At 41.5% G+C, this 57025-nt stretch carries 60 protein-coding genes and 1 riboswitch (2 of these 61 only partly in view); of the genes, 30 read left to right on the top strand and 30 right to left on the bottom strand.

Annotation, left to right across the window (positions count from 1 at the left end):
- The 4 genes from QMG11_RS02455 to QMG11_RS02440 form a co-directional block, all read left to right on the top strand.
- Positions 1-215 carry the final stretch of a two-partner secretion domain-containing protein gene (locus tag QMG11_RS02455; RefSeq protein ID WP_281833204.1) on the top strand. Its footprint begins 21733 nt before the window's first position, so 215 of the gene's 21948 nt are visible here — the last part of the coding sequence; its start codon lies beyond the left edge, outside the window; the stop codon is at positions 213-215.
- Between the two features lie 53 nt (positions 216-268).
- Positions 269-1138: a hypothetical protein gene (locus tag QMG11_RS02450; RefSeq protein ID WP_281833203.1), complete on the top strand. Its 870-nt coding sequence runs from the start codon at positions 269-271 to the stop codon at positions 1136-1138.
- Positions 1139-1214: 76 nt separating this feature from the next.
- On the top strand, positions 1215-1373 hold the full coding sequence (locus QMG11_RS02445; RefSeq protein WP_281833202.1) for a hypothetical protein: 159 nt from the start codon (positions 1215-1217) through the stop codon (positions 1371-1373).
- A gap of 33 nt (positions 1374-1406) precedes the next feature.
- Entirely contained in the window at positions 1407-1733 is a 327-nt protein-coding gene (locus QMG11_RS02440; RefSeq protein WP_281833200.1) for a MarR family transcriptional regulator, read from the top strand.
- 998 nt (positions 1734-2731) lie between these two features.
- On the opposite strand, the gene QMG11_RS02435 is transcribed toward QMG11_RS02440, so the two are convergent.
- Both QMG11_RS02435 and QMG11_RS02430 read right to left on the bottom strand, forming a co-directional pair.
- Positions 2732-5365 carry a glycoside hydrolase family 18 protein gene (locus QMG11_RS02435; protein WP_281833199.1) on the bottom strand — a complete coding sequence of 878 codons (2634 nt, stop codon included), beginning with the start codon at positions 5363-5365 and terminating at the stop codon, positions 2732-2734.
- A gap of 59 nt (positions 5366-5424) precedes the next feature.
- Positions 5425-5715, bottom strand: a complete 291-nt coding sequence (locus tag QMG11_RS02430; protein ID WP_281833197.1) for a hypothetical protein — start codon at positions 5713-5715, stop codon at positions 5425-5427.
- 325 nt (positions 5716-6040) lie between these two features.
- On the opposite strand from QMG11_RS02430, the gene QMG11_RS02425 reads away from it, so the two are divergent.
- The 3 genes from QMG11_RS02425 to QMG11_RS02415 all read left to right on the top strand — a co-directional run bounded on the left by QMG11_RS02425 (position 6041) and on the right by QMG11_RS02415 (position 10207).
- Entirely contained in the window at positions 6041-8587 is a 2547-nt protein-coding gene (locus QMG11_RS02425) for a glycosyl hydrolase family 18 protein (protein WP_281833196.1), read from the top strand.
- Between the two features lie 226 nt (positions 8588-8813).
- Positions 8814-9281, top strand: a complete 468-nt coding sequence (tnpA, locus tag QMG11_RS02420) for an IS200/IS605 family transposase (RefSeq protein WP_281833193.1) — start codon at positions 8814-8816, stop codon at positions 9279-9281.
- Between the two features lie 554 nt (positions 9282-9835).
- Positions 9836-10207: a winged helix DNA-binding protein gene (locus tag QMG11_RS02415; RefSeq protein WP_281833192.1), complete on the top strand. Its 372-nt coding sequence runs from the start codon at positions 9836-9838 to the stop codon at positions 10205-10207.
- 213 nt (positions 10208-10420) lie between these two features.
- On the opposite strand, the gene QMG11_RS02410 is transcribed toward QMG11_RS02415, so the two are convergent.
- The 3 genes from QMG11_RS02410 to QMG11_RS02400 all read right to left on the bottom strand — a co-directional run bounded on the left by QMG11_RS02410 (position 10421) and on the right by QMG11_RS02400 (position 15059).
- Entirely contained in the window at positions 10421-11323 is a 903-nt protein-coding gene (locus tag QMG11_RS02410) for an aldo/keto reductase (protein WP_281833191.1), read from the bottom strand.
- Between the two features lie 18 nt (positions 11324-11341).
- The gene (locus QMG11_RS02405; RefSeq protein ID WP_281833190.1) at positions 11342-13402 is read right to left on the bottom strand and encodes a DNA topoisomerase III; all 2061 of its coding nucleotides are present in this window, start codon (positions 13400-13402) and stop codon (positions 11342-11344) included.
- A gap of 220 nt (positions 13403-13622) precedes the next feature.
- Positions 13623-15059, bottom strand: a complete 1437-nt coding sequence (locus tag QMG11_RS02400) for an amino acid permease (RefSeq protein WP_281833189.1) — start codon at positions 15057-15059, stop codon at positions 13623-13625.
- Between the two features lie 72 nt (positions 15060-15131).
- Positions 15132-15300, bottom strand: a riboswitch (Lysine riboswitch).
- Positions 15301-15530: 230 nt separating this feature from the next.
- On the opposite strand from QMG11_RS02400, the gene QMG11_RS02395 reads away from it, so the two are divergent.
- From QMG11_RS02395 to zupT, 3 genes are all read left to right on the top strand, one after another.
- Entirely contained in the window at positions 15531-15929 is a 399-nt protein-coding gene (locus QMG11_RS02395; RefSeq protein ID WP_281833188.1) for a cupredoxin domain-containing protein, read from the top strand.
- A gap of 66 nt (positions 15930-15995) precedes the next feature.
- Positions 15996-17351 carry a phenylacetate--CoA ligase family protein gene (locus tag QMG11_RS02390; protein WP_281833187.1) on the top strand — a complete coding sequence of 452 codons (1356 nt, stop codon included), beginning with the start codon at positions 15996-15998 and terminating at the stop codon, positions 17349-17351.
- Positions 17352-17443: 92 nt separating this feature from the next.
- Positions 17444-18307 (top strand): zinc transporter ZupT, encoded by an 864-nt coding sequence (gene zupT / locus QMG11_RS02385; protein ID WP_281833186.1) that lies wholly within the window; start codon positions 17444-17446, stop codon positions 18305-18307.
- 458 nt (positions 18308-18765) lie between these two features.
- Here the strand turns inward: zupT and QMG11_RS02380 are convergent, their stop codons facing one another.
- Positions 18766-19941 (bottom strand): RtcB family protein, encoded by a 1176-nt coding sequence (locus QMG11_RS02380; protein WP_281833185.1) that lies wholly within the window; start codon positions 19939-19941, stop codon positions 18766-18768.
- Positions 19942-20095: 154 nt separating this feature from the next.
- On the opposite strand from QMG11_RS02380, the gene QMG11_RS02375 reads away from it, so the two are divergent.
- Positions 20096-20299: a hypothetical protein gene (locus QMG11_RS02375; RefSeq protein WP_281833184.1), complete on the top strand. Its 204-nt coding sequence runs from the start codon at positions 20096-20098 to the stop codon at positions 20297-20299.
- Positions 20300-20309: 10 nt separating this feature from the next.
- Entirely contained in the window at positions 20310-20675 is a 366-nt protein-coding gene (locus QMG11_RS02370; RefSeq protein WP_281833183.1) for a SpoIIAA family protein, read from the top strand.
- Between the two features lie 120 nt (positions 20676-20795).
- Here the strand turns inward: QMG11_RS02370 and QMG11_RS02365 are convergent, their stop codons facing one another.
- Entirely contained in the window at positions 20796-21176 is a 381-nt protein-coding gene (locus tag QMG11_RS02365; RefSeq protein WP_281833182.1) for a DUF1622 domain-containing protein, read from the bottom strand.
- Positions 21177-21301: 125 nt separating this feature from the next.
- Between QMG11_RS02365 and QMG11_RS02360 the strand changes: the two genes are divergently transcribed.
- Positions 21302-21790 (top strand): nucleotidyltransferase family protein, encoded by a 489-nt coding sequence (locus QMG11_RS02360; protein WP_281833181.1) that lies wholly within the window; start codon positions 21302-21304, stop codon positions 21788-21790.
- Between the two features lie 62 nt (positions 21791-21852).
- On the top strand, positions 21853-22155 hold the full coding sequence (locus tag QMG11_RS02355) for a DUF504 domain-containing protein (protein WP_281833180.1): 303 nt from the start codon (positions 21853-21855) through the stop codon (positions 22153-22155).
- Positions 22156-22247: 92 nt separating this feature from the next.
- On the opposite strand, the gene QMG11_RS02350 is transcribed toward QMG11_RS02355, so the two are convergent.
- Genes QMG11_RS02350 through QMG11_RS02335 form a run of 4 tightly spaced genes read right to left on the bottom strand, consistent with a single transcriptional unit; the run spans position 22248 to position 23764 of the window.
- The gene (locus tag QMG11_RS02350) at positions 22248-22778 is read right to left on the bottom strand and encodes a GNAT family N-acetyltransferase (protein ID WP_281833179.1); all 531 of its coding nucleotides are present in this window, start codon (positions 22776-22778) and stop codon (positions 22248-22250) included.
- A gap of 50 nt (positions 22779-22828) precedes the next feature.
- Positions 22829-23272, bottom strand: coding sequence for a GNAT family N-acetyltransferase (locus tag QMG11_RS02345; protein ID WP_281833178.1), 444 nt, complete (start codon positions 23270-23272; stop codon positions 22829-22831).
- Between the two features lie 25 nt (positions 23273-23297).
- Positions 23298-23489 carry a hypothetical protein gene (locus QMG11_RS02340; RefSeq protein ID WP_281833177.1) on the bottom strand — a complete coding sequence of 64 codons (192 nt, stop codon included), beginning with the start codon at positions 23487-23489 and terminating at the stop codon, positions 23298-23300.
- Between the two features lie 20 nt (positions 23490-23509).
- The gene (locus QMG11_RS02335; RefSeq protein WP_281833175.1) at positions 23510-23764 is read right to left on the bottom strand and encodes a hypothetical protein; all 255 of its coding nucleotides are present in this window, start codon (positions 23762-23764) and stop codon (positions 23510-23512) included.
- Between the two features lie 195 nt (positions 23765-23959).
- On the opposite strand from QMG11_RS02335, the gene QMG11_RS02330 reads away from it, so the two are divergent.
- Positions 23960-24994 (top strand): hypothetical protein, encoded by a 1035-nt coding sequence (locus QMG11_RS02330; protein ID WP_281833174.1) that lies wholly within the window; start codon positions 23960-23962, stop codon positions 24992-24994.
- A gap of 191 nt (positions 24995-25185) precedes the next feature.
- Here the strand turns inward: QMG11_RS02330 and QMG11_RS02325 are convergent, their stop codons facing one another.
- The 3 genes from QMG11_RS02325 to QMG11_RS02315 all read right to left on the bottom strand — a co-directional run bounded on the left by QMG11_RS02325 (position 25186) and on the right by QMG11_RS02315 (position 26741).
- Complete coding sequence (locus tag QMG11_RS02325; RefSeq protein ID WP_281833173.1) at positions 25186-25671, bottom strand: MarR family winged helix-turn-helix transcriptional regulator; 486 nt, start codon at positions 25669-25671, stop codon at positions 25186-25188.
- A gap of 97 nt (positions 25672-25768) precedes the next feature.
- Positions 25769-26443: a metallophosphoesterase family protein gene (locus tag QMG11_RS02320; RefSeq protein ID WP_281833172.1), complete on the bottom strand. Its 675-nt coding sequence runs from the start codon at positions 26441-26443 to the stop codon at positions 25769-25771.
- Between the two features lie 97 nt (positions 26444-26540).
- Positions 26541-26741, bottom strand: coding sequence for a cold-shock protein (locus QMG11_RS02315; RefSeq protein ID WP_281833170.1), 201 nt, complete (start codon positions 26739-26741; stop codon positions 26541-26543).
- 351 nt (positions 26742-27092) lie between these two features.
- Between QMG11_RS02315 and QMG11_RS02310 the strand changes: the two genes are divergently transcribed.
- The 3 genes from QMG11_RS02310 (at position 27093) to QMG11_RS02300 (ending at position 30107) form a co-directional block, all read left to right on the top strand.
- Positions 27093-28013, top strand: a complete 921-nt coding sequence (locus tag QMG11_RS02310) for a DMT family transporter (RefSeq protein WP_281833168.1) — start codon at positions 27093-27095, stop codon at positions 28011-28013.
- A gap of 268 nt (positions 28014-28281) precedes the next feature.
- Entirely contained in the window at positions 28282-29502 is a 1221-nt protein-coding gene (locus QMG11_RS02305; protein WP_281833161.1) for a DUF819 family protein, read from the top strand.
- Between the two features lie 212 nt (positions 29503-29714).
- Complete coding sequence (locus tag QMG11_RS02300; RefSeq protein WP_281833160.1) at positions 29715-30107, top strand: hypothetical protein; 393 nt, start codon at positions 29715-29717, stop codon at positions 30105-30107.
- A 129-nt stretch (positions 30108-30236) separates the two neighbouring features.
- Here QMG11_RS02300 and QMG11_RS02295 read toward each other — a convergent pair whose 3' ends face one another.
- On the bottom strand, positions 30237-31478 hold the full coding sequence (locus QMG11_RS02295) for a glutamate-5-semialdehyde dehydrogenase (protein WP_281833159.1): 1242 nt from the start codon (positions 31476-31478) through the stop codon (positions 30237-30239).
- A 10-nt stretch (positions 31479-31488) separates the two neighbouring features.
- Positions 31489-32610, bottom strand: a complete 1122-nt coding sequence (proB, locus tag QMG11_RS02290; protein WP_281833158.1) for a glutamate 5-kinase — start codon at positions 32608-32610, stop codon at positions 31489-31491.
- A 109-nt stretch (positions 32611-32719) separates the two neighbouring features.
- On the opposite strand from proB, the gene QMG11_RS02285 reads away from it, so the two are divergent.
- The 10 genes from QMG11_RS02285 (at position 32720) to pgl (ending at position 39702) form a co-directional block, all read left to right on the top strand.
- Entirely contained in the window at positions 32720-33976 is a 1257-nt protein-coding gene (locus QMG11_RS02285; protein WP_281833157.1) for a TraB/GumN family protein, read from the top strand.
- 136 nt (positions 33977-34112) lie between these two features.
- Positions 34113-34550 (top strand): MarR family winged helix-turn-helix transcriptional regulator, encoded by a 438-nt coding sequence (locus QMG11_RS02280; protein ID WP_281833156.1) that lies wholly within the window; start codon positions 34113-34115, stop codon positions 34548-34550.
- Between the two features lie 233 nt (positions 34551-34783).
- Entirely contained in the window at positions 34784-34975 is a 192-nt protein-coding gene (locus tag QMG11_RS02275; protein WP_281833155.1) for a hypothetical protein, read from the top strand.
- Positions 34976-35063: 88 nt separating this feature from the next.
- Positions 35064-35255: a hypothetical protein gene (locus QMG11_RS02270; RefSeq protein WP_281833154.1), complete on the top strand. Its 192-nt coding sequence runs from the start codon at positions 35064-35066 to the stop codon at positions 35253-35255.
- Positions 35256-35306: 51 nt separating this feature from the next.
- The gene (locus QMG11_RS02265; protein ID WP_281833153.1) at positions 35307-35525 is read left to right on the top strand and encodes a hypothetical protein; all 219 of its coding nucleotides are present in this window, start codon (positions 35307-35309) and stop codon (positions 35523-35525) included.
- A gap of 52 nt (positions 35526-35577) precedes the next feature.
- On the top strand, positions 35578-35817 hold the full coding sequence (locus QMG11_RS02260) for a hypothetical protein (protein WP_281833151.1): 240 nt from the start codon (positions 35578-35580) through the stop codon (positions 35815-35817).
- A 59-nt stretch (positions 35818-35876) separates the two neighbouring features.
- Positions 35877-36116 carry a hypothetical protein gene (locus QMG11_RS02255; RefSeq protein WP_281833150.1) on the top strand — a complete coding sequence of 80 codons (240 nt, stop codon included), beginning with the start codon at positions 35877-35879 and terminating at the stop codon, positions 36114-36116.
- A gap of 504 nt (positions 36117-36620) precedes the next feature.
- A complete protein-coding gene (gnd, locus tag QMG11_RS02250) occupies positions 36621-37529 on the top strand; it encodes a phosphogluconate dehydrogenase (NAD(+)-dependent, decarboxylating) (protein WP_281833148.1) in 909 nt (302 codons plus the stop codon).
- A 1-nt stretch (position 37530) separates the two neighbouring features.
- Positions 37531-39051: a glucose-6-phosphate dehydrogenase gene (zwf, locus tag QMG11_RS02245; RefSeq protein ID WP_281833146.1), complete on the top strand. Its 1521-nt coding sequence runs from the start codon at positions 37531-37533 to the stop codon at positions 39049-39051.
- Positions 39052-39702: a 6-phosphogluconolactonase gene (pgl, locus tag QMG11_RS02240; protein WP_281833144.1), complete on the top strand. Its 651-nt coding sequence runs from the start codon at positions 39052-39054 to the stop codon at positions 39700-39702. It abuts the gene before it with no gap.
- A 68-nt stretch (positions 39703-39770) separates the two neighbouring features.
- Here the strand turns inward: pgl and QMG11_RS02235 are convergent, their stop codons facing one another.
- The 7 genes from QMG11_RS02235 to QMG11_RS02205 all read right to left on the bottom strand — a co-directional run bounded on the left by QMG11_RS02235 (position 39771) and on the right by QMG11_RS02205 (position 45063).
- Positions 39771-40244 (bottom strand): hypothetical protein, encoded by a 474-nt coding sequence (locus tag QMG11_RS02235; RefSeq protein WP_281833140.1) that lies wholly within the window; start codon positions 40242-40244, stop codon positions 39771-39773.
- Positions 40245-40473: 229 nt separating this feature from the next.
- Positions 40474-40884: a hypothetical protein gene (locus QMG11_RS02230; RefSeq protein ID WP_281833138.1), complete on the bottom strand. Its 411-nt coding sequence runs from the start codon at positions 40882-40884 to the stop codon at positions 40474-40476.
- A 98-nt stretch (positions 40885-40982) separates the two neighbouring features.
- The gene (locus QMG11_RS02225; RefSeq protein ID WP_281833135.1) at positions 40983-41414 is read right to left on the bottom strand and encodes a MarR family winged helix-turn-helix transcriptional regulator; all 432 of its coding nucleotides are present in this window, start codon (positions 41412-41414) and stop codon (positions 40983-40985) included.
- A 27-nt stretch (positions 41415-41441) separates the two neighbouring features.
- Positions 41442-42434 carry a hypothetical protein gene (locus QMG11_RS02220; protein ID WP_281833133.1) on the bottom strand — a complete coding sequence of 331 codons (993 nt, stop codon included), beginning with the start codon at positions 42432-42434 and terminating at the stop codon, positions 41442-41444.
- A gap of 9 nt (positions 42435-42443) precedes the next feature.
- Complete coding sequence (locus QMG11_RS02215; RefSeq protein ID WP_281833130.1) at positions 42444-43514, bottom strand: HlyD family secretion protein; 1071 nt, start codon at positions 43512-43514, stop codon at positions 42444-42446.
- 462 nt (positions 43515-43976) lie between these two features.
- On the bottom strand, positions 43977-44555 hold the full coding sequence (locus tag QMG11_RS02210; RefSeq protein ID WP_281833127.1) for a class I SAM-dependent methyltransferase: 579 nt from the start codon (positions 44553-44555) through the stop codon (positions 43977-43979).
- A 226-nt stretch (positions 44556-44781) separates the two neighbouring features.
- Positions 44782-45063 carry a DUF1540 domain-containing protein gene (locus QMG11_RS02205; protein WP_281833120.1) on the bottom strand — a complete coding sequence of 94 codons (282 nt, stop codon included), beginning with the start codon at positions 45061-45063 and terminating at the stop codon, positions 44782-44784.
- A 286-nt stretch (positions 45064-45349) separates the two neighbouring features.
- Here QMG11_RS02205 and QMG11_RS02200 point away from each other — a divergent pair, with 286 nt between their 5' ends.
- Positions 45350-47500, top strand: a complete 2151-nt coding sequence (locus QMG11_RS02200) for a TIM-barrel domain-containing protein (protein WP_281833111.1) — start codon at positions 45350-45352, stop codon at positions 47498-47500.
- A 650-nt stretch (positions 47501-48150) separates the two neighbouring features.
- Positions 48151-48339, top strand: coding sequence for a hypothetical protein (locus tag QMG11_RS02195; RefSeq protein ID WP_281833109.1), 189 nt, complete (start codon positions 48151-48153; stop codon positions 48337-48339).
- 196 nt (positions 48340-48535) lie between these two features.
- Here QMG11_RS02195 and QMG11_RS02190 read toward each other — a convergent pair whose 3' ends face one another.
- The 7 genes from QMG11_RS02190 to QMG11_RS02160 form a co-directional block, all read right to left on the bottom strand.
- The gene (locus tag QMG11_RS02190) at positions 48536-49165 is read right to left on the bottom strand and encodes a hypothetical protein (protein WP_281833100.1); all 630 of its coding nucleotides are present in this window, start codon (positions 49163-49165) and stop codon (positions 48536-48538) included.
- Positions 49166-49182: 17 nt separating this feature from the next.
- Positions 49183-49692, bottom strand: coding sequence for an anaerobic ribonucleoside-triphosphate reductase activating protein (gene nrdG / locus QMG11_RS02185; protein WP_373877211.1), 510 nt, complete (start codon positions 49690-49692; stop codon positions 49183-49185).
- 33 nt (positions 49693-49725) lie between these two features.
- On the bottom strand, positions 49726-50655 hold the full coding sequence (locus QMG11_RS02180) for an AEC family transporter (RefSeq protein WP_281833094.1): 930 nt from the start codon (positions 50653-50655) through the stop codon (positions 49726-49728).
- Between the two features lie 211 nt (positions 50656-50866).
- Positions 50867-51595, bottom strand: a complete 729-nt coding sequence (locus tag QMG11_RS02175; protein WP_281833091.1) for a DUF1186 domain-containing protein — start codon at positions 51593-51595, stop codon at positions 50867-50869.
- Between the two features lie 421 nt (positions 51596-52016).
- A complete protein-coding gene (locus tag QMG11_RS02170) occupies positions 52017-52709 on the bottom strand; it encodes a hypothetical protein (RefSeq protein ID WP_281833088.1) in 693 nt (230 codons plus the stop codon).
- Positions 52710-53118: 409 nt separating this feature from the next.
- Positions 53119-55470: an anaerobic ribonucleoside triphosphate reductase gene (locus QMG11_RS02165; protein WP_281833084.1), complete on the bottom strand. Its 2352-nt coding sequence runs from the start codon at positions 55468-55470 to the stop codon at positions 53119-53121.
- Positions 55471-56525: 1055 nt separating this feature from the next.
- Positions 56526-57025, bottom strand: partial view of a toxin-antitoxin system YwqK family antitoxin gene (locus tag QMG11_RS02160; RefSeq protein ID WP_281833082.1) — the final stretch only. 778 nt of this gene lie beyond the right edge of the window; 500 of the gene's 1278 nt are visible here — the last part of the coding sequence; its start codon lies off the right edge, out of view — the gene reads right to left on this strand; it ends in the stop codon at positions 56526-56528.

The following is a 57025-nucleotide window of genomic DNA, read 5'->3' as shown; positions in this document are numbered from 1 at the left end:
CAGGCAGTGTAGCTCAGGGAGAAGCAATTTATGATGATCCAACTACTTATGAGATGATCGGAGATGAGGATCTAGACCTCCTGAAACCAAAGAAAACAGCTAAGGGAAAGAAGGGGAAGAGGGAGAAAGCAATGGTACTTTATTCCAAAGACTCTCCCTCTCAAAGTACAGAGAAAATTTCAAAGTTAGAAACAGGGAATAATGGAAGAGGCTAAAGAGTGCAGTGAATGTAAGGTATACTGAAAATTTATTAAAGGATAGGGGAGTTATGGCAACGTTAAGAAGTTACTATGATCCTAAAGAAAAGTCGGTAATGGAGAGCTTAAATGAAAGATTGGATGCTTATCAGCGAGCTGACCTCTTAGAAGCATTTGCTAAAAACAAGGAAAAAGCTAGCTCTAAAGCGAATAAGATTAAGTTTGAAGAAAGTATTTTGGATTTAAGGAGCTACGATCTTGGGGAGAGAACTAATGGTCAATTTTCATCAAAAGGAATTTTATGGCCAAGTATTATCAGGCTATCTTATAAGCTGGCAGATGAGAAGTTTAGCCGACAAGTTGCTGTTTTGGATCACGAGTTAACACACAAGGACCAGCATGACTTAACAGCAAATACTTCTGTTAAAAGAGCAAAGAAAGCGGGGTTAGACAAGACACGTTCAAACTTTAAATATGATTTGAAGCACTATGATGCGAGTAACAAAAGGTATTATAAAGCTAGTCTCTTAGAGAGGGATGCCAAAGAAAGTATAGATCGAACTAAAAATGCCCTTGAGACGATAGCTAGAAAAGCATTAAAGACAAATGCCGTTACTGAAGAAGGAGGATATATTGCGGTTAGTAAACCTAAGAACACCATTGTTAAAGGCTTAGAAAAAGTGGAGGTAGAAAGGGTAGATAACAACTTTAGGTTTTTAAGAGAGTCCAAGGAGACATTTACTAGCAAATTAAGCGAAAAGAATAAGAGGGAACTGGAAGAGTTACTCTTAGATTACCAAGAAATCGAGGATCTATATAAAGAAGGTAAGACAGTTAAATCAACCAGAGACCTTATGGTTTTAGAGCTGGACAGGAAAGTAGATGAATTCCAAAGGACAAATGACATTAGCTTTGACTTAGCTGAATCGGAGAGAATATAAAAAGTCAGATAAAGTAAAGAGAAATAGAGTGGTGAGAGGTTCTTAAAACCTCTTATCACCCTGGGAGGTGAAGGAAATGATAGTTGTAGCAATAAACAAATTAAGGTATGAGATAGGCCAGAGGCTAGAAAGACTGGAGGAAGAGGAAAAAAAGATAGCAATTGAAGTGTTTGAATCATTGAGTAGTTTGGAGAAGATCTTCAAAAAACGATTAGGCAGAGGCAAAGTATATTAAAAATTTATTTTATTGTAAGGTATGAGGTAAGTTATGAACCTATTAATTGAGTTAGAACGAGATATTTTTATTCCATTGAAAAGGGAAGCTAATCTTACGAAAACGGATATGTTAATTCTTTTTTTACTACTGGAGAGTAGCAATATCACGATGTATGACATAAGGAAAAGAGATATTATAGATCCGGGATTAATAAGCAGGCGCATAAAATTTCTGGAAGAAAATGGATTTATTAGAAGGTTTCAAAATGGCCGGGCAAAGGAGATAGCTTTAGAGGAGAGGGGGAAATTTTATATAGAAAAAGTTATTTCCTTTCAGAAGAAGTATGTGAAAAAATTTATGAATTGTATTTTAGATTGAAAGATTTGGATCACTCTATATTTATTTTAAACTATTGACGAGAAAGGAAGAGCTTTGTAGCTAAGAGCGAGGGTAAAGAGGATTTTGGGAATATCATTTGAGATGATATATTTTAATTGAGATAATATTCATGTCACATAAAGAGGGGTGTTTTTAACACTTGCTGTAGTTTGAATAAAATGATAGTTTATATTTAGGAAGGGGGACAATCACTCCCTACAGACAGATACGCTAAAAATACAAGAAATCCCCCCTTCCTAATAGATTCTTCTCAAAGGTAGCATTACTTATAAAAGCCAACTTTGGGAAGAAAAAAGTTAGATATTAAAAGAATAATCAATACCATAAATATTATTATTGTTCTTTAGAAGAAGTCGTATTTTTTAAACCGCCAATGTTAAAGAGGTCATGTTAAGAGGTTCTTATATGATTTTCAACCTTCGAGTGGATAATGTGAATAGTTTTGTGAATTTAGAGATCCTTCTCTTGATTACTAATTGATACTGTTGTATCAAGGTAATCGGGAGAGGGATTTTTTATATTGAGAATGCCAGAGGAATTGATCAGGGAAATGAGCTTTAACACCGGGAAAGGTGAAATTGAAGAAGAAGTTAAGTGTCTGATTTAAGAATTATTAAATAAATCGACTATTAACTTTAATCTTCTCATCTTTTTTGATGTTGTAGACTCCTCTATAAAAGAGGAAAAGCGTGCCGTTGGCTATAAGTGCTGCTTTAGAGTTGAAGAAAGAAGAGTTTAGGGAGATCCCATAGGTGAGAATAACCTTGGAATTCTAGCTGTCAGTAGCTATAGGTTTAAGAGTAGAGGGGCAAAAGATACCTAAACAGTACCTGAAGGATGCCGAAATAGTTTTGAAAGTGATACTTCATATAAAGAGCCTTCCTAATCAATAGGTTGGATCCAATGATTAGGAAGGTGGATATTAATTTTGAAACGTTTCGAGTTTCTAGACTTTATAATGCTTTCAATAAATAAAGTTATTTAACTTTAAAGTTTTCAAATATTACATTGGTAAGGAGGTGATCCTCAAGCTCTAGGGAATCATAGTGATAACTCTCTCCCTCTATTCCATGAGCGGTAGTTCCGTAGTCATCTAAAGAGATGTCCCAAGAGATCAATCCTGCAAGTCCCTGGTTTACAACAAACTTAGACTTGTAATCTAGAGATACTTCATCTTCATATGTATAGAAGATCCCATCCTTTTCACTAAATAGATAAGGTACTTGAGCCACACTGTCATAGTAGTACTTAAAGTTGCTTCCCTTTAGTCTTGTTCCATCAAATGGGTTTGCTGGACCATTTGGATCTAGAGTAGCTATCGATACTGTCTTTCCAGCTTTAAGAGCATTTAGGTGTCTTAGCCCCATTACTCCAGCACCTCTTCCTCCATCCATCACCCCAGGAGCTGCTCTGCCTTGAAGGTCATTTATATCAATATCGTACTTATTTACTTTTGCATATAAGCCTGGCAATGATGGGATTGGCCATTGGCCGTTTGGCTGGCTCTCTTTTCTTACACCAGACCACCCCCTGGAGTAAAATGGCGATCCTACAACTAGTTTGTATCTAGGAATACCGAAGTTTGTAGTCACATAGTGAATTACATCCTCTATAGAGGTAGCATTACTATTAGGGTTTGTTATGTTTTGGTCTTCTTGAAGGTTTTGATATGTGTATGATTGGTGGTTCGTATACGGGTCAAATGCACCATGAGTATCATATGTCATATAGCTTATGAAGTCACAATATTTATGCCAATTAACAGCCCCACTATTTGCCATGTGCACCTTTCCTGCACTTACAGCACAAGCTAGGTGGTAGTATTTTCCATCCTCTTCTCCAGCTTTGTCTAAAGCTGCTCTGAGGTCTTTCATAAGAAGGGTGAATAACCTACCTTCATCCTCTGAGGCTCTTGGAGTTCCCAGGTCATTTCTATTGTCTAACAGGTCTCCCTCTCTCTTATTTTGAGGGAATTCCCAGTCGATATCAATTCCTCTCATATTTAGAATTCTCATAAGCTCAATGCACTTAGATACAAAGAACTCCCTATTGGCATCTCTAGCGGCATCTCTAAAGTAGCCAGAACGAGACCAACCTCCAAGAGACATTAGAGGCATTACATATGGATACTTCCTGCTATATTTCAGAAACTCAGTGTGGAATGCACTTGTGCTTCCCCAGTCGGAGAAAGCTGCTCCTGGATCAAAGATATTAGGCTTTATTTTTGGGGTGCCAGCATAATTAGGACAGTCCCTTACTGAGTTAGCTAATATCTCATGAATAGCAGTATCCTTATCTAGGTCGAAGCTTCCAGTATAGTCAGGTCTTATATCAATGAATGAATATTGCATATGACTTACCTTATCCCAAGGACTTATTTTAGGAGTATACTTTCTTGCTCCCCACTTAGCCCACTCTGGCATATATGTAATATGCATCTTTTCCATAGGAGTATTCAGACTTTTGACCTCAGATGGATCCATCGGTGCAAGATGTGACACCGCCGGAGAAAATGACGGATGAAGATCAGGGCTAAAGATATCAGGGCATTTTGGATAGTCGTATCTTTTCCATCCATTCTCTCCCGCTCCAGGTACATCTCCCTCATTAATCCAATAGTCAGCCTTCCAATGACTATTATTATGCCATATAATAGGGAGGTTATCTGCGCTTCCTGTGAGACTGGCATCCCATTTGGTGTATTTACACATTTCTTCTCCACCGGGTTTAGATATTTCTCTAATGCCAGTGGTTGACTTGTAATATACCACAGCATCTTCTTTGTCTTCTCTCTTAAATGTCACTTTATATACCACTTTAATATCATCTGTAGGTTTAATTTTAAAGGAGGTTAGATGTACAGTGTTTTTGGCAGAGCCTTTGTTCAACGCTGTATAATTTACACTTTGGGTTTCCTTTAACTGTCCATTTACATATATCCCCAGTTTGTTGCCGATAGTTCCCCAGGTATTATTTAGAGTTACTTCAACAGCATCTCCATTTTGAGTAGCATATGCCCAAGTATTTGAGTATGGCAGATCCCTAGGGAAGTCCTCATCCTCTACTTCCTCATGAATAATCACCTGATTTGATAGTACCTTCTTGCTTTTTATTCCGGCACCATCCTTCAGATCATAGAAGTACTCTAACACGGAACTATATGTTCCAGGGGAGTTTGTTTCAAAGGCTACTAAATCAGGAGTTATAACTTCTTGAACCTCTCTTTCTATTCCCTCTGAATTGAGTATGTGTTTGTACTTGAAGATGGTATTGTCTGGATCTGAGACCTCCCTTGGAGTAGCCTGTAGGGCTTCCCCCTCTAAGGATAGGTCAAGTATTTTTATTACAGGTTCGTTAAGAGGCTTACCTCCTTCCTCTTCACCTTCTAAGAGCTTTTCTATCTCCTGGATCAAAAGTTTAAGTTCTAGGTGGTAGTCTAAGGTTGAAACTATTTCTAGTTCTGTAACCATTTCCTCTAATTTTCCAATTTTATCTGTGAGTTCGATACTGGGAGAAGTCAAGCTATCATATCTTCTTTTTATAGATTGAGTTCTTTTTTCAACTGTTGCTTTTATTGCTGAAAACTTATCATAATATTCTTTTGTACTCATTGATCCCTCTCTTTTTCAAGTTATTTTGTAGGTTTAGAAAGAGCCGAAGGATCGCCTTATTAAAGTTTATTTTTGATTATTTCCCTCTCCATTTTTTTTAAAGTATCAGAGATGTTTTTAGCTTTTTCCAACAGAAGGTCATTTTTCTCTAGAAGCATATCCAAAGAATCCTCTATTTTTTGTGAGTTTTTTTTTTCTAGTCTTCTTATATCTGATAAAAGTTCACTTCCCCTTATTTCCAATTTTTCAACTAGTAGTATGTTTTCTAGCCTTTTCACCGAATCAATTTTTCCCATCTCATTTCTTTTCTCTTTTTCTTTGAAATCAAACCATTTAGGGATAATTTTCATAAAATAATGTCCCCCCTTCTTTAAAAAATTATAATTTAAAATGAATTGTTGGTAGCTACAATTCATAAGATACTTTTAATCATTACTTTTTTCAATGGTGTTTTTTTTTTGAAATTCAGAAGTGTTTATAATCCTTTATAAAACAATGGTAAAAAAATAAAAAAATTCAACAAAAAAATACTAGTGTATTTTTTTGTTGACATCTGATAAAAAAAAAGATATATTGATTGGCAATTGTAGGTTTGGAAAGTTAATGCTAGAAGGTCTCTCCTTATAATTAAATGAAAATAAAATACTTATAAGTTTAAGGAGAATGATTAACATTATGAATAATTTTGATATTGATAAGTTAAAAATCAAGATAACAAATTTTATCCAAGACGTTAATAATATGCAAAAAGATGTAAATAATTTAATAGACACTATTTCTTCCACTCAGGAATCTCTAGTTGTAGAGGAAAAGATTAAGCTGTTAAAGGAGATGTCAGCAGCTCTGACAATGGATTCCACCATAGAAGAGCTTCTGAAAATCGATGGCTTACTGGAAGAGATCCATAAGATGGTGTTTGATCTTGACTATGTGATATCTGGTGATATTCCAGAGTATATAGCTCCAAGTGTTGACTCTATTTACGTTACAGTTGACGGCAAGAAAATTACTGCCTTAGCTAAAGGGGTAAAGGACCCTCAGCAAAGGTTAAAAGATGTAAAGTATAGACTTTGTGGTTCTACAAATATCCTTATTCAAGAGCAAGGAGGTCTTCAGCCCCTATATCCTTATTCATTTAAGGAAGATATTGAAAGTGGCAGCTACTATGTTCAAGGGATATTCAGTTACATAGGTAAGATGGGGGAGAGAACTCTGGAAGTTACCTCTCAAGATATAGTCATAAACGAGGAAGAAGTTATTATACCGATTATTGATAGTTTAGCTGTAGAGGTAGTTAACAATAAAAATGTAGCTGTAATGGCTAAAAATATAAATGACCCTCAAAAGAGGTTGTTAAAGGCAGACTATTTTTTATTTGACAACTCCGACTCCCTTGTGGAGGGCAAGGAGGAGCAGGATGTAGCCTCTAGGGTTCAGTTTAGGAGAGATTTGGAGCCGGGACAGTACATTGCTTTAGGTGAATTTACATATCAAGACAGGGATGGAACCGAGGTAATCTCTATAAACTCAGCTCCTATAACTGTAGAGGGTGAGGAGAGCTTTATTGCCAGCGTAAATCTTACAAGTATTAATCAATGGGAGAATGGCTTTAATGGGAACCTAGAAGTTAAATCCCATACTTCACAAGACTTTGGGGGAGAGTGGGAGCTCACATTTGAAACAGCTCTTGAGTCATTTTCACATTGGCAGATAGCTACCTCCCTTTCAGAAGGAATTATGAAGGTGAGTTCAGGGACAGCTTGGAATGGCAGCCCTCACTTTACTCTTCCTCCACAGGGTAGCTTAAAGGTAGAGGGAATATCAGCAAATGGAGCTCCATTCAATAGAGAGGTTATTAAAAATTGTAAATTAAATGGAAACAAGGTTAGGTTATACATAGATGGGGAAGCTGTAAATGAGGGAGCCATTGGAGAGTTTAGCTTTCCAGAAGATACCCCTATTTCTGGATCGATAAAGGTAAGCGGCCTAGCTGTATCAGATAATAATAAGTATCTAATGGGGACTATTACTATTCCTGAGCCAGAGATCTATGATAGATATGCTGTCTACCACAACAGCTCTAAGGTAAGAGAGGAAGATATAGTGTCTTTAAAGGGGGAAGAAACTAAAGTCAATATTCAAGTTCCTATGTCATCACTACCTATCAATTCAGGGGTAAACAAATTATCCGTAGCATTTAAAAATACCAAAGAAAAAATCTATGAGAGTAATGAAGTTAACTATGTGGTAGCAGCTCCAGACCGTCCTGAGAAGAAGCTTGTGGGATATTGGTCCTCATGGGGGGGGAATGGCCCTACATCTTATGTTGATCTAGAGGATGTTCCTGCTGAATATACTACTGTAGTGGTTTCATTTATAGAGCATGAAGGGGATAATATTACTCCAAAGTTTGATCCCACTGATTCTGGTCAGGTTACAGATCAAGAGTTTATGGAGAAGGTTAAGACTCTTCAAAATAGAGGGGTTAAGGTGGTAATCGCTATTGGAGGACAAAATGGTGTCTTTAAACTTAAAAGTGCTGCAGACAAAGAAAAATTTAAGTCTGGAGTGATTAGAATAATTGAAAAATATGGCTTTGATGGATATGATATAGACCTTGAAGGAGGCTCTATTGGAGGAAGCGCAGATTATTCACTGATGGTAGAGGCCACCAGAGAAATTGTAGAGTATTTTAGAGGTTCTAATCCTGAATTTATCTACTCTATGGCACCTGAGGTAGCATACCTAATTACATCAGGCTTTGGAAACTTCTACATCAGACTCATCAAAGAGCAAATGGATTTAATCTCATATATTCATCCTCAATACTATAATGCTCCGGGAACAGGGGTTTTTAAGATGGATGGAAGTGGAGTTATGGTGGAAACCTCTAATGACTCCATTATGCAACAAGAATTTATTACAGAATTTACTCATGCACTTACTTTAGGGCATGACGGAGCAGGTTGGGGACAAGATCCTGCTCAAAGTTTTCCAATTGGAAGGATTCCAGAGGAGAAGTTAATAATAGGGCTGCCTGCTGGTACTGGAGCTGCTGGTACTGGAGCGATAGATAATATGGAGAGTATAAAGACAGCTTGGAATAATATCGTAGCTAGAGGAATCCACAGTATCAAGGGGTTTATGACTTGGTCCATTGACTGGGATAAATATCATAAATGGCAATTTAAAAATATGGTTGACAATTTAGAGAATAGATAATAAGTGCTTATTTATCATTCTCTGACTATTTTAGATAATGGTTATAAAATTTGATTTACAATGAAGGGCGACCCACCAGGGGTCGCTTTTTTATTGTATAAAAAGAAAACCACCTGCTATGCGGGTGGACTCAAAAAGCCGGAAGGCTATGCGTATGATATGAAAAACCTCCCTTGATATAATCACTTTAGGTTTGCCGACCAGTGAATAATTAAGGGAGGTTCAAATGGATAGCAACAGTTTAGCACATACTCGATGGAATTGTAAATATCATATAGTTTTCGCGCCAAAGTATAGGCGACAGATAATATATGGGAAGATAAAACAAGATATAGGTCAAATACTTCGAAAGCTCTGTGAAAATAAAAAGGTAGAGATACATGAAGCAAGTGCTTGTAAAGACCACATACATATGCTAGTAAGTATTCCACCTAAGTTAAGCGTTTCAAGTTTCATGGGGTACCTGAAAGGTAAAAGTTCATTAATGATATTTGATAGACATGCAAATTTAAAATATAAATATGGAAATAGACATTTTTGGTGTCGAGGATATTATGTTGATACAGTAGGTAGGAATAGGAAAAGGATCGAGGAGTATATAAGAAATCAGCTGCAAGAAGATATAGCTGAGGAACAGTTAACTTTGAAAGAGTATATCGATCCTTTTACTGGAGATAAAGTAGGAAAGAACTAGAAACCAAGAGCTACTTGAGTAGCTGAATGAAATATTACGCGGTTGGCAAACCGTTCAGAAGGGCTTCAGCCCAATGCTGGGACATCGCCCTTCTAGGGCTTGAGCAAACTACCACTTGAAGTGGTAGTTTTGATTATGTTTCATGATAGGTGATAAGTAAAATTTATCGAGTGGAAGACTCTTTATTTGTAAAGGTATTGGCTTAACTTTTTTGAAAGTATCACTACATTAAGTAAGGCGGTCAAATGTTAAGGTGTAATTATTTAAAGAAAATAGTAGTAAAAGCTGTTTTCATGAAGCTTTTTAAGCCTTGTAAGTGTTTAAAACACTTATAAGGCTTAAAGTAAACGTGGTATTGTTTTACTTGTAGAAAAGCAGGGATTTCATCCCAAACGCTCCTATACGCCAATAAAATTAGAATTTTTGCTTTTCTATTAAAAGTTTTGTTCAAGGTAGAATTTCAGAAAAAATATCTACCTTGAATATTAAAGAATAAGCCAAGGGCTAAAAAAATCAACTAAAAAATATTGAAGAACAGGGTTTGGGAGGGAAGGATGGATCATTATCTACATTTTAATAAGATGTTGGAAGCTTTTAGAGTTTTATGTAATGCATGCAATTTAGGAGTAACATACGTGGAAGTTTTGATTCTTATAGCTATTAAGGGTAATAGCCTCAATAAAAAGGAGGTTGCTGAAATATTGTTAAAAGATAAATCTTATATGTCAAAAAAAATAGATAGCCTCTATAAACGTAAATACATAGTGAAAGATTACTCGACACTTTCCTATGACCTTTCTGAGAAGGGGAAAAAAGTACTTATAGAGATAGAAGAGGTAAAAAATGATATTATCAGAGAAAGGAGTGTTGACTCTATGTTTGAAAAAGAGGTAGTTGAGTTATTGACTCCTTTAGAAAAATTTTAATTAGCTATTGGTGAATAACTTTTAAATAAATGCTGTGGAAATTAAATAAAATTATCTCTGAGCTTATCCATTAGAGGGAATATGTAATTTAAAAAAATAAAATGATATAGGTAATAAAGAATACCACAGAAAGAGATAAAGCTAATCTGTATAGTAGTGAATCTCTAATAAAAAATAGCTGCCCATAGGCAGCTTTTTTTATTAGAAGTAAAATTAATCTACTTCCCTTCCCCTGCTGGCATCCAATATCTTGAACCACTGCCTTCTGTTGAGGTGATAATCCAGGGCTTTAACAGCTCCCTTCAACCTGGTAAAATTGCCGGTACCCACCACTGGAATGATGCCTGCAGGGTGGGTCAGAAGCCATGCATATATAGCCTGATCGATTCCCTCGGCACCGATCTCTACCCTTACCTCCTCCAGAGCTTCCCTCAGTCTGATGGCTTTAATGCTTTGAGATTTAAAGATCTCTCCTCCTCCAAGGGGAGACCATGCCATAGGTTTTATTCTGTTTTTTAGTGCAGAGTCTAAAGCTCCATTTTCAAAGTTCTCAACATTCCATGGGGAGAGCTCTACCTGGTTTGTAACAAGGTCTTCATCCACATAGGATTGAAGCATATCAAATTGATGGGGAAGAAAGTTGGATACACCAAAGTTCCTAACCTTTCCCTCCCTCTTCAGGTGGCTGAAGGCAGAGGCAACCTCCTCTGGATCCATTAAAAAATCGGGTCTGTGGATAAGGAGAAGGTCGATATAATCAGTTCCGAAGTTCTTTAGAGATCTCTCTGCAGAGCTTATGATATGCTCCCTGCTGGTGTTGTAGTAGTGACCATCATTTTCAGGCCTGTTTTCAGACTTAAATGTTATTCCGCACTTGGTTATTATCTGCATTTCATCCCTCAGAGAGGGGTCCAGTGCCAGAGCTCTTCCAAAGAGCTCCTCACAGGTGTAGTTTCCATAGATATCAGCATGGTCAAAGGTTGTCACCCCTATCTCCATAGACCTTTTAATGAGGTCCAGGCACTGGGAATCGGTTAACTTCCAGTCGTTGAGCCTCCAGTAACCGTGTACTACCTTTGATATCTCAAGATCTTCTCCAAGCTTTACTTTCTTCATCTTGTCCCCCTTAAAAGTTTATTTATTAAACTTAGCCAATAGGTCTCCCAGGTTTGTAACAGCATCTTCCTGGTCACTGTACTGATTGATAAGCCTTTTATTCATCCCTCTCTCTCTTTTGGAGACGGAGATACCACAATCGTTTTTCTTTTTCTTCTCATCCCTGTAACCACACTTTCTATCCTGGCATACAAGGATGGCTCTCCCCTTCTTGTCCTTGACGCTGAGCATAGGCTTGCCACACATAGGGCACTTTTCCTTGGTGACATTGTCGTGCTTAAAGTCCTTGGTATCAGCCTTAACAACTCCCACAAGCTCTATGGCGTTCTCTCTGATATCCTTCATAAAGGCAGACCTCTTCTCCTTCCCCTTGGAGATCTCCTCCAGTCTCTTTTCCCATTTAGCTGTTAGTTCAGGGGATCTGAGGGCTGCAGGAACCATCTCTATGAGCTGCTTTCCCTTGGATGTAGGTGTTAGAGTTTTTCCGTTTCTCTCTACATAGAATGAACCGATGAGTTTTTCTATTATCTCAGCCCTGGTTGCAGGAGTTCCCAGGCCTCCCTGGGAAAGTATAGCTTTAGCATCCCTGCCCTCCACATACTTTCCGGGATTTTCCATGGCAGAGAGAAGGGTTCCCTCTGTAAACCTCTTGGGAGGATTTGTTCTTCCTTTTTCTCTCTTTATTGCTTTAACCTCCAGGGTATCTCCTACCTTTGGTGAGATGAGGTTCTGCTCAGGAAGGGTCTCCTCCTCCTGGTCGTTTCTACCTTCCCCTCCAAGGACCTTCTTCCATCCCAGCTCCTCTATAGCTCTTCCTCTGGAAATAAATTCACTTCCCTCTATCTCAGTAATTATAGTGAGATCCTTGTATATTGCCGGGGGTAGGAGAACAGCCAGGAACCTCTTTACAACAAGGTCGTAGATTCTCTTCTCATCAAAGGTAAGCTTAGAGATAACAGGCTTCTCCTCTGTAGGTATGATAGCATGGTGATCTGAGACCTTTTTATTATCTACCACACTCTTCCCCAGTTTGATAGGTTTCTTAGCTATCTCTGAGGCCAGTTTCCCGTGGGAGGTTCCCTCAAGGGCTTTTAACCTATCCTTTATAGTCTCCACCATATCTGTTGTGATATATCTGGAATCTGTTCTGGGATATGTAAGGACCTTGTGCCTCTCATAGAGGTTCTGCATATACCCCAGAGTCTTCTTGGCTGAGTAACCAAATCTTCTGTTAGCCTCCCTCTGAAGCTCTGTAAGGTCGTAGAGCTTAGGGGCATACTCCTTTCTGCTCTTCTCCTCTACCTTCATCACACGAGCCTTCTTCCCTTCTAATTTCTCCATAATTTCTGAAGCTGTATTGTCGTTGAAGATTCTAGTGCTTTTGTTTTTTTTACCTCTCCAGTGACCGAAGAATCCTTCAAACTGGCACCTGATCTGGTAGTAGCTTTTGGGAACAAAATCTTTGATCTCTCTCTCCCTCTCCACTATCATAGCCAGGGTAGGGGTCTGAACCCTTCCTGCGCTCAGCTGGACATCATGCTTACATGTTAGAGCCCTGGTTACATTTAGTCCGATGAGCCAGTCGGCTTCCGCTCTGGAAACAGCAGCCTCATAGAGCTTTTGATACTCCCTTCCATCCTTGAGGGTTTTAAATCCCTCTGTTATGGCTTTATCTGTCTGGGAGGAGATCCACAGCCTCTTGATCTTCCCTCTGTAGCCTGCCAGAAGCATAGCCCATCTGGCAACCAGTTCTCCCTCTCTACCGGCATCTGTAGCTATGATGAACTCTTTGACATCCTTTCTTTTAGATAGAAATGTAAGGGTCTTCAGCTGGTGGGAGGTTTTCTTCAGCCTCTTGACCTTGAGTTTTTCCGGCAGCATAGGAAGGTCTGCCATATTCCAGTTCTTATATCTGACATCGTAGTCTCCGGGCTCCCAGAGGGTAGCAAGGTGACCCAGGGCCCAGGTGATGATATAGTCCTTCCCCTCAAAATATCCCTTATTAACTTTATTACACTTTAATACCCTGGCCATATCCTTGGCAACACTGGGTTTTTCAGCAAGTATCAATGACTTCATATGAATCTCCTCTCTATTATTGTGAGTTAACTGCATTCCTTTTGGTAATTGGAATACAGGTTTTAGGTATTGTTGCTATTAAAACTCCCCAGATTACATTAATCTGGAGGTCTTAATTATACCCTATCTTCCCTGGATTGTACATTTTATCCAGGGGATCTTTGAAGGTGTCGCGGCGCCACTAAGAAAAAAGCACCCTCTATGAGGGTGCTCTAAATAGCTATACATTTTTAACTTCTGTTTCTACTTTTTTATCGTCCTTGAAGTTTATCATCTTGATAGCCACTCCAATAGCCAGGAACATAGTCAGTCCCCCATAGTAGAGTTTGATGGTATCCATCTGTTCAGCAAGAGGAAGGTTTAAATTATATCCAGAGAATACAATGGCTACTATGTTTAGGATAGTTATCCCTGCTCCCACAGCATAGGCAACTCCATTGTTTTTACTTATCTGGAATGGAGAGATATGTCCCTTTCTTCTAAAGTTGATATAAGCTATCCCCAGGAAGAGGTAGGGAAGGATAAATGACATGGTAGACATATCATAGATCTTGTAGTAGAGATCCCCAGCAGATTTTCCTCCAAAGGTAGTTATAAGGATGAAGAGGAATGAGAGTATCGTCTGAAATATAAGAGCATTTCTAAGGATACCTCCCTCTGTTTTTTCCGTCATCCACGATGGGAATGTACCCTCGGGAGCCTCACTGAATACCGCCTTGGAAAGGGCCATAGACCAAAGTACCAGAGCTACTAGGGTAATAAGGGTGTAGGCAAAACCTATCATCTTTACAAACCAGATCCCCAGACCAAAGGAGTTACCCATGAAGGCATATCCGCTGATTACAGCATTAACCAGGGAGATGTGAGAGAAGTCCTCTGTAGTTCCATAGGCAGCAATGGAGATTATCCCCAGAACATAGAGAGCCCCGATAAGAAGGGCTGAAAGAAGCAGTCCCCTTGCAAAGTCCCTCTCTGGTTTCTCCACTCTGTCCACATAGGTACCAACCATCTCGGAACCTCCATAGGCAAAGATGATCCAAGCAAAGGTACTGAGAATATTTCCTATGCTCTCCTTAGTATTCATTGGGAGCATGAGGGAGTCCACAGTGAGCTCTGTAGCAGGATTACCGAAGAATCCCAGATACATCCCAATTCCTCCCACAAGAAAGATCCCCGCAACAAAGAGGGAGATATAACCTGTAATGGTGGAAACCTTATTAAAGCTCTTTTCATATTTAAGTCCTATAAGGAGAGCTCCCAACAGTGCCAGTGCCGAAAGAATAGCCATGGGGATATCTCCTATATTGGCATCTCCTGTAAAGGCAAAGGAGAGGTATGTAGGTACTCTAGATGCCAGGGTAGGGAGATAAAAGATATTTGCCACAAAGTAGGACCACAGGGCAAAGTAAGCTATGTTACTTCCCAGACCTATATCGATCCACGAGTAGATTCCCCCAGTACGGTCCTTGGCGTAGGATGCAAACTCCGACATAATAAGACACATAGGGAGAAAGTAGATAACAGCTCCCAGGATGAACATGGAAGTAGAACCAGTTCCCGTAGCCTTGAAGTTGTTGGCGATATTTCCAAAACCAAAAACACCAACAAATATTATCATTACCATGGCGGTAATGGATAGGTATTTCTTTTCCTTCATAAAAATCCTCCAGATCAAAAAAGACACCAGAAGCGGTGTCTTATAATTAATCGCAGAAACAATTAAGATATAATCACCGATAGCTCCCCATAAAATGAGAGTCATATGGATCTTCTCCACTATGACCAGAAGTTTTCCCTGTGGGGGAAGCCCTCTTCGGCAGCAAATCCTTTTATATATTATCTACGTTTCCACAAACTCCAATATATTACTGATATTTACCGCAGCCTCTATCCAGTTCTTTTCACAAAATTTTAATTTACGACGCATTATACCACCAATATAGTACTTTGTAAACTTTTTGTTTAGATTATAATATCGATATGGGGAATGAAAAGGATTGATATATGGAAAATGTCCAAGGGAGTGGGAGTTTCAGGAGAGGGAGGAGGGAAAGGTGAGGAAAATAAAAAGGAGCTTTTGGAGGGGAGAAGAATAGTTATATATAGACTTATTTATAGGGAGGAAATTATGAAGAGATATTTAGCTATTATTATGGCAGTTGTTTTTATGGCATGTACATCTACAACCGAGCAGGCAACTCAGAAGATAGAGGACTTTAACGCCTACGGAGTCTCAGGTGAGGTGGCAGACGGAATCAGGGAGATAGATGTAGAGGCTGTAAAATATAAGTTTAACCCTGCTATTATAGTTGTAAATTCAGGGGAGAGAGTAAAGATAAGATTAAATTCAGCAGATGCAGCTCATGGGTTTGCTGTAGATGAGATAGGCTTTGATCTCAAGGGAGAGAAGGGAATGGTTACAGAAAAGGAGTTCACAGCTCCTGAACCTGGTGTTTATGTAATCAAATGTTCTGTATACTGTGGATTGGGTCACAATAATATGATGGGAACTTTGGTTGTTAAATAGATAGAGGAGGAGACAGTTTTGCCAGACTGTCTCTTTTTTTGAATTATGAAAGGGGAGGTGAGAAGTATGGGAATATTGGGTGTTTTGAAGGAAGCATGGCAGATGAAGAGAAATATGAAACGTTCCCGGGAGGAGATCCTGAAGATACAGGAGGAGAAGCTCTACAAGCTTATCGAGCATGTATTGAAAAACTCCAAGTTTTATAGGGAGTACTATGAAAAACACGGGATAAGCCTTGAAAACTACAGGGAGATAGAGTACACCGACTATCCCACTATCGATAAAAGCATAATTAAAAATTACTTCGACGAACTAATCTGCACAGAGGATTTTAAGCTGAAGGACCTGGAGGAGTTTGTATCCCATAAGGAAAACTGGGGAAGAAAGTACAGAGATAGATACACGGTAATGACCTCCTCGGGATCTACGGGAAATCCAGTGATTTTTGTCTATGATGGATCAGCCTGGGATACAGTAAAAGCTTTTATTCCTGGAAGGGTAGATACCGCCCACAGAATGAAGCTATCTACAAGGGAACGGATAGCCTTTCTCATAGCTGCTGGTGGGGACTTTGCCAGCTATAACCTGGCCAAGGAGGCTGAAGGGATCAACTACTCTACACTGATTTTAAATGTAAATGAGAGTTTAGAAAAAATAATAGAAGCCGTAAGAGGCTTTAATCCTACTGTTTTATCGGGATACTCCTCCTCTATCTCTCGTCTTGCTGAGGAGAAGCTAGGGGGAAGACTGGACATATCTCCAGAGAAGATATTTTGTTCTGCAAATAAGCTGACCCCTGAGAGAAGAGAGCTTATCGAGAGAGCCTTTGGAGTGTCTCCACTGGATTTTTATGCAGCTTCGGAAGCTCTAGGGATGGCTTCAGAGATACCGCAAAAAAAGAAGTTATTTCTCTTTGAGGACTACTATAAATTTGAGATTGTAGATGAAAAGCTGGAGGAGGTTGCTCCTGGGGAGACTGGGGACCTCATAGTCACCAGTCTCTATAACTACACTATGCCTCTCTTGAGGTATAGGATGGAGGATCGATTGAAAAAATCCCAGGTTCAAGACTTTAACTTCACCCTGATAGATGAGGTTGTGGGGAGAACCCTGGATGACCTCACCTTTGAAAGAGAGGACGGGAGTAGAGACAACATAAGTGCACTCCAACTTGTAGGGATGTATTTTAGAGGAATAAAAAAAGTTCAATTTATCCAGGAAAGTAAGGATACTTTAAGAGTAAAGTATATTGCAGAGAAGAATATAGACGCTGAGGGAGAGATCTTCCCTAAGCTTGTAGAGGTATTGGCGGTTAGAGGTTTAGATAGTCATGTTAAAGTGAAATTTGAGAGGGTAGATGAGATAGAGATAGATCCCATAACCGGAAAGTACAGGCCGGTAATTCCTCTGAAGGAAGGATAAAATAATAATATTATTCTCCTCAAAAAAGGAAAGAAGAGTGATTTCCTGTATATCATTAAAATGAAAACTAGGTAATTAAGGGAGTGGGAATCATGTGGGATAGTACAGTATTATTTGCCTTTGGGCTCACATTGTTTGCAGGTCTTTCAACTGGTATAGGGAGTGCTCTGGCATTTTTCGCCAAGAAGACCAATACTAAATTTTTATCTATAGCCCTTGGTTTTTCTGGGGGAGTAATGCTCTATGTTTCCTTTGTGGAGATATTTATTAAGGCCAAGGATGCCCTTGTGGCTGAGCTGGGATACAGGGGTGGATACTGGGCAACAACGATAGCTTTTTTTGGAGGTATACTTCTCATAGCCATAATCGATAAAATGGTACCTACCTTTGAAAACCCCCATGAGATGGCGGGAATAGAGGATATGGTGGAGATAGATGAGATAGAGGAACACCTAAAGGAGATGGAGGAAAAGCAGGTTAGTGAACACGAGGGAAAGAGAAGCAGCTCCCTCTACAGGATGGGAATATTCTCAGCCCTTGCCATAGGTATCCATAACTTTCCAGAGGGACTGGCAACATTCACCTCAGCTCTAAAGGATCCGGCTCTGGGGATCTCCATAGCTGTTGCTATAGCCATCCACAATATCCCAGAGGGGATAGCTGTTTCCGTACCAATCTACTATGCTACGGGGGATAAGAAGAAAGCTTTCTATTACTCCTTCCTTTCTGGCTTATCGGAACCAGTGGGGGCTCTTGTGGGGTATGTGCTTCTATACAGGTACTTCAATGACCTTGTATTTGGTATCCTCTTTGCAGGGGTAGCGGGAATCATGGTATTTATATCCCTAGATGAGCTTCTTCCGGCAGCTCAGAGGTATGGAGAGCACCACCTCTCTATCTATGGCCTTGTTGCAGGGATGGTAGTGATGGCTGTGAGTCTTCTGCTCTTTGTGTAGCTATATTTAAAATGGAAAAAACTTTATATTTTAAAAAGAGGAATGTCCACAAGGAACGCTCCTCTTTTTTTGTTTCTTAAAGAAAGTATAGAGCTCTAAAGATATCCAGAAGTAAATATATGGCAACCCTCCCTTTAGTTTTTGAAATACATAGGAGATATCTTAGTGTTCATTTCTTTTGTCACCCAATACCCCAAGGGTACTTCCTCACTCTGTTCACAGCGAAGAAAACGAACCAAAGAAAATCTGCCCTTCTTTATTATTTCTCATAAGCAGGATTATTAACCTACGGTCTCTTTAAGCTACAGTCCTCCCTTTTGATGTAATAATTTATAGTATAGCGGTGCGGAACTTATTCTGTTGTACGGCCTAGCTTATTTTTAAGCATAAAGCTAGATCGATATAAAGAAGGGAAGAAGTCAATACTTTTAAAATGTAGTTGCTTTAGTTGTTTTTATTTATGCCTTGAAGTTGTAGAGGGGGGTGATCTCATGGATAACCTCTACACAGGGTTCCAGAAGGGTCATAATCTCCTTCTTGGGTTTGTATGCTTTTGGGGCCTCATCCAGGGTGCTCTGAGAAACTGAGGAGGTATAGATCTTCTTCATACTGTCTCTAAACTCCTCCATGCTGAGAAGGTCCCTGGCTTTTCTTCTGGAAAGTACCCTCCCTGCTCCGTGGGGAGCTGAGAAGTTCCAGTCGGGATTCCCCTTTCCTTTTGCAACTATGGAACCGTCCCTCATATTAAATGGGATGATGAGTTTTTCTCCCTTGTGGGCAGAAACAGCCCCCTTTCGAAGGATGCCGTCCTCAAAATTAAAGTAGTTGTGGACACTCTCCCACAGGGGTGAATCTTCCCCAAGATGGGTGAGAGGCTTCCCCTGGAGGGCAAGGGAGATTCCCCTTTCTATGTAGAAGGGATCCATATTGAGGTGGTGAACTATCCTCAGGATCATAAAAAGCCTGTTGAGGGTGGCAAAGGACTGGCAGGTTCTCATATCATCCAGATAGTGGAGAACCTCTCCTCTCTCGAGATACTTCAGGTCCCGGGGCACATCCTCCCTGCAGTGGGATTCTGCAATTTTTTGGTGGTACTGGGCCACCTGGTGTCCCAGGTGTCTGGAACCAGAGTGCACAACCAGGTACTTTCTGCCGGTAGTGTCTGCAGATACCTCTATAAAGTGGTTTCCAGATCCCAGGGAACCAATGGAAGCCATATGCCTGTCAAACTTTGTATTTGTTTTATCTGATAGGTGGAGGATCTTTTTTGTGAACTCCCGGGGGAAATCCTCCTCCTTCCAGCTCCTATTTACATCGTGGCCATGGGGAATCTGCCCCCTGATAAACTTATCAAGGTAGCGGAAGTTTATATCGACTTTTCCCAGCTCAAAAACCGTTACCCCACACCCTATATCTACCCCTATAATATTCGGAATCATAAATTCAGGGGAGTGGGAGCACTCCATGGTAAGGCCTATAACCGAACCCTTCCCAGAGTGAACGTCGGGCATAACCCTTATCTTATTTCCAGAAAAGATCCTCAGAGAGCAGATCTCCTGGATCTGTTTTATACAATTTTCCTCAAGGTTTTCGGTGAAAACCTTAGCAGTGTTAAACTGTCCCTTTATATTCATAGTCAACCTCCTGATCTTTAATTATAACCTATGAAATCTCTAAGTTGAATGAAAAAATATCTCAGAGGAAATCTTTTACAGGTCTTATGGATTTTCAGAGGAAGGAAAGGATGGAGAGACGGGGTAAAAATGGTTAAGGAAGGGAGGAAAAAGTATGAGGTTCATAGGAATTATAGTAGTGGTACTTTTTATATTTATTCTGATGAAGTTTTATATGGGCATGTCCTTAGACGGTAAAGATAATGAAGTAATAAAGCAGAGGGAGATCTACAGGGAATCTCAGGAGAAGTTAAAGAGGGCTACTAAAACCTTGGAGTTGGAGTATGGGAAGTATGAGGATATTGAGGGAAGAGAGTAAAGGAGGAAGTATGATCAGAGAACTGCCAGAGAGTCAGGGAGCTATCCTAGGTTTTGAAATTACAGGAAAGGTATCCCTAGAGGAGGAGAAGAAGTGGATAGAGAGGATAGAGGAAGCAGTAAGGGAGTACGAGAAGGTAAGTACCCTGGTAGTTTTGTCCGATGAAGCACATTGGGGTATAAAAGCAGGGATAGAGGACCTGAGGTGGCTTACCGCTCACATGAAGGAGCTGGATAAGATAGCCCTTGTTTCAGACAGGAAGATATGGAAGTGGCTGGTGGCCCTGGATGGACCATTTGCCAAGATAGCAGGGATCAATGAGAAGCACTTTCAGCCAGATAAGATAGAGGAGGCCTGGAAGTGGATCAGGGAGTAGGAAGAAGGTGCTGGCAAGGTTTAAGGGAGAGTTTGTGGCACTAAAAAAGTCATAGAGATTTAAAAAAGGGAGGGTTACCTCCCTTTTCTTTATAAGTTAAACTCCTTGAAATTTATATATCTAATGTTTTTTAGGTGAAGCGGATTTACAGGGAACCTCCTCTCCCTGCCAGGGCCAGCGCCCGTGGACCTCCAGGTGGATTGTAAATACCAGCATAGTCCAGATGACTACAAGTAAACCAAGGCTGGCTACCCCTGAAAGGGTGGGGTTTACGGTAACTGTACGGATAATATCCCCTGCAACGAGAAAATCCAGCCCCAGGACCATATTGCTTTTAATATTCTTTCGAAAGTCGGTGATGAGGGTATTCCTGTCCTTTCTCTTAAAACAATGGACAGCTGATATTCCAGCGTATATAAAGCCAATGGCTATAATGATTACACCTACCGCTTCTATGGTGTGGGCAATGGAACTCCCCACAGGGGAAAATTTATTTATCATATCCATCCTCCTTTTCAAAACCTCTATAGGTATTACGCCCCATTCCCTGCCTTCCCTTTAAAAAGTTTCTGAATGTATCCTTCATTTGCTATAATGATGGAATAGAGCTTTATTGGAGGTAGGAGATGGGTGACAGACTTAGAGATGTATTGAAGAGGGTAGCCAAACTTTTAAATAATGGGGGTATTACCTGGGCAGTGGGGGCCTCTGTAATGCTGAATCATTACGGGCTAGTAGAGGAGACTGGGGATATAGATATCATGGTTAGTATGGAGGATATCCAAAGGCTGGATTCAATACTCTCTAAATTGGGAGAGAGGGTAGTGGGGGTTCCAGATGAGACCTATAAAACCAAGTATTTCTATGAGTATATGATAGATGGGGTAGAGGTGGATGTTATGGCTGGCCTCTGTGTCCACAGAGAAGGCAGAGACCACTCCTTTCCCTTTAATAGGGATTCCATTGGGGAGTGGATGGAGGTGGATGGAGTAGAGGTACCCTTGGCTAAGCTGGAGGAGTGGTATGAGATCTATAAGGTGCTTCCTGGAAGGGAGAGGAAGGCGGAAGCCATAGGAAAGTATCTGGACTCTCACCATCCTAGAAGGAAAAGTTAAAGGTCATAAGAAGATTGAGGTAAGGAATTAGAGAATTTCATTGAAGGGATTGGAGGAAGCCTATGATACCTATTCAGGATCTTATAAACAGAATTAAGTGGGATGAGGAGTTTAAAAGGGGAGAGTTTAAGATTGGCTACTATGACAGGTTTAAGAAGGATATTATCTACGTGTCCTTCAGTGAGATAGACTTTGTTCCTGAAAATCACTTCCTTTTTGAGATGACCGATGCCCAGGGAGAGGTCCATACCATCCCACTTCACAGGGTTAGGAGGGTCTATAAGAATGAGAAACTCATATGGGAGAGAAGGGCCCAAGAGATCCTGGAGGAATGCGTTGTAGAGGATGAGGATGAGATTCTGTAATTTGTATTCTAAAATCCATTAAAAGATAAAAAGCAGGCGAGGATTACCTCTTCACCTGCTTTTTTATTTACTTTTTTATTTAAAGTGTGAACCTACTTATAAAATCCGTAGATAGCCAGATCCACTAACCTTCCGTGGAGGTTTTCGGAATTTTTAATTATTCCCTCCAGATTGAATCCAAGTCTCTCACAGACACTTCGGCTGGGCTGATTTTCAGATGCTGCTGCAATCTCTACCTTTTCCATTCCCATCTCATCAAGGGCATACCTTGTAAGGTAGTCCACAGACCTAGTAATAATACCCTTCCCCTGGTATTTAGAGGAGAGCCAGTATCCTATCTCCACCTTCTTGAGGGGTCTGAGGATCTTGTTGTAGCTTACTACCCCTACGATATCTCCTCTATACTCAATGGCACAGGTCATGGATCTCCCCTCTGCAAAGGCCACAATGGAGTTTTTGATAAAGAGTCTAGAGTCCTTTACACTTTTAGTGTAGGTAGGCCATGGAAGCCACTTATTCAGGTGTTCCCTATCGGAATCCACAAGTTGAAAGATGGTATCTGCCAGCTTTTCAGTTAAAAATACAAGGTTTATTTCTGAGTCTACTTTTAATTTAAATAACATAATCCTCCTCTAAAACTCTCGATATATTGATCTTATACTTCTTTATCTGTCTACTTAAGCTGAAGGCACAAGGTATTGGGGAAAAATCCCAGCTTCCTATAAAAGGAGATAGCATCATCATTTTCATAGGCTACCCTTACTCCTATGGAACTACATCCTCTGCCCTTCATCCATTCTAAATGTTTACTTGAAAGGGTTTTTCCTACTCCCAGCCCTCTGCTTTCTTCGGTTACGTGGAGGGATTCCAGCTCTCCCTTTCCACCTGTAATCTTGGAGATACAGTACCCAATATATCTTCCATCTCTCTGGGCAACTGTTACCTTAATCTCTTCCCTGCTTCTATTCCTTAAGTTTTGCATCCTCTCCTCAAAGGTAATGGAGGTATAGAGCTCCTTAAAGTGTCTGGATATCTTCTGATGGAAGATCCTATTACTCTCCCAGAGCTCCTCTATTACCCCTACCTCTTCAGGGTCGATATCAAAAATTTTATACATCCCTTCCCCTCCTTAGCTGTTGTATCTATCTTCTCAGGGTAGCTATGAGCCTCTTTGGTTCCCTGAAGTAGGTGAGAGCATCCAGGGGAGAGGTGCATACTATATCTGTTGACATAAGGGTCTGAGTACAGATCCCCTCCCGGTGAAGGATTCCTATTCCCAGGACAGATTCCCTTAGCATGAGGATATCATTTCTTCCATTTCCCAGGGCTGCCACCCTGTTTCTGCCAAGGCTTGCTACATACTCTGCCTTAGCCCTGTCCTGCTCCTCTGGGCCGATCTTGTGTATGATACCGGAACCCCCTGCAGCTCCCTTTCCACAGACCCAAAGGTATCTGCTGTAATAACGTGGATAGTGACCTCCTCAGCCAGCTTCCCCATGAGCTCAGCCACTCCCTCTATAAGTCTGCCATCTAAAGCTATGGTTCCATTGTAGTCTGAGACTATGTGGTCTATCTCCAGGGTTTCCCCTCCTGGAATAATAATTTTCATTGAGAACGCCTCCTTATTTTTGAAAGAGTATATTCCTCTGGGGGAGATTTGTCAATGCTTATGAGGGAAGGAGATAAGATTAAACCTTCCTTATAAATGGGCGTTTAAAAGTTTTTTAGAAAAAAACTATGCTATACTTACCTAAAAGAAGTTAAATAGGAGAATTAAAATAAAGTTTAAAGAGGTGGGGGAAGTATGAGGATTGCACTTGTAGGTTGTGGTGGAGTGGGAAGAGCCTTTCTGAAACTCATGGGAGAGAAGGGAGCAACATCTAGAGAGAAAGATTTAAATATACAGGTAAACTATATTATTGATGTGGATGGTGGTATCTATAGCCCAGAGGGAGTAGATTGCAGGAAGCTGCATGAATTTCTGGAGAGGGGCGGCAGGGTAGCTGATTATCCCGCAGGAGGAAGTTACGATATAAACCTTGAGAGGGGTCTTTCTCAGGGTGACATGGATGTGATGGTGGAGCTGACCCCTACCAACAAGGATACAGGGGAACCGGGACTTACCCATATAAGAAAAGCACTGGACAGGGGGACCCACGTGGTTACCGGAAACAAGGGGCCCATCCTTTTGGCCTACAGGGAGCTAAATGAGCTGGCAGCCAGGAGAGGGGTTCAGCTGGGGATAGGGTGCACCACTGGAGGAGCCCTTCCCTCTATAAATGCTGGACTTATAGATATGGCCGGAGCGGAGATAGAGTCCATAGAGGGGATCCTCAATGGGAGCACCAACTTTATCCTCAAGGAGATGGAGGAGAGGGGTGTGGAGTATGGAGAAGCCCTAAAGAGAGCCCAGGAGCTGGGAATAGCTGAGACGGATCCAAGGCTAGATGTAGAGGGATGGGACACGGCTTCAAAGCTTCTCATCCTAACAAATGTCCTTATGGCTGGGGATAAAACCCTTGAGGATATAGGTGTAGAGGGGATTACAGGACTTACCCCTGAAGATATTGCAGCAGCCAGGGAGGAGGGAAGCAGGTATAAGCTTATCGGTAGGTCTCAGGTCATAGAGGGAAAGGTCGTAATGAGTGTGGAGGCAGAGAAGGTAGGGGTAGAACATACCCTTTATGGAGTAGAGGGTAAAAATAAAGCGGTGAGGTATACCTCCTCCACCCTGGGAGACCTGACAGTTATAGGAGGGGCATCGGGAACTATCCCGGCAGCAGCTTCCATCTACAGGGATATTGTGAATATAGCAAGGGGCTATAGATTTTCTCAGTAGTATAAAAAAGAAGCTCTAGAGGAGCTTCTTTTTTTATTTAAAACTATGGGAAGTAGTTTTGCAGAAAGAGTTTCAATCAAGGGTATAGCTAACTCAAAAAAGCCCCTGTGAACCTGGGGCTCAATTAAATTATTTGAAGTGATGACTATGGGCAGCTGGGAAAGTGGCCATAGAAGTATTCAAGCTAATAGTCAGTCATTAAGTTTTCCCTGGAATATATCGTTCATCCTCTCCATGACACTATAAAAGGTCACCATATCCTTCCATGAAATTCCGTTGGCGTTGATCTTTTGAAAAAATTTGATCCTTTCCTTGTCCACTGCTTTAAACATCTCCATTCCTGGAGAAGTTATCCTTATTATTTTTTTATTTCCAGCTTTTTCTCTTTCAATTAAGTTATTTTTTTCTAAGTTTTTAATGATATTCAGGATATACTTAGAACTATAGGGAAGCTGCCTTGAAAGACTGTAGTAGGTAGTTTCTCCTAGTTTACTGAGACAGCTCAGAAGAAAGAACTCTGGAGTCGTGATATGAATCCCATTGAAGTTAAATTGCTCAAAGTATAGGGAAATATTCTTATAAAAAAGAACAGTCTCCCCAAATGTACACTTCCCTAATATAGTATCCCTCAATGGTTCTTCATCTTTAATTAATGCCCGAACTTCTTTTTCCTCCATGATTTAACCTTATATTTAATACCTTCTTATATTAAGTGTACCATATAAAATTAAAATGTTTTAATAATGAAGCAAAAAAGTAGAAGAAGTTAAGAGATTAACCTTTACCTCTTTGAATCTCCTCTATGAGTTCCTCTGGAAATCCCTCCTCCCTCAGGGAAGCGACAGTGGAGGCTACATCGTACTCTACCTCTACAATCTCCGCCACCACATGGTCCTCCTCTAAAGTAAGGAGGGCATAGCTGGCATAGGGGCTTCCAAACTTGGGTTTTCCCACACTTCCGCAGTTGACCATCATCTTATTGTTATAAAAGTCGATGTAGGGGATGTGGGTGTGGGCAGCTATAAGAATATCTTCCTCAAGAGATAGGAGGGCTTCCAGGGTGTTTTCCTCCCCCTCTCTCAGGTACTCCCTGCAGCTTTTAAGGCCTCCATGAACCAACTTTAACCTGTTTCCCTCTATGGTGAGGGAGATATCCCTTGGGAGGTTTCTTAAAAATCTTATATTTTCAGGGGTGAGGGTGTTGTAGGTCCACTCCTTGATCTCATCTCCCTTAAAATCTTCAAAGACGATGTCCCTATCGTTGTTACCTATAATGGCTTCAATACCCTCACCTCTTATGGTGTCCACAACCTCATTGGGCCTGTTGAGGTACCCCACAAGATCTCCCAGACAGTAGATCCTGTCCGTATTATTTTCACGGATACTCTTCAGAACAGCCTTCAGTGCCTCCAGGTTGGAGTGGATATCTGAAATAAATGCAACCTTCATCTTACTCTCCTTTACAAAATCTGTATAGCCTCCTTAGAGGCTGGATAAAAAGTGTAGAAAACAAAAAACCTGCCCTACAGGGCAGGTATTAGTATGACTATCTAGGAGTTACATTAGAAGCCTGAGGACCCTTAGCACCTTCAGTGATCTCGAAAGTTACTTCCTCACCCTCCTCTAAAGTTTTAAATCCAGGCTTGTTGATCTCTGAGAAGTGTACGAATACATCAGTTCCATCCTCAGCAGTGATAAATCCAAATCCTTTTTCTCCATTGAACCATTTAACTTTTCCATTTACCATTTCTTGACTCCCCCTATAAAATAATTACTTAAGCAAAAAATAAATTTCATAAACCCCAATAAAAGTTCTCTTCAATTCTTTTTACGCTTACATTAGATTCTACTTCTAAAAATACCCTACGTCAATAGCAGAAGGAGAATATTTGAGGAACTTAAGGTGGGAGGGAAGGTTTTACCTTCAACTATAGAGGGGGAGCACAGGATATATGGAGCTCCTGCCTTGATTTTCTTCAAAATACATCCTTTAAAAATTAACTTAATTTAAGATAGAGTTTCACAACCATCCTTTTTTCTTGATAAATAACCTCCTTGCTGTTAATATGTACATATATTGTATTGAAAGGAGAGAAAGGTGAATAAGAGTACTTTGACTTTGGAAAGCAGAGGTGTCATGGGGGTAGTAAATAAAAACCTTATGATAATAGCCACCCTCTTCTTTTCAGGAGCCTTTATAGCAGGAAAGTTTTCAGTGGCAGAGTTTCCAGTGTATTCTCTGACATTTTTTAGATTTTTAATAGCGGCAGTGGTATTGTTTTTTATACTTAGGATAAAAGGGGTGGATCTTAGCTTGGAGAAAAGGGATATCCCAAGGGTGGTTCTTCTGTCTCTTCTTGGGATGGTGGGATACCATGTGTTTTTCTTTACAGCCCTAAAGCATACCAGCAGTGTGAATACCTCCCTTATAGCTGCCATGAATCCCATTGTGACCACGATAATGGCCTCTATATTTTTAAAGGAGAAGTTTCCTAAGAAGGCCATCGGGGGAATCCTCATATCCTTCACAGGGGTGGCCCTCATCGTCACCAACGGTTCCCTGGAAGTGATAAAAAATATGAACTTCAATATTGGAGATATCTACATGCTTATGGCGATCCTCTCCTTCTCCATCTACTTTATAGTGCTTAAAGGGATAGTGGGAAGGATAGATCCTATGAAGCTTACCTTCTATGTATTTTTCTTCTGTGTAGTTATGCTGGTTCCCATGGTGATATATGAAAATCCTGTGGAGTACCTGCCAAGGACTACATCCAAGGGGTGGGGAAGCCTCATCTATATGTCTATCTTTGCTTCAGTGGTGGCTTATCTCATCCAGCAGATATCTGTAAAGAGGATTGGTCCAGCTAAGACCTCCCTCTATGTTAATCTGGTACCTTTGTTTTCCATGATAATGGCCTACTTTATCCTGGGAGAGGTGATTACCCTGCCAAAAATATTTGCAGGAGCCATGATAATATCAGGGGTATTGATCACCCTAAAGAGCAAGAGCAGCTAGACTGAAAGGTATAAAGACCTCTCATTTTCAGGGATTTTTCCCTGGGAATGGGAGGTTTTTTAATTTTTTTGGCAGAAAGATGGAAGTACAGAAAACGAGCAGGTAAAAGGCATTAGGAAGAAATATGAATTTTAAATTACAAATAGATTAATCTTTATAAATTAAAATTTAACGATATTTTCAGGCTTCTACTATACAATGATCGTACAAAAAACTTTGCGTACGGTTTTTGAATATTAATCAATAAAATTTGATACAGGGGGGATATATGATTACAAGTGTTTACAGTTTTTTCTCACTCTTGGTACTGTTTATAACAGGAGTACTCTACTGTGAAAAGAAGCTAAAGTTAAAAATTTTTAAGGTGATTCCAGGATTAACCTTCATCTACTTTGGGGGGATGATAGGTGCATCTATGCATGTGTGGGAGCTTACTCCACAGCTTTCTAGCTTTATAGGAAGTCTGAAGTACTACCTGCTGCCAATGATGCTATTCCTGCTACTCTTAAAAAATGACATCAGAGACGTATTTAAGCTTGGACCTAAATTAACTGGTTCCTTTCTTGCAGTAACATCGAGTATCTTAATTGGTTTTGTTATAGTGTTTATAGCTCTAAAATCTAGGTTTGAGCCTGAAGCATGGCAGAGTTTCTCGATCCTTTCATCATCTTGGGTAGGAGGATCTACTAACATGGCAGCTGCTCAGCAGGGACTTGGAGTTAAGGATGGTTCCCAGGCACTTACATATGCCTTCCTAATGGACAATATCTGTGCTTCCTTCTGGCTGGTACTTCTTATCAGTTTTGCCCCAATGAGAAAAAAGTTTAACAAGTTCTCTGGAGCAAACAGTGAGGAGGTGGACAGAATAATTTCTCATATCCATACAAATGCAGCAGCTAATGAGGATAAGAGAGACTATGAGTTTATGGACTTTATGCTAACTCTAGGTCTAGGTCTGGGAGTAGCTGGTATCGTTATGGTTCTTGGAAAACAGGTAGTTAACCCTGGAGGACTTGTAGAGGGAGATTTCCTCTATGGACTTAGAACATTCTTCAGCGGATCGGGATGGGTAGTTATTCTGGCAACTCTCTTTGGAATCCTAGGAAGTACAACTCCTCTAAAGAAGATAAAGGGACCAGACCACATGGGAAGCGTACTTCTCTATATAGTTGTAGGTCTGATTGCAACAGCTACAGACTTCTCCACTATAGATATGGGACAGGCAGCAATCTACATCATAGCTGGATTCCTGGTACTAGCTTTCCACCTGATAGTACTTCTGGCTCTTGCAAAGATATTCAAGCTGGATCTATATATCTGCGGAATAGCTTCCCAGGCAAATATCGGAGGATCGGTTTCAGCTCCAATCCTTGCGGGAACATATGATGAAGCTCTTATTCCTGCTGGACTTATGATGGGAATATTCGGGTCGGCCATAGGAACGGTTACAGCTCTAATGCTTGCCAAGGTATTAATGACCTTTGTTTAGAATTTAAAAATACTTTAGTCTATCTTTATTAATACAGATAGACTCTAGAGAAGTTAAGGCACCCCTCAGGGGTGCCTTTTTAATTTTCAAAGAATTAAAATCATCTTGCTGGTTATAAAAATTAATCGTTCATTAAATAAATTTTAATAAAGAAACTGTAACTTTATTTTGGTGTGCTTACGTATTTGACTATTTTATTGAGGAAGGCGGCTATGATTAAGAAAATTTGCTTATTGTGGATTTTCACAGCTACACTAGTGGCAGCAATGAATGGGCAGGCAGACTACTATGACTACACCTACACTCAAAAAGATTACAGTGAAACACTTCTTGAGAGGGAGGATGAGTTCATGGACAGGATGTCCAGAAGACTGGATATGTCCATAAGACCGGTGACCAACCAGGGGGGATACCATGAGTATTCATATACTCAGAAGGACTACAGTGATGTACTCCTTGGAGGGGAGGAGTATGACGGGATCAACAGGATGTCCAGGGGACAGACCCTTCAGGATGAGAAACAGGTAATAGATCAGGCAGGCTACTATGAGTACCTATATACCCAGAGGGACTACAGCCATGTACTTATAGAGGGAGAAAGATAGAAAGCCAGTGGAAGGGTGGTGAATATAGAGGCTCCTGCTGAACTCTCAGCAGGAAGGTAGGATTAAAGCAGGGAAACAGGGGCAAAAAGAAAGAGGGAATGCAGATATCTGCATTCCCTCTTTAAATTACTATCTTATCTGACCGCTTCCCCTGATAATATACTTACCAGTGGTGAGTTCCCTTACCCCCATGGGACCTCTGGCGTGAAGTTTTTGGGTGCTGATGCCTATCTCTCCCCCGAAGCCAAACTCCCCACCATCGGTAAACCTTGTGGATGCATTGACATATACGCAGGCAGCGTCCACCTCCCTCAAAAATCTTTCGGAGCTTACCACGGAGTTGGTGACGATGGCTTCGGAGTGCCCTGTACCATACTTATTGATATGGTCGATGGCCTCCTCTATCCCTTCCACCACCTTTATAGACAGGATGGGAGCCAGGTACTCTGTATCCCAGTCCTCCTCAGCAGCAGCTACGGCTCTTGTCATATAACCGATACCCCTCTCATCTACCCTCAGCTCCACTCCTCTGGTAGCAAGGGCGTCCTCCACCTTCCCCAGCATCTCCATTTTGTTCACATGGATCAGAAGGGTCTCAACAGCATTACACACTCCAGGTCTCTGAGTCTTGGCGTTTATAAGGATATTCAGAGCCATATCCTCATCTACTTCCCTGTCTATATAGAGGTGGCATATACCTGCCCCAGTTTCTATTATGGGTATCTTGGACAGCTCGGTGATAACCTTCTTGAGTCCCCGTCCTCCCCTTGGTACCACAGCATCTATGAGATGGTGGAGGGAGAGAAGCTCCCCTACCAGGGAACGGTCGGTTTTTTCCACCAGCTGAACAGCTCCCTCTGGCATTCCAGCCTCCCTTCCAGCTTCTGTGATAAGCTTGGCAAGAGCCTTGTTGGAGTTTATGGCATCGCTTCCTCCCCTGAGGATGATAGCATTCCCCGACTTAAGGCAGAGACCTGCTGCATCTACAGTTACATTGGGACGGGATTCAAAGATCATGGCGATGACCCCTATGGGAACCCTGACCTCCTCTATCTTGAGGCCGTTTTCCAGGGTCCATCCCCTTATGGATTCCCCCACTGGATCTGTAAACTCAGCCATCTTAATGAGCCCGGAAGCCATGGCATATATCCTCTCAGGGGTGAGGGTAAGCCTGTCTATAAAAGCCTCTGCAAGTCCCCTCTCCCTTCCTGCTGTAAGGTCCTTCATATTCTCCTCTATGATATACTCGTGGGATGCCCTTAATTTCTCCCCCATAGCTGTGAGTATCCTGTTCTTATCCCTTGCCTTCATCCTTCCCAGAGCTTTTGAGGCTCCCTTGGCTCTCTGAGCCATATTTAATATATAATCCATTCCTTCCTCCTTAATTTCTAAACATATTATTGCTGTGTACAACCTCCTTGTACTCCTGGTAGCCCAGGATCCCCTCTATCTCAGAGGTTTTGGCTCCCTTGATGAGTTCTACCTCCCTAGAGGAGTAGTTTACGATCCCAGCAGCTACCTCGCTTCCCTCTGATGTACAGAGGGAGACGATGTCCCCCTTGAGAAAATCTCCCTTCACCCCTGTGATCCCACCGGGAAGAAGACTCTTTCCCTGGCCTATGGCCCTGCAAGCTCCAGAGTCCAGTATGAGAGTTCCTGCTCTGTTGGATCCATACTTTATCCAGTGTTTCTTAGCACTTACAGGGTGAGACCCTGGAACAAACAGGGTTCCTGCCTGGTGCCCATCCATGATATCCACCAGGATGTGGGGATCCTCCCCATTTGCTATGAGCATCTTCACACCCTTGGAGGTGGCTATCTCAGCTGCACTTATCTTTGTGGCCATTCCCCCGGTTCCAAGCTTGCTTCCTGCCCCGGCAGCCATCTCCCTTATCTTGGTATCGATTTCTGTAACCAGGGGGATGAGGGTGGCTTTTGGATCTTTCCTGGGGTCTGCAGTATAGAGCCCCTCGATATCTGAAAGGATTATGAGGAGGTCTGCATCTATAAGGGTAGCCACAAGGGCTGAGAGGGTATCGTTATCCCCCACCTTGATCTCCTCGGTAGCCACTGCATCATTTTCATTTATAATGGGGATGACCCCCTTCCTTATGAGCTCGAAACAGGCATTTCTCCCATTTAAAAATCTCCTTCTGTCTGCAAAGTCTCCCCTGGTGAGAAGGAGCTGTCCTATGTTTTTACCGTATTCAAAAAACAACTTCTGGTAGAGGTGGATGAGGGCTACCTGTCCCACAGCAGCCACAGCCTGCTTCTCGGGAATAGTGGTAGGCCTTTCAGATAGCTTCAACCTTCCCAGGCCTGCTCCTATGGCTCCGGAACTCACCAGGACCACCTCATACCCAATATTCTGTACGTGGGCAACAGCCCTTACCAGCTTTTCTATCTTGTCGATATTTAGGAGACCGTTTTCATGGGTAAGGGAAGAGGTCCCCACCTTGATAACGACCCTTTTTACATCTTTTAAAAGTTCTTTTCTATTCATATTCAATCCTCCTATCAGATAATATTCTTTAATTAATGAAAAATCCTTTATAATTAGCCAGGTAGGAATGTTGCAGGGAGCCTTGTAAAAAACTACAGGAGGTGTTCCCATGAAGAGTGTTTTAATGCTGATATTTTTGAGTATAGGTATTGCTGTTTTCCCAAAGGTTTCAGAGGAGGAGTATCTGAAAAACAATGTCCATGTGATAAGCCTTGAAGAGTATAGTGGGGAAAACTTTAAATACCTGGACGATGAGAGGGAAGTGAGGGTGTTTTTTTCTGGGGAGACCCACGGATTTCAGGAAAACTATCAGCTGAGGATACAGCTCATAAGGTACTTCTATGAGGTGCACGGTATAAGAAGGTATCTGGGAGAGCTGGGGTACAGCTCGGGATACTTTTTAAACAAGTACCTGGAGACAGGTGAGGAAAAGTATCTGGAGCTTGTAAACTACTCCCTGGAGGGAAGCCACGACTTTTCCGTAGAGGACTATGAGTTCTGGAAGGAGCTCTACAACTACAACCGTACCCTGCCAGAGGGAGAAAAGATAAAGATATACGGACTGGATATGGAGCACCAGTACTGGATTCCCCTCCTGGCTGTACACGATATCCTTGAAAAGGTGGAGGTAGAGGAGCTGGCTCCAGAGGATAGGGAAGGCTTTAGAAAAGCCAAGGTTCTCTTTAAGGAGATACACGATATGATCCTCCCCCCTGGAGAGGACTACAAGAATATCTACAGAAATGTAGAGGAGATAATAAAGAAGAAGAAACTAAGGTATAGGAGAGATGATATCCTGGATGCCTTCAAAACCTCCAGGATGAACTTTATCCTGGGAAGAACAGCAGCTGAAAAATACTATACTGCCGAGGAGCTTGTAGATATAGAGGCCATAATCTTTAATGCCCTCAACACCATTGAGTTTTTAAATCTGAAGGCTAATGAGGAGATCTATTTCTATATGAGGGAGAAGTTTATCTTTGAGAACTTTATCAGGCTCTTCAAGGCCTTTCCCCACGATGAGTTCTATGGTCAATGGGGAAGGTTTCATATCTCCGGAAGGGAGGACAGCAATGAGATAAGGTTTGCCCAGCTGGTGGAGGACTTTGCTCCGGATTTCTACAGGAGCATAACGGCTATAGAGTTTCTCTACAACGACAAGAACCATCCCGATTACAGAAAGAAGGGGGTGAGGGAGAAGCTGAATATACTGAAGAAGTATATCCCAGAGGGAGCAGAGGCGGCTATCTTTAACCTCAAGGAACTCTCGGAGGATTCCAGACTTCTGGATAAGCGGGAGAGAAGGTATATTAAGTATATTGTAGTTATAAACTCCTCAAAGAAAGCTGAAAAACTCAAGGAGTAGAGGAGAGGCCGGGTGACCGGCCCTTTTTTGATATTAAGGAAGGTATAGAAATTATAAAAAAATTACCGAATCCTATTGACAAAACATTCGGAAACGGATATAATTTATACGAAATAGAATGAATGGTGGTGATAATATGATTCAGGCAAGTTGTGTAATTGGTATGATGTACCATATCAGTGACAAGTTTGATGAGTACCTAAAGAAAGAGATGAAGAAGAGAAAGATCCCTATTCAACCTAAGCACGCAGGATTGTTTATGATCCTTCTGGCTAACAACAACAAACTTGAGTTTAAGGAAGTAGCTCATATTTGGAGGAAGTCAAAATCCACTCTCTGCGACATTGTGAGCAGATATTCAGAGGAAGGTCTTATAGAGAGGGCTCAGTGCAGCCTAGACAAGAGGAATGTCTATGTGAAGCTGACCCCCCAGGGAGTAGCTTACGGTCGGGATTTCGACGAGATAGCCCATGAGTTTCTCTTTAAAACTACCAAGGGTCTTACCCAAGAGCAGGTGGAAGAGTTAAAAAACATCCTTATGGTGATGAAGGAAAACCTCTCCTATAAGGGATAGGTTAAGGATAGAGGCTATACACACTAAGGTCTGTATAGCCTGAAAATAAATTTAAAAAAATTGTTGACAAAACATTCGAATTCGAATAAAATTATATTGTTCGATAGGGAATGAATATAAAGATCGACTTGGCAGGGGAGAAGATCCCCATTTAATTTAACTATAACATCCGGAAACGGATATTTTTTTAAAAGATATTATTCGGAAATGAATAATTCTGAGGAGTGGGTTCTATGAAAAAGATAATGACAATTGCAGTATTAATGGCTATGACAGTTTTAGGAGGACAGAAGGTAATGGCTTCTGGAGCAGGTGTAGGATATGGAAGGTATCTATCGGGTAGGTTTCAGGAGAAGGTAATGGAAAAGGTTTCCAGAGAGAATATAGATATGATAAAGACGGAAGCTTTAAGAAATCACAGATAGTAACATATGTTACGGAAAAATGGCAGATGATATTGTAAGATATTGTTGAATTAAAAAGTAAGAAATTGCAGAAGACAGGAGATTTAAAATGAAAAAGATAATGACAATTGCAGTATTAATGGCTATGACAGTTTTAGGAGGAGAGAAGGTAATGGCTTCTGGAGCAGGCGTGGGATATGGAAGGTATCTATCAGGTAGGATTCAGGAGAAGGTAATAGAAAAGGTTTCCAGGGAGAATATAGACTTAATTAGGACGGAAGCTTTAAGGGATCACAGATAGAAATATTATGAAAATTCAAGATTAGAGAATATGGAAGCAGGAGATTTTAGAATGAAGAATCTATTAATTATAGTTATGATTGTGTTTGGTGTAACAACATATAGCAGGGACTTTGAGTACAGGGAGAAGGAGGAAAGGTCTAAATTTGATACGATCTCCCTAGAAAGGGGCGGCAGATATGACTTCTCAAGCTGGGCTTCTCAAGAGACCACAGTAGAGGAGGTGAATCTGGAATTTGAGAGATATTCCGCTAGTAGTAACTATTTTTAGAGGTGTTTTTAAAAGATTAAAATATTAAAGATTAGCTGTAGGAGGCGTAGAGATGAAAAAAGTATTATTAATGGCAATGATGGTAGTAGGAGCAGTATCCTTTGGTAGAGATTTTGACTACAATGAGAAGAGAGATATAGTGGATGTAAACAGAGCCCAGGTAGAGAGGCTGAGCAGATATACAGATACAGATTGGAGCAGCGATAAGGCTGAGATAGAGGCAAACTTTACAAGGTATGCAGATTTCCACAGGGAGCTGGATACAATGGACAGAGGGGAGTCGGATAAGTAGAATTTATAGGATTATTTAAAAGATTAAAATATTAGAGATTAGCTGTAGGAGGCGTAGAGATGAAAAAAGTATTACTAATGTTAATGATGGTAGTAGGAGCAGTATCCTTTGGTAGAGATTTTGACTACAATGAGAAGAGAGATATAGTGGATGTAAACAGAGCCCAGGTAGAAAGGCTGAGCAGATATACAGATACAGATTGGAGCAGCGATAAGGCTGAGATAGAGGCAAACTTTACAAGGTATGCAGATTTCCACAGAGAGCTGGATACTATGGACAGAGGAGAATCTGACAAGTAGGTAGATCCCTTAATATAACTTTCGCTAAAACCCCCTCAATTTATGAGGGGGTTTTTATTATAAACCTTAGAATTCATTAGAGATTTCAAAACTAAAGAAGATATCGGATTACCTGGTTTAATTGACTACACGTCAATGTGATACAATGATCTACTTTTAGAAGTAGTTTAAAGGTGAAAGGTTTAAAAACCCAATAAATTAAAGGTAAGATGGAGAAGAGTGAGATGAAGAAGATAACATACAAGGATATAAAGAATATGCCCGATAAGGAGAGGCAGGAGCTCATAGAGAGGCTGAGATAGATCTGTTGAGGATATGCAATCTACCGATGATATCTTTAATAGGAAGAAGATGGGAGCTCTAGTATCCTATGAAAAAATTAAATAATGAGATACTTTGAGGACTCCCCTGGAAAGGGGAGTTTTTCTTATGTAAGAGGATAGCAGGGGGAGTTAGAGTAAATAGATAGGTAGATAATGAATATAGACAGATAGGGGGAACGAGATGAAGATAGCAATGATAGGACTGGGAAAGATGGGAGGAAATATGACCAGAAAGCTCCTTGAGAAGGGGCATGAGATGGTGGTCTTTGATTTAAATCAGGAGTTGAGGGAGAGGTATGAGGAGCTGGGAGCTCATGGGGCAAGGGATATAGAGGACTTCATAGAGAAGTGTAACAATCATGGTGCGGAAGTTGTGTGGAGTATGCTTCCCGACAATATAACCTTTGATACTCTAACCAAGGTGGCAAAGGGCCTTGAGGGGAACAGGGTTATAGTGGACGGGGGAAACTCCTACTACAAGGATACTGTGATTCTGGCTGATGAGGTAAAGGAGTATGACCACGAACTTGTGGATGCAGGGACCAGTGGAGGAATATGGGGCCTTGAAAAGGGATACTGTTTTATGGTAGGGGGATCCCACAGGGCCTATAAGATAGTGGAACCTATCCTCAGAGATTTGGGAGCAGAGGATGGATATGCCCACATGGGACCTGTGGGATCGGGGCACTACGTAAAGATGGTCCACAACGGAATAGAGTATGCCCTCATGCAGGCCTATGGAGAGGGATTTGAACTTCTGAAAAACAAGGAGGAGTTCGATCTGGACCTGGAGAGGATATCCAAGGTATGGCAGAGTGGAAGCGTAATAGATTCATGGCTCTTGGAGCTGTGTGAAAAGATGTTTGCAAGGGACGGGGAGCTTTCAGATATCAGGGGATATGTAGAGGATTCAGGGGAGGGAAGGTGGACGGTGCTCGAGGGGATAGAGCAGAGAGCGGCAGCTCCCCTTATAACTCTCTCCCTGCTGCAGAGGTTCAGATCCCGTAGGGAGGAAACCTTTACAGATAAGGTGATAGCAGGACTTAGAAATGAGTTTGGGGGGCATGGTTTTAAGAAGAGGGGGGAGTAGGATGAAGAGGGTATGCGATATAGACTTCAGCAGGAGCATCCAGGGCAAATCTCCCTTTACCCTGGTGATATTTGGCGGGAGCGGAGATCTCAGCAAAAGAAAGCTTATCCCCTCCCTCTACAACCTCTACTCTCTGAAGAGGCTTCACGAGGGTTTTAACGTTATCTCATATGGGATGCCTGGGATGTCTACTGAGGAGTACAGGGAGGTAGTGAGATCCTCCATTGACACCTACTATAAAAGAGTTGAGAGGGGAGACCTGGAGGAATTTACAGGAAGGTTTCACTACATATCAGGAGAGTTTCATGAGGAAAGTAGGTATAGGGAGATACTGGATCTCCATAGGGATCTTTCAAAAGAGGATGTGCAGCTGGTCTACTATCTGGCTATACCTCCGGTTTTTGCTGAAACGGTGATTAAAAATCTGGGGCAGGACTTCCTCAGGGAGAGTGGTTACCCCAGGAAGGTGGTAATGGAAAAACCCTTTGGGGTGGACAGGGAGAGCGCAGGAAGGCTCAATGAGGTTGTTTTGAAGGTATTCAGGGAGGAGGAGATCTACAGGATCGACCACTATCTGGGAAAGGAAACTGTGCAGAATATCCTCTTCTTTAGGTTTGGAAACAGTATATTTGAACCCCTGTGGAACCGAAACTTTATCGATCACGTGCAGATAACTGCAGCTGAGAGTATCGGGATAGAGCATAGGGGGAAGTTCTATGAGGGGGCAGGGGTAGTAAGGGACATAGTTCAAAACCATGTTATGCAGCTCCTGGCTCTGGTGGCCATGGAGCCTCCTGCTGATTTTCATGCGGATATGATAAGGGATGAGAAACTGAAGATATTTAAGTCTATAAGGTCCATGAACGAGAAGGACCTGGGAGAAAACCTGGTAAAGGGACAGTATGGAGAGGGAGATGAGATTTTGGCCTATAGGGAGGAGAGGGATGTAGAGGAGGATTCCAATACACCCACCTTTATGGCAGGTAAGTTTTTTGTGGATAACTGGAGGTGGGCGGGGGTACCATTCTATATCAGGGCCGGAAAGCGTCTCAGGGAGAAGGTGACTGAGATCTACATCCAGTTTAAGCAGCCCCCTCTGAAGTTATTTGGGGATGAGTGCAATGAGATAGTTCCCAATGGCCTTCTTATCTCCATACAGCCAGAGGAGAGGATATCCTTCAGGCTGAACTCCAAGTATCCGGGGAGTGAAAACTATCCCCATCCAGTGGAGATGGAGTTTAACTATAAGCAGCTGGGGACCTATGATAACCTGGATGCCTATGAGAGGCTTATACTGGACTGCCTGAGGGGGGATCTCACCCTCTTTGCAAGGCAGGACGGGATAGAGGCTATGTGGGAGGTTGCAGATCCTATCAACAGATACTTTGAGAAGGTAGACACAACCTCCCTTCCAAACTATGAGAGCGGCAGCTGGGGACCGGAAGAGGCTCAGGATCTTCTCTTCAGGGATGGAAGGTGCTGGAGGATAAGCGATAACTGTATAGATATGGAGGAAGTATAGATGATAGAGAGGATAGGGCACAGGAAGTTCTATGAAAGGGCTCTGGAGATATTTTTGGAGGAGTACAGGAGAAGTATAGAGGAGAGGGGGGCGTTTTCCGTAGCTATCTCTGGGGGGAGTACTCCAAAGCCTCTCTTCAAGCTCCTGGCCAAGGCAGATATAGATTGGAGGAGGGTACATATATTCATGGTGGATGAGAGGTATCTTCCTCCAGAGGACCCAGAGAGCAACTATGGAAACCTCTGGAGAACCCTTCTCAGCAAAATAGAGATTCCCAGTGGAAATATAAGGTATGTAAAGCACTTTGAGAGTCTGGAGAAGAGTAAGAAGGAGTATGAGTTTGAGGTGGAAAAGTTTTTTCATAAACAGGGAAGGGGATTTGATCTCATATTTCTTGGGATGGGAGAGGATGGTCACACAGCCTCCCTCTTTCCAGACAATATAGACCTTCTTGGAAGGGTGGTCCCCTCGGTGGAAAGCGATTACCACAGATACAGCAGGATAAGCCTTGGGATAGATACGATAAACCGGTGCAGAAGAAAGGTTTTTCTTCTTACCAGAAAGAAGGAGGATATCCTAAGTAAGGTTCTGGAGGGAGGTTATCCAGCCTCCAGGGTAGAGGGGGATGTAACCTATCTCCTGGAAGAGTAGATAGAGATAAAATAGGAGGGAAGATCCTTAGATCTTCCCTCCTATTAAGTTAAAGATAAAATTTAAAGCTACCACCTGAGAATATTTATCTTCTCAAAGGGTTCAAAGGTGTCCCCCTCCCCGTCGGAATAAAGGTTTGTCCAGAACTTTTTGGAGTTATCCACATCGTTATCCAGGCACTCTACCTGAAAGCAGATAAAGTCATTGCTGTAGTGGATCTTTCTGGCCCTTCCTTCTAAATACTCCTTTTCAGGAAACCTCTCTGAAAAATAGATTCCCTCTATCCACGGTGTAGTCCCCATTCTATAAACTGGAGAAACCTCCTCTATATCCTTGGGTTTAATATGGAGGGAGTAGTCCTCCTGCTCCTCATTGTAGATCTCAAGAATTCTATCTCTTGTATATTTTTTTTCTATAATTCTTTTAATGTGATGCCAGTTCGCCTCCTTGACCTCATAGGAGGTTTCATGTTCTATGAAAAAATCACATAGATATGAACTTCCCTTTCTATCCCTTATGTAAAAATACACTTCTGTCTTCATCTTTCATCGTCGCTCCCCTTAAAAAATACGCTGTACCAATAGATATGATATAACATTTATCTAAAAAGAACAATAAAAAAGGCAGCCTAAATCTTTGGGAGAATGGCTGCCCTTTTAAGAGATAATTATGAAAAAGTTTTTAGTCGGGATGCTACTCCCTACCTGAAGATAGTATAGTCTATTTCATAAAAAAAGCTGATGCCATTTGGCGTGGCAAAAAAGTTTTTTATTAATATACACTCTGAATCTTTTCCAGATCCACCTCTTTTTTCAGCCTCTTCTGGTAGCGGTCTGTAAGCATGTCCTCTTCCCCTTCAATCTCTTTGATCCTGTCGATATACTTTCTGATTCCCTCATAGTCTCTGGTCTTATTATCCCTGGCCATGAGTCTGTCGATCTCGATTATATAGCCCAGCTTCTTGTGCTCCAGTTTCTTCATGAGATAAAACCACTCATTTATGATCTCTGTGGCCCTTTCCAGCTGCTCCTCATCTATGTCGATCCCGCTGGCTTTAGCACTGTTGGTCTGCCAGTAGATATCATAAAGTCCGTAGACCTCCCGCTTATTCTCCACTCCATTATCAGCAAGGACGGGAGATCCCAGTATCAGGATTAATGCTATAAAAAATATCTTTTTCATGATCCATCACTCTCCTTATTTATTCACCCTCTTATACAGCAATAGGGAGAGCTTTCCTTCAAGGTAGATCTGCATCACCTTTTAAATGGCAGCATCCACTAGTGGGAGGATATTTTCCTCATATTTTCAAAAACCTGACCTAAAACCTTGAGGGTAGCTTTGTAATCCTCCTGAGAGCAGCCCTCTAAGATCTCTTCTCTGAAGATGGAGGCCTCCACCCTGACCTCCCTGCAGATATCCTTTCCCTTGGGAGTAATGTAGAGCTTAAAGGCTCTTCTGTCGGCGGGGTCTGCCATCTTCTCTATAAATCCCCCGTCTATGAGTTTTGTAACAGCTTTGGTAGTTGTAGCTTTGTCTATAAAGAGCTCCCTGCTCAGGGAGATGAGGGAGGTACCAGGATTGGTATCTATGGAGAGGAGGAAGGGAGCCAGTCCCGTAGTCATCTGATACTTTGAAAGTCTCTGGTTTAAAATCATTATCTGGTATCTATAGATAATTGCAACAGTCTGAATTAGTTCTTTTTCTTTCAAGGTAACCGTCCTTTCATTAAATTATAATTAAGATAACTTATTATAAGGCAAAATCTTTAAAATAAAAAGTATTAACAGCATACTTAGGGTTATCATATTAGATCTTAAAAGGCACTTGTATACTGCTGCCCCATCTAAATTGATATAGAGAGTGAATGGAACTATCAACCCAGAAATTAAGGAAAAGTTACTGTATATTTTTTTTGGATCTTTAGGGTACACAGCATTACGAACAATGGGGATAAATACCAATAGTAACCCAAGGGACATCAGGAGAACATTTTGAACCATCCCATAGAGGAGAAGGCTGAAGATGGCGGTGATAGAGCAGGCCTTAAAGTGGGTTTTTATATTCTCTACAGCCTTAAATCCCATAGTCTTAGTATCAAAGCCTATAAAAATTGAAATTAGGACTACATAAGCAAAAAAAGCGAACCTGAATTCAAAGTACATAGAAAAGACCCAAACAAGGGAAAGAATCAGTGAAAAAAAGTACACCTTCCAATTTTGAACCCTGGATTCTTTCAGGGGTTTAACCTCCTCCATGTTCATATTACTTGGAAATAACTTAAATGTAATAGTAACTATGATAACTACCCAGAGCATCTCCCAGAGATACTGTAATGCTTCTTCATCAAAGGTCGCTTCCAAATAGCTACCAAATATAGAAGCATACATAAAACTAAAATTAGATATAAAAACGGTGTTTGATTTATAGTCGTGGGCAAATAGCTTAAGGGTAGTCACAAAGATTATATATACCAAGAGGCTTTCCAGGTGGGGAAAGGGTATAAATAACTCGGTGGCCACAACTCCCAAAAGAAGGCCGATGCATATGGCACCTATCTTCTCCAGTAATAACCTTACCTCATACCTCTTCATTGCCAGGGTTATGGAAACAGAGAAGAAGGATATAAAAAAGGGGTTCCTAAAGTGGGAGAGGAGTGCTACCATCAACCCAAAAACACTTGTAAATAATATTCGATTAAAAAGATTTTTTAATTCCTTCTCTTCTCTCATAGCTACCTCCTAATAGATGTAGTTGGAAGCAGAGACTAGCTTCATCCACAGGTGGTTGATACCTGAGAGTATCCAGTGTTTATCATCTACTACTCCCACTGCTACCTTTGATCCCGAGCTTATATTCGCCTCTGCCGGGAGAAGATCATCCACAACAATCCTCACCCTTCCCCTTCCAGTGGTTCTGATCCATCTGGTATCCTCCTTTATCTCCTGAAGGCTTTCTGGGGAGGTGTATCCGGATTTTAGGTGGTTGGTGGTCTTAATCACGTGACCCTTAAAGATCTTTCCAGGTATAGAATCAAAAACCACAAGGGTCTTCTGACCGTTCCTTAGGTTGATGAGACTCTTCTCCATATAATCCACATAGATATTCATATCCTTCCTATTGTATACATAGCCATAGCTCTTGCTGCCATTGACTATCTGTCCCCTATAGAGCTGGTGGATGGAGATCTCTCCCATGGCAGGGGCTCTTACCACTGTATCCCTCAGATCCTTTTCCGTCTTTTTTATCCTGGCTTCCAGGGACTTTAAGACCTCGTTTTCCGTGGAGGTTTTACCCCTCTCCTTCCTGAGGGAATCTACTGAGAGCTCTGCTATCTCCAGCTCCCTCTTGGCTGTGTCGTATGCCAGTTCATACTCTTCATACTCAGCCTTGGCAACCAAGTCATCTATATAGAGCTCCCTGTATCTCAGGAAGTTGACCCTTGCTTTTTCAAGCTTCTCTCTGGTTTTGAGAACCTCTTTCCTGGCTTCGAGAATCCTATAGTCCAGGGCGGATAAACGGTTTTCCTCATCCCTGTACTTGTATCTCAGCTCCTCTATATCCAGCTGAAGCTTGGTATTGTCCAGCTTAAAGAGGGGTGTTCCCTCCTCTACCTCCTGGCCGTCTTCGATATAGATCTCCTCTATCTCCCCACCCATCTTACTGTAGATGGGGTGAAGCCTATACTCCACAAATCCCCTTCCAGAGTAGGGGGTGTAGTATGCCAGAAGTGCTGAAATTATAAAGGTTAAGATAAATAGTAGAAGCAATATATAATAGGTGATCTTCAGATCCCTTAAGTGCTTAATCATGGGTACCTCCTAAAAAAATCTAAAATAGTTTCAATTGCAACTATTTTAACATTTTTTAGTTTCAATTGCAACTACTTTGGATCTGGAGTTTTGTAGAGGGATAATTATAACTGGTGAAGGATGATAAAAAGCAACGTGACGTTGCATCCTGATAATCAATTGGAACACTAATTATTTCATGTAAAACTTTTAAAAATTCATGTTTTCCTTAACAATAAAAAGAAGCATGAGGCTTCCTCCTTTCTAACTTCAGACCTCCATCTTTTGTCAGGGGCGGTAACTCAATACTTCTAGATCTTCCACACTAAAAAACTCCGGCAACTGCCGGAGTTTTTTGGGTTACTTAAGAAAGTCTAGCAACTAAAAATGCCTACTTTTCATGAGACAAGAAATGAACATCTTCTATAAGTAAGTGATGATAAAAAGCTCCAAGAGCTCCCTTACTTTAATAGCTCATAGTAGCTACTTGATATTTCTATAGCTTCCCCAAACAAAGTTTCTTCCAAAGAAGTAGTTGAGGGAGATCCTCTCAAAGCTGTTTTCCTCTATGAGAGAGAGGGTATCCCTGTTGAGGTGGCATCCTATGGCAAATATCTTCCATGGGGGAGTCAGGATATCCTGAAGGAGGGCAAGTAGTTTATTCTCATTCCTTATATGCTCTAGGATAAGAAGGGTACCTCCTCTCCTGCATACCCTTTTTGCCTCTCCAATGGCCCTTGACGGATCTGGGATGGTGCAGAGAGCCAGGGTGATAACCACATGATCGAAGGTATCATCCTCAAAGGGAAGCTCCTCTGCTGAGGCATCGATCAGGCTGATCCTTCTTTCCCCGATCTTTTTTAGGGCTTCCTCTCTGAGAGTATTGTCGGGTTCTATTGCTGTGACCTCTGCCTCCTCAGAATAGAGGGCAAAGTTTACCCCAGTCCCCGCTCCAAACTCTACAACCCTTCCCCCGATACTGCTCAGAAGGAGCTTCCTCACCTGGTGGAGTTTTCTTCTCTCAATGGTACTCATTAACCTGTCATAAAGATAAGCTTTCATATCTATCCATCCTTTCATTAATCATCTAAAAATTATAAGAAGTTTATCTTCTCTGAATCTATAGATCTATTTTAACCTATTTTTGAGGCAGAAGTGTGAACTTCTGAAAAAAACTTATAATCATCTATTTATTAGAATGTCATCCCCTATAAATTATAATTTCCCACTTATAAAAAGGTTCTCCCGCCTGAGCAGGAGAACCTTTAAGGGGAAGGGATATAAAAAATTATTTTTTAGTGAAGTTCATACAGTCTACGTGGCTTCCAACAAGATGCATGTGTATCCCGTCACAGGTACACTCAAAGGAGTTGTTGTTGGCACAGTTTTTAACCTTACATGAGCCAACTCCTCCAGTTACACTATCAAATCCGCCCCTGTCATTACTCCGCATAAAGGTATCACACACGGGCAGATCATCACCAATATTAATAGCAAAGGTATGGCATTGCTTATCTCTGTTATAGATACAGCCTACAGCATCACAGTCAATAATCTTGGAAATATCCATATTCTCCTCCTTTTCCCTCCCTGACTATTAATATACTCCTATTAAAAAATTTTCCTTGGCGGAAAAAGAATTTTGACATCTGGAGGAGTTGGAAGTATTCTTAATAGTGGAATTGCAAACGTTTGTCTTTTTAAAGGGAACCTATCAGGGAAGGCGGTATCTCTCAAAAAGTAAACTTCAATTATTCCTTATAAGGGATGATAAGTTTACAGCGGGGGATCGTTTTAGGGGGAGGACAGGTAGTTTGCAGGTTTAAAGGTAGAGCAAGATAAGAGGGGGAAGCAGGATGGCAGTATATAAAATAAGTGATGATATAAGTTTATACAGGTATGGGAAACCCTATGACACTGAAGCAGTGGTAGTGAGGGAGCTGGAGAAGGCAGGGGATGAACCACTAAAATATCTTCAGGAGATAGAGGGAAAGGGAGTTAACCTTACCTACACAATGGACAGGGATGATATCATCTTTGGACTGGGTGAGAATATGGGGGGAATAAACAAGAGGGGAAGGGAGTATATAAGTTTTTGTACAGATGACTATGAGCATACCGAGGGAAAGAGAAGTCTCTACGGGGCCCATACCTTTTTTATTGTAGACGGAAGGGATACCTTTGGGGTATTCATAGACTACCCGGGAAAATTTAAAATAGATGCGGGATTTACCCACAGGGATATCCTGGAGATAGAGATCCCCACTGGAGATGTAGATATCTATATTATAGAGGGTGAGGACAAGAATCAGATAGTCAAGAACTTCAGGGAGCTTGTGGGAAGGTCCTATATCCCTCCCAAGTGGGGGTTTGGATACCAGCAGTGTAGATGGTCCTACCTCAATGCAGGGGAGGTGGAGCAGGTGGTAGACGCCATGAGGGAAAGGGGAATCCCCTGCGACACCGTCTACCTGGATATAGACTATATGGTGGATTTCAAGGACTTCACCGTGGATGAAAAGAAGTTTCCCAAGTTTCCTCAGTTTGTGGAGAGGATGAGGGAGAGGGGAATAAGGTTGATTCCCATTATAGATGCAGGGGTCAAGATAGAGGCTGGATACGACGTCTATGATGAGGGTGAGGAGAAGGGATACTTCTGCACCACAAATGAGGGAGATACCTTTGTGGGGGCTGTATGGCCAGGGCGTTGCGCTTTCCCGGACTTTCTCAATCCAGATACAAGAAGGTGGTGGGGAAACCTCTACACCAGGCTTACAGATGTGGGGATAGAGGGGTTCTGGAACGATATGAATGAGCCGGCCCTCTTCTACACCCCGGACCATCTGGAGGAGGTAATAGAAGAGGTTAAGTCCTCCCAGGGGGAGAATCTGGATATCTACTCCTTCTTTAAGTTTAAGGACAGGGTTGTGGAACTCTCCAACAGAGAGGAGGACTACAAGAAGTTCTGGCACAGGGACAAAGATGGGAGGAGGATAAACCACCATGAGGTGCACAACCTCTATGGTTACAATATGACTAGGGCTGCCAGCGAAGGATTTGCCAGAAACAGATCGGAGGAGAGAACTCTCCTCTTCAGCAGGGCATCCAGTATAGGGGCCCACAGGTATGGGGGGATATGGACGGGGGACAATAAATCCTGGTGGTCCCACATCCTTCTGAATATCCAGCAGATGCCGGGCTTAAGTATGTGCGGCTTCCTTTACTCAGGGGGAGACACCGGTGGATTTGGAGATCATGCCGATGCAGAGCTTGTGACCAGGTGGACCCAGTTCAGCATCTTTACTCCCTTGCTGAGAAACCACGCTGGGGGAACGAGACCCCAGGAGCCCTACTCCTTTGACGACGACTCAGCTGAGTATATGAAGGGAGCTATCGAGCTGAGATATGCTATGATTCCCTACCTCTACTCGGAGTTTATGAAGGCTGTGAGGGAGGACAGGGGGTATATGATGCCCCTTGCTTTTGAGTACGACGACAGCAGATCCAGGGGTGTGGAGGATCAGCTCCTCTGCGGAGAATCTCTCATGCTGACCCCTGTATATACCCAGAATGCAAGGGGAAGATATATCTACCTCCCAGAGGATATGCTCTGCTGGAGGGGAAGGGACCCAAGAAACAGGGAGATCCACAGGCTGAAGAAGGGGGAGCACTACCTGAATATTGCCATAGATGAGGTTCCCTTCTTCATAAGAAGGGACCGTATGATGGTTATGGGGAAACCTCTGAATTATGTGGAGGAAGAGGTCATCAGGGAGCTCAACGTAGTGGTTAACCTGGAGAGCAAGGCTGTGTACGACTTCTACGACGATGACGGGAAAACAACCAATGAGGCCGATTACTCCCTCATGAGGTTTACTGTGAGGCGTAAGGGGGAGGAGGTAACCGCCAAGGTGGAGCAGGTAGCGGGAGAAACCCAGGTGGTAGTTGTTAACTTTGAGATCTATGCCGGGGAAGACCAGGTAGTTAAGAGGAAGGTATATCTATAAAAAGGAAGCCCTGAGGGCTTCTTTTTTATTATGGAAAGAATAGTTTTTTTAGATAGTTTAGCTCTCTTTAAGATAGCGAGGTACTTTCTTACCATGATGCAAGAAAAGCTCCAAAGAACTTCGCTACTTTTGTCTTGATACAAAAGTAGCCCAAAAATCAAGTCTTGCGGCAATTGTCTTTATAAGCAGTACAGGGATTCCATTGCTCTCATGGACTCTCTACAGAGCCTAAAGAAGTTAAACGCAATGAAGCAGGTTATTGATGTGAAGCCAGACGACAGCCTGCAGACAGCTAACAGCGATAAAGAATATTTTTTAATAATATTGCGCTAATTCAGGTAATAAGTAAGATCCCCCTCTTTATATGGATATGGCTTTGAACCTATTTATCTGTCTAGACCGTTACGCAGATTAAGTTCCGCAGCGATAAACTCATATATTTTCCAGGAAGAGCGAGGACTGTAGCTTACAAAGGTCGTAAAATTAATATTAAACTTAGGAGAGCTTATAAGGAGGGGCACATTTTCTTTGGTTCGTTTCTTTTGGGTGACAAAAGAAATGAACATAATCTTTAGAGAATTCTTAACGGAAGTTAAGCTTTGGTTAATCCTAGAAAGGTAACTTTATTTGTTATCTCGAAGGGAGGAATTATGAAGAAGTTTTTAATAGTACTGGGAATTACCCTGTTTATAGGCAGGAATTTTGCAGTAGATTTCAGTATGGAACCGAGGGAGGGAGAGCAGGTAGGATACATGGTTACCGAAAACAGCGGAGATAACACAGAGGGTCGCGACGGGATGGATATGAAGGACACTGAGGACACCATGCCCCCTACATGAAGGGTTTAGCAGGAGGAGGGCGGTGCCCTGCCAGTTGGTTAAAGGTCAGTGGATGGAATAACGGTTGCAGCGGGGCCGTTATTTTATTTTGCAATAGGAAATAATGTGACCTTACATCTAAATAATCAGTTGAGAACATTACTTTCTAATAGTAAAAAAAGCCCTGAAAAGGGCTTTTTTACATTAGTTTTAAAGGTTACTTCAGGCAGAACTCCTTGAAGTGAGGTAACGATTCACACCACTCACAGAAGTTACCCCAGTCCTCCTTTAACTTGTGGTGCTTTCTCTGAAGGTAGATAGTCTTCAGCTGAAGGTAATTGCTTGTTACCCTCATAGTCTGCTCAAATCCAAGAGGACAGTTTGAGATTACCTTCATAAAGGCCTCATACTTGGAGTAGGTAGCTCCCTCTACCTCTACCTCGGTCATACCAGGCTCAAAGGTATTGAAGATATCCACCCACTTCTGCAGGTTCTCGATTACCACATCGTCCACATACTTGTTGCAGCAATCCTTGATCTCCATCTTTGTCAGTCTGTGCATCTTAGAGTTTGAAGATACGATATCGTGGAATGAGTATCTCTGGAACTGTGGAGTCCAGTAGTTTGGATATCTCACATCAAACTGTACTATGATCCCCTTAAGGAAGTTGTCGTGTCCAGTACCTGTAGGAACACTACCAAGCTTAACAGCTCTCTTTATATCCCTCTCAGTAAGCTGAAGCTCCTCCTCCGTCCACTCACCTATCTCATCTGCTCTCATAGGGTATCCCCCTGCAAGAACGCTCTCCTCTAAACCATATACTCTTGAATTAAATACCTTTAACATCTCTTGTATCCTCCTAATTAGTCGTAGTTTCTCTCTATTGTCCTCTTCTCTCTGAGAGAGCTCTGAACATCTATTATCCTCTGATTTGAGCTTCCCCTGTAGAATAGCTCCGGGTTGGCATTGGCCTTCTCAAACTTTCCGTCTACCAGGGTATCTATGTAGTCCAGACACGCCCTTGTAGTCTCCCCTGCCTTGAGAACCTCAAAGAGGTAGCCTGTATAAGCCCAGACATCTATATCCACCTGGGATTTCAGCCTCTTCAGGAACTCCAGAAGCTCTTTTGGCTCAAAGAAGGGATCTCCCCCTGAAAGGGTAACCCCGTCTAGAAGGGGGTTGTTTTTTATCTGGGAGATTATCCTCTCCATATATTCATCTGTAACCTCATCCCCGATATCGCCCTTCCATGTTTCAGGGTTGTGACACTCCTGGCAGTAGTGGCTGCATCCCGAGAAGTAGATGGAGTATCTGAACCCCGGACCGTCGGAGATGGTTTCCTTAAATATCTTTATTATCTTCAAAATCGTCACCTGTTTTCCTTTATTCCATTGTAGATCTAGCTGTTAACTGTAAAGAGTAATGAGTCCTCCCAGGGTAGCCACCGAGAATATAGTCCCCACCACTGTGGCATTGGAGGACTCCATATTATAGAGCCCGTACTTCATTGAAAACATAGGGGCTATAGTTGCTGTGGGGAGAGCCCCCAGTATAACTATCTCCCTTGCAAGGATCCCCTGTATCCCCATGGCCATGGTTATAAAAAACATCACAAGGGGGGAGAGGATACTCTTGATAAACACCATGAGGACCACCTCTCTGGAGATAACTATCCTGTACCCCGACATGGTAACACCCATGGCAAAGAGGGAGAGTCCCGGGGCGGGGTCCCCAATGAGGGCCATAGAGGAGTAGATCCCCTGGGGCATCCTTACTCCGCTAAAGGATACCGCGATCCCCACTAATGGAGCCAGCAGTACCGGATTTAAAAATGTCTCCACAACCTTCTTCCCCGTGGCCATGAGCTTACTTCCCTCTCCCTTATCCTCATCCTCTAAAAATATAAGGGTGAGGGGAACCAGAAGGAGACTTCCCACTAGGGTGGAGATTATCACAGGTATAAGGGATTCCTCACCATAGAGCCCCATGAGTATTGGTAAGCCTATGAAAGCAAAGTTTGGAAAGGAGGAGGTCAGGGATGCCAGCCCTCCGATCTTCTTATTGTGCTTGAGGATAAACCTGTAGAATAAAAAGGTTATGATATATATAACCATAAGTCCCACTGTGAAACTCACAAGGATCTCCCTGTTCATAAGGACCTGGGGTTCCACCTGGGCTGTAAACTTAAAGAGCAGCGCAGGTAGACTGAAGGTCATTATAAAACTTGTGAGGGATCTGCAGTGGGCAAGGGGGATAATTCCCCTTCTCCCGGCAGCCCATCCCAGAAGTATCACTGAAAATACCGGCATAAGTGTGTTGAAAATAGTTGTTAACATGTGTGCTCCTTAGAATTTAGACTTAACCCAGTTTTACAGCCCCTATAAATTCCTTTAAACCATTAGCTTTCTATATATTTGACCTCTATGCCCCCGAAATAAAATATCATCTCTATCTTTTTTTCTACCACCAACTTTTGATAGGAAGGAGTAAGATAGAATTACGCGTTTTTTTAATTTTTAGTTTAATAACCTTTATTTTTAAAAAGCGTTAGAAAAAATCCATATCCTCCATTTCCCATGCATATTCCAATCTTTCACTTTCATAGGATGAGATAAGAGCATAGACTTCTTCTAAAGTTTTATACCCCTTAAAGGTTTCCTTACTGTCCCTGTAAGCCGTTACCTCATCTATGCTGAGGTCCATAGGATCGATCTTAGAGCTCTTAAATTTCCTCATGGCTAAGTCATCCAATTCTTCTATTCCATATAGAAAGATTCCTCTCATAAGGTGGTGCTTCATGGAATTTGAATCAAGTAAAGGTTTTAAATCTTCTAATGTTTTCATTCTAGCTTCTGAGTCGGTTTGGATGACTGCTAAAATACCCTCTAACACATAGCTAAGTCCCCACTTATGTACAGATTCATCCTTTAAAAGAGCTATAAGTACCTCTAAATTATTTTTACCCATTTTGTAAAAGACAAAGTTGAGACATTCACTGTTAATTTCATCAAAAAAGTAGTTATAATAATCTATATCAATCTTAACGAGTTCTATAAGGTGTTTTAAGCTTCTTTTAGAATTTAAAGTAGCAAGCATGACGGCTACGTGCGGGATATGCTGGAAATCTTTATCTTCATTGGGATTATCAAAGACTGTTTCAATGCATCTTTTCAATTCTTGATATAAGTTTTCTTCTGCATCAGCCCTTGTAATGATTGAGTTAATAACCTTTAAATTATCTCCTTTGAAATCTTTTAATATATCAAAGGTTTTCATCCAATAATTCTCCATATTATACCTTCTTTTTAACCCTCACCCCTCTGATTCCCCTCTCCCTGAATAAGGAGAGGGGAAAGCTAGGTATTTAAGCTATGTTTCTCCTTAATAGGGAGAAAATATAAGAAGGATGAGGGAGTTTTTTAACTTTAATGGTTACTTCTGTCTTGATACAGAAGTAACCAAGAAATCAAGACCTTTCAAATGTCTTCTAAGTAGAATTGTTCCTATACGACCTTTGTAAGCTATAGTCCTCGGTTCCCTGCTGAACTTAATCTGTTCAACGGTCTAGTGTAATTATCCAGCTAAAGTCATGTCGACTTGAAAGGTCGGGTATTTTTAGAACCTGAAAACATTAAAACTTACAGATATCGTTTTTAAAATAGATCCAAAGTACCAGTTTCTTTAATAGGCTCTGAAGTTACTCACTATAACTTATCTCTAGAGAATCTTCTAATTGAGATGTCTCCATTAAAAGTGCGATATCTGATAAGTCTCCAATTTCAAGTACAAATTCATTATTACTTCCTCTATATTGTTGATCAGGTACTAAGGCTATTCTATATTCATTTTGGTGTTCATATTTCTTGAACTTTTTAAAAATACCAACCTCACCATGGTAACTATCTTTATCTACATATTCAATGACTTTTGCTTGAAAGTCATTACTTTTATTTTTAGCACTATAGTTAAGTTTTTCAACAAATTTCTGAGGATCATTAAATATAACACAATGAGTGTAGTTTTCATCATCTTTGATTTCTTGTGGTAGGTGAAATATTAAATTATCTTTACATATTTTTTCCAAAGAAATTTTATATAAGCAAAATAGATTAATATTTGAGATATCTAAGTTAATTTTCAAATTAATCAAACCATTTTCTTTGCTAAGAGTTCTTTCTGGGATTTTTATAAGTTTTCCATCTTTTTCAAATTCTACAGGACCTATAGTAATTTTAGTATGGTCAGGCTGTAATATTTTTTGAACCCCTTCCTCCTGATCCCCTATATTATTACAATCTTCATAAGCCTTAAAAAACTCCATTGAGTTCATGTAGACTGTTCCCTTCATTAATGATTCCATATGCTCTTTTTTTCCAAATTTAATTAACATATTTTCTCCCCTTTTCAGATGAGATAAAGATACAGCAAGTTAATATAATCAAAACTACAACCAAAAATTTTCAAATTAAAGAGGGAATATGAAATTCCCTCTAGGTTATTACTTTTATTTATACTGAAGCTTTTGAGTTGCCGTCCTCTTCCAAGTTGATCCTCCTTGTACAGGAAATATCTACCTCAGCCGTTATACAAGTTAAGTTCCACAGCGATAGACCCATATATTGAACCTATGAGCGAGGACTGTAGCTTATAAAGGCTGGATAGTAAAACTTCTGCCCGGGAAACATTTTGGAAGAGGCACCCTTTCTTGGTTCCTTCTTTGGGTGAGCAAAGAAGGAATAAAAAGAATTATCTATTTAAAAGAAAAGTTCTTTTGATGAAGTTAGGGTAAAAACCGGTCTTTACAGACCGTGTTTTATCCTATCTTCTTCTTCTCTTTGTTTATATGAATTCCAGTTATCCAGATCCCCTGTAAGGTATCCAGTGATTCTTCTTGTCTTAGAGATGCTTGTGCTTCCGCATGCAGGACAATCGGTCTTGATGATTCCCTTGTATCCGCACTCTCTACACCTGTCTACCGGGTGGTTGATAGATCCGTATCCGATACCAGCCAGGTGCATCTCTCTAACAAGCTTCATGATAGCTATTACGTTCTTCTTAGCTTCACCGTCAAGCTCGATATAAGTGATGTGTCCCCCTCTAGTAAGGTTGTGGAATGGAGCCTCTCTTCTGATCTTTTCCACAGCAGAGATATCCTCCTTTACATCCACGTGGAATGAGTTGATGTAGTAGTCTCTGTCGTTTACTCCAGGGATCTCTCCGAATACCTGTCTGTCGATCTTTGTAAATCTTCCAGATAGTCCCTCTGCTGGTGTAGCCAGAGCTGAGAAGTTTAACTGGTGCTTGTCTCTTAGCTCCTCTGCAGTTGTCTTCATGATCTCCACAGCTTTATATAGTGTGTCGTATGCCTTCTCGTTCCTACCGTGTCCCTCACCGTATAGAGCCATCATAGCGTTGTGTCCGCCGATGAATCCTATTCCAAGGGTACCGCTAGCAAGAGCTGTTCCAACTTCCTCGTTAAGACCAAGGTTCTCTCCTCCAGCCCAGATACCGTTAGACATCATGAACGGGAACTGTCTAGCAAGAGCTGTTCTCTGGAATGAGAATCTGTCTGCAAGCTGCTTACCTACAAATAGAGACATCTCTCTTACCTTCCCGAAGAACTTCTCAGCTGCAAGGCCTGCAATAGCCTCGTCTGTAGCCTCTCCCAACTCAGCTGTAGCCTCTAACCTTGCCTTGATAGCAAGTCTTGGCATGTTTATAGATGTAAATGAGATATTTCCTCTACCTACAGATGACTTCTCTCCCAGAACATTTTCAAATACTCTGGTTCTGCATCCCATTGTAGCGATCTCATACTTATATCTGTCTGGATCGTTGATATCCCACTTCTCATTTACGTTAAATGGAGCATCTAGGAATACGAAGTTAGGGAACAGTCTCTTAGATGAAACCTCACAAGATCTGATGAATAGATCGAAGTTTGGAGTTTCAAACTCAAGCTCTCCCTTGACAGCCTTCTCCCAGTTAGAGCAAGCCAGTTTAAAGTCAGCCTCAGAGTAAGTGATTCCCTCCTTAACCTTAAGGATCTGGATCGGGAAGATCGGAGTTTCAGAATCTCCCAGTCCCTCCTCAGTTGCCTTAAGCAGCTCAAAGGCTACCATTCTTCCCTCTGGAGAGGAGTCTGTACCGTAGTTTATAGATGAGAATACAACCTGGTTTCCTCCTCTAGAGTGCATAGTGTTAAGGTTGTGGATAAACCCTTCCATAGCCTGGTGAGTCTCATTTCTAGTGTCGTTGTATGCGATCTTAGCCAGTCTCTCAACTGTAGACAGTGGAAGCTTCAGCTCCTCTGCAAGGTGTCTCTTGATCTCGTCGGATACCTCGATAGTAGTAACAAGTTTATTAACTATCTCCTTAACCTCTCTGTTCTTCTCCTCGATGTAGTCCACCTCAAGGAATGTAAGAGCTCTGTATCTGAAGTGTCTTCTGAATGACTTCAGTACCCCAGGAGCCATGAAGAAGTCGAAGGCTGGGATAGCCTGTCCACCGTGCTGCTCATTCTGGTTTGTCTGGAATACGATTGTAGCCAGTACAGCGTAGGTAGAGATAGACTTAGGCTCTCTGATGTTTCCGTGCTTAGACTTGAATCCGTCTGTAAACAGCTTCTTAAGGTCATACTGAACACAAGTAGATGTCTTAGTAGGATAGTAGTCAAGGTCGTGGATGTGGATATCTCCGCTTAGGTGCGCCCTTGAGTACTCTGAGTTCAGCAGGTACTTGTGTGTATAGTCCTTGGTAGTCTCGCTGGCAAATGTCATCATCTGACCACTTGGAGTGTCTCCAGACATATTTGCATTCTCATTGTTGATGTTGTTCTTCTCAACAGTTACGATACCGTCGAAGGCCTTCTTTATGTGAGTTCTTCTGTGTCTCTCTACATTTCTCATATCTCTGTATAGGATGTATTTTTTGGCAACATCTGGATACTGGTGCATAAGCTCATTTTCCACGATATCCTGGATAGCCTCCACCTCTAGATCATTGCTCTGATTCATAACTATATCTGCCACCTGAGTACAGAATTCCATAGGAATATTTATCCCTGCAGCCAGTGCAGCTTTGTTTATTGCATTAATGATTTTCTCTCCGTTAAATGAAACCTTCGTTCCATCTCTCTTGATTACGAACATGAAAAACCCCCTACATTTAGTTTTTATCTACCAAGTATGATACCACATATAGTGTTCTGTGTCCATAAATTCCATTTGATCTTATCTATATATTATTTATATTTTCAAGGGGAAATTTGGTTTTTTAAGGCTTAGATGAGCTGGGGAAGGGGGCAAAAAAAAAGAAAAAAAGGAAAAATAGAGGGGGTGTCAAATAATAGTCAAATCCTATGAAAACTGGACTCTCAGGAAGGTTCTCCTTTAAAGGCTTGTGGTTTCTTTTTAGGGAGAATTTATGGGAGTAGAGATAAATGGTAACTTTTAGGGTTTTAATCCATCTTTTAAATATAGTTATTTTTTGAAGTTCATTTCTTGGGACTGCAATAATATTTAAGTTAAGATTATTTGCATTTATAGTAAAAACTATTCGTACCTTTTGTCTTGACACAAAAGGTACCTAAAAAGTCAAGACTTCCGGTAATTGTCTTTCTGAGTAGAGCAAAGTTTTCGTTTCTTTTATAGACTCTGGATAGAACCTAGCTTGCTCGACGAAACGAAGCATGCATATTTGGTGGTGCCCGACGACTACCTGCAGTCGGCCTTTTAATTCTTACAGTTGGGATATATAGATTAATTATAGATCTATGCAGGCAATTTATTATTAGAGCCTCTTGAGCAGGCAACAGAGCTTTCTACTTATAAGAGCTTAAAATAACGTAGCTGTCTGAAGGCTGTCGTCTGGCTTCACAACAGCGGTCTACTTCATTGCGTTTAACTACTTCAGGCTCTGTAGAGAGCCCAGGAGAGCAATGGAAGATCTGTATTACTTGTAAAGACAATTGCCGGAAGACTTGATTTTTTGGATACTTTTGTATCAAGGCAAAAGTATCGAAGTTCTTTGGAGAAGTTCTTAATCAAGACAAGAAATGAACATCAAGATCTAAATAGAGGAAGGTTAGCTTCTTTTTTTATTTAAACTATGAAGATTTATAATCTATGTAGCCTAAATATAGGCTAGGCATTTTAAAAAAAGATACATTTAATAAAAAAGGAGGGGAAACCCCTCCATAATTTTATTAAAAGTATCTTTCTTTTTTGCCATCCTTATTATAGACCGTCCACTCCTGGAGCTGGCCATCCTTGTATTTACGCTTCTCCCTTAGCTTTCCGTTTTCATAGTAGGATGTAAAGGTTCCGTCGATCCTTCCCTCTACAAACCTTCCCTTGTTCTTCACTGAGCCGTCCCTGTAGTAGGAGGTAAGGCTTCCATGGAGGACTCCCCTGTGGAAGGTCTTTCTCTCCTCTACCTTTCCGTTGTCGTAGTAGTAGATGGATTCCCCGTGGAGGTCGCCCCTCTGCCAATTCTCCCTTGCCTCAACCCTTCCATTCCTGTAGTAGATGAGGGATCTTCCGTGGGCCACTCCCTCTGTCCAGTTGGATTCGCTGGAGATCTGACCGTTTTCATAGTAGAACTTCGCTACGCCCTCCTCCTGGCCGTCCATCCATCCCAGCTCCGATTCTAAGGTGCCGTCCTCATAGTAGCTCACAAACCTTCCGTGGGGGTTTCCCTTGTTGT

Source organism: Propionigenium maris DSM 9537, from assembly GCF_027925155.1.
Taxonomy (GTDB): Bacteria; Fusobacteriota; Fusobacteriia; order Fusobacteriales; family Fusobacteriaceae; genus Propionigenium; species Propionigenium maris.
Note: the sequence above shows the minus strand (reverse complement) of the source record. Positions and strands in the feature narration are given on the sequence as shown.

What these genes read in the sequence shown, in the direction of transcription:
- QMG11_RS02445 (WP_281833202.1), top strand. Translation starts at nt 1,215, where the DNA reads ATGATAGTTGTAGCAATAAACAAATTAAGGTATGAGATAGGCCAGAGG.
- QMG11_RS02235 (WP_281833140.1), bottom strand. Translation starts at nt 40,244, where the DNA reads ATGAAGACAGAAGTGTATTTTTACATAAGGGATAGAAAGGGAAGTTCA.
- QMG11_RS02365 (WP_281833182.1), bottom strand. Translation starts at nt 21,176, where the DNA reads ATGATAAATAAATTTTCCCCTGTGGGGAGTTCCATTGCCCACACCATA.
- QMG11_RS02355 (WP_281833180.1), top strand. Translation starts at nt 21,853, where the DNA reads ATGATACCTATTCAGGATCTTATAAACAGAATTAAGTGGGATGAGGAG.
- QMG11_RS02190 (WP_281833100.1), bottom strand. Translation starts at nt 49,165, where the DNA reads ATGTTAAAGGTATTTAATTCAAGAGTATATGGTTTAGAGGAGAGCGTT.
- zwf (WP_281833146.1), top strand. Translation starts at nt 37,531, where the DNA reads ATGAAGAGGGTATGCGATATAGACTTCAGCAGGAGCATCCAGGGCAAA.
- zupT (WP_281833186.1), top strand. Translation starts at nt 17,444, where the DNA reads ATGTGGGATAGTACAGTATTATTTGCCTTTGGGCTCACATTGTTTGCA.
- QMG11_RS02345 (WP_281833178.1), bottom strand. Translation starts at nt 23,272, where the DNA reads ATGTATAAAATTTTTGATATCGACCCTGAAGAGGTAGGGGTAATAGAG.
- QMG11_RS02205 (WP_281833120.1), bottom strand. Translation starts at nt 45,063, where the DNA reads ATGGATATTTCCAAGATTATTGACTGTGATGCTGTAGGCTGTATCTAT.
- QMG11_RS02195 (WP_281833109.1), top strand. Translation starts at nt 48,151, where the DNA reads ATGAAGAAGTTTTTAATAGTACTGGGAATTACCCTGTTTATAGGCAGG.
- proB (WP_281833158.1), bottom strand. Translation starts at nt 32,610, where the DNA reads ATGAATAGAAAAGAACTTTTAAAAGATGTAAAAAGGGTCGTTATCAAG.
- QMG11_RS02430 (WP_281833197.1), bottom strand. Translation starts at nt 5,715, where the DNA reads ATGAAAATTATCCCTAAATGGTTTGATTTCAAAGAAAAAGAGAAAAGA.
- QMG11_RS02435 (WP_281833199.1), bottom strand. Translation starts at nt 5,365, where the DNA reads ATGAGTACAAAAGAATATTATGATAAGTTTTCAGCAATAAAAGCAACA.
- QMG11_RS02315 (WP_281833170.1), bottom strand. Translation starts at nt 26,741, where the DNA reads ATGGTAAATGGAAAAGTTAAATGGTTCAATGGAGAAAAAGGATTTGGA.
- QMG11_RS02375 (WP_281833184.1), top strand. Translation starts at nt 20,096, where the DNA reads ATGAGGTTCATAGGAATTATAGTAGTGGTACTTTTTATATTTATTCTG.
- QMG11_RS02395 (WP_281833188.1), top strand. Translation starts at nt 15,531, where the DNA reads ATGAAGAGATATTTAGCTATTATTATGGCAGTTGTTTTTATGGCATGT.
- QMG11_RS02390 (WP_281833187.1), top strand. Translation starts at nt 15,996, where the DNA reads ATGGGAATATTGGGTGTTTTGAAGGAAGCATGGCAGATGAAGAGAAAT.
- QMG11_RS02175 (WP_281833091.1), bottom strand. Translation starts at nt 51,595, where the DNA reads ATGAAAACCTTTGATATATTAAAAGATTTCAAAGGAGATAATTTAAAG.
- QMG11_RS02180 (WP_281833094.1), bottom strand. Translation starts at nt 50,655, where the DNA reads ATGTTAACAACTATTTTCAACACACTTATGCCGGTATTTTCAGTGATA.
- QMG11_RS02415 (WP_281833192.1), top strand. Translation starts at nt 9,836, where the DNA reads ATGGATCATTATCTACATTTTAATAAGATGTTGGAAGCTTTTAGAGTT.
- QMG11_RS02220 (WP_281833133.1), bottom strand. Translation starts at nt 42,434, where the DNA reads ATGAGAGAAGAGAAGGAATTAAAAAATCTTTTTAATCGAATATTATTT.
- QMG11_RS02325 (WP_281833173.1), bottom strand. Translation starts at nt 25,671, where the DNA reads ATGGAGGAAAAAGAAGTTCGGGCATTAATTAAAGATGAAGAACCATTG.
- QMG11_RS02255 (WP_281833150.1), top strand. Translation starts at nt 35,877, where the DNA reads ATGAAAAAAGTATTACTAATGTTAATGATGGTAGTAGGAGCAGTATCC.
- QMG11_RS02260 (WP_281833151.1), top strand. Translation starts at nt 35,578, where the DNA reads ATGAAAAAAGTATTATTAATGGCAATGATGGTAGTAGGAGCAGTATCC.
- QMG11_RS02305 (WP_281833161.1), top strand. Translation starts at nt 28,282, where the DNA reads ATGATTACAAGTGTTTACAGTTTTTTCTCACTCTTGGTACTGTTTATA.
- QMG11_RS02320 (WP_281833172.1), bottom strand. Translation starts at nt 26,443, where the DNA reads ATGAAGGTTGCATTTATTTCAGATATCCACTCCAACCTGGAGGCACTG.
- QMG11_RS02400 (WP_281833189.1), bottom strand. Translation starts at nt 15,059, where the DNA reads ATGAAGGAAAAGAAATACCTATCCATTACCGCCATGGTAATGATAATA.
- QMG11_RS02265 (WP_281833153.1), top strand. Translation starts at nt 35,307, where the DNA reads ATGAAGAATCTATTAATTATAGTTATGATTGTGTTTGGTGTAACAACA.
- QMG11_RS02450 (WP_281833203.1), top strand. Translation starts at nt 269, where the DNA reads ATGGCAACGTTAAGAAGTTACTATGATCCTAAAGAAAAGTCGGTAATG.
- QMG11_RS02165 (WP_281833084.1), bottom strand. Translation starts at nt 55,470, where the DNA reads ATGTTCGTAATCAAGAGAGATGGAACGAAGGTTTCATTTAACGGAGAG.
- pgl (WP_281833144.1), top strand. Translation starts at nt 39,052, where the DNA reads ATGATAGAGAGGATAGGGCACAGGAAGTTCTATGAAAGGGCTCTGGAG.
- QMG11_RS02285 (WP_281833157.1), top strand. Translation starts at nt 32,720, where the DNA reads ATGAAGAGTGTTTTAATGCTGATATTTTTGAGTATAGGTATTGCTGTT.
- QMG11_RS02170 (WP_281833088.1), bottom strand. Translation starts at nt 52,709, where the DNA reads ATGTTAATTAAATTTGGAAAAAAAGAGCATATGGAATCATTAATGAAG.
- QMG11_RS02440 (WP_281833200.1), top strand. Translation starts at nt 1,407, where the DNA reads ATGAACCTATTAATTGAGTTAGAACGAGATATTTTTATTCCATTGAAA.
- QMG11_RS02300 (WP_281833160.1), top strand. Translation starts at nt 29,715, where the DNA reads ATGATTAAGAAAATTTGCTTATTGTGGATTTTCACAGCTACACTAGTG.
- QMG11_RS02270 (WP_281833154.1), top strand. Translation starts at nt 35,064, where the DNA reads ATGAAAAAGATAATGACAATTGCAGTATTAATGGCTATGACAGTTTTA.
- QMG11_RS02370 (WP_281833183.1), top strand. Translation starts at nt 20,310, where the DNA reads ATGATCAGAGAACTGCCAGAGAGTCAGGGAGCTATCCTAGGTTTTGAA.
- QMG11_RS02230 (WP_281833138.1), bottom strand. Translation starts at nt 40,884, where the DNA reads ATGAAAAAGATATTTTTTATAGCATTAATCCTGATACTGGGATCTCCC.
- QMG11_RS02425 (WP_281833196.1), top strand. Translation starts at nt 6,041, where the DNA reads ATGAATAATTTTGATATTGATAAGTTAAAAATCAAGATAACAAATTTT.
- QMG11_RS02350 (WP_281833179.1), bottom strand. Translation starts at nt 22,778, where the DNA reads ATGTTATTTAAATTAAAAGTAGACTCAGAAATAAACCTTGTATTTTTA.
- QMG11_RS02200 (WP_281833111.1), top strand. Translation starts at nt 45,350, where the DNA reads ATGGCAGTATATAAAATAAGTGATGATATAAGTTTATACAGGTATGGG.
- QMG11_RS02210 (WP_281833127.1), bottom strand. Translation starts at nt 44,555, where the DNA reads ATGAAAGCTTATCTTTATGACAGGTTAATGAGTACCATTGAGAGAAGA.
- QMG11_RS02410 (WP_281833191.1), bottom strand. Translation starts at nt 11,323, where the DNA reads ATGAAGAAAGTAAAGCTTGGAGAAGATCTTGAGATATCAAAGGTAGTA.
- QMG11_RS02380 (WP_281833185.1), bottom strand. Translation starts at nt 19,941, where the DNA reads ATGAATATAAAGGGACAGTTTAACACTGCTAAGGTTTTCACCGAAAAC.
- QMG11_RS02405 (WP_281833190.1), bottom strand. Translation starts at nt 13,402, where the DNA reads ATGAAGTCATTGATACTTGCTGAAAAACCCAGTGTTGCCAAGGATATG.
- QMG11_RS02295 (WP_281833159.1), bottom strand. Translation starts at nt 31,478, where the DNA reads ATGGATTATATATTAAATATGGCTCAGAGAGCCAAGGGAGCCTCAAAA.
- QMG11_RS02280 (WP_281833156.1), top strand. Translation starts at nt 34,113, where the DNA reads ATGATTCAGGCAAGTTGTGTAATTGGTATGATGTACCATATCAGTGAC.
- QMG11_RS02215 (WP_281833130.1), bottom strand. Translation starts at nt 43,514, where the DNA reads ATGATTAAGCACTTAAGGGATCTGAAGATCACCTATTATATATTGCTT.
- QMG11_RS02360 (WP_281833181.1), top strand. Translation starts at nt 21,302, where the DNA reads ATGGGTGACAGACTTAGAGATGTATTGAAGAGGGTAGCCAAACTTTTA.
- gnd (WP_281833148.1), top strand. Translation starts at nt 36,621, where the DNA reads ATGAAGATAGCAATGATAGGACTGGGAAAGATGGGAGGAAATATGACC.
- QMG11_RS02335 (WP_281833175.1), bottom strand. Translation starts at nt 23,764, where the DNA reads ATGAAAATTATTATTCCAGGAGGGGAAACCCTGGAGATAGACCACATA.
- QMG11_RS02275 (WP_281833155.1), top strand. Translation starts at nt 34,784, where the DNA reads ATGAAAAAGATAATGACAATTGCAGTATTAATGGCTATGACAGTTTTA.
- tnpA (WP_281833193.1), top strand. Translation starts at nt 8,814, where the DNA reads ATGGATAGCAACAGTTTAGCACATACTCGATGGAATTGTAAATATCAT.
- QMG11_RS02330 (WP_281833174.1), top strand. Translation starts at nt 23,960, where the DNA reads ATGAGGATTGCACTTGTAGGTTGTGGTGGAGTGGGAAGAGCCTTTCTG.